Source organism: Leptotrichia hongkongensis (genome assembly GCF_007990635.1).
Lineage (GTDB): Bacteria > Fusobacteriota > Fusobacteriia > Fusobacteriales > Leptotrichiaceae > Leptotrichia > Leptotrichia hongkongensis.
In genome coordinates this window covers 2,189,349-2,247,019 of the sequence record NZ_AP019846.1, presented here as the reverse complement: position 1 = coordinate 2,247,019, position 57,671 = coordinate 2,189,349, and the positions used below count along the sequence as shown (strand labels likewise).

Sequence of the window (57,671 nt, the reverse complement as noted above, 5' to 3'; positions counted from 1 at the left end):
ATTTATAAAACTTTCATTGGTAAATTTTATAAATAAATTATTATGGTTAATAAATATTTTTCTATAATTTGTATGTTTTTTTATAAAGCAAAGGGGAACAGTCGCTATTCCCTTTTATTTCGCAATATTAGTTATTTCAATTTCTTCAAATTATAACATCTGAAGATTTTGGCGAAAGTGCTACGCACTAATCCCAGCTTGTCTAAGCATTTTTTTGAAATAAAATTGAAACTCGCTTTTTAATAAAAGTTATTATAAACTCTCTAAATTTTAGTAATTTAAAAATCTTGAAAAAGCTCAGACAATCAATTTTATTCCAAAAAAATCACGACATTTTAATTTAATTACAATGATTGTTTGATTAAAACAAAAATCAAGCAAAATTTCGTTAAAAGAAAAAGAACTGTTTGAGATTTTTGAATATAATTTAAATTGTAATTATTTAAAGAAATGAAATAATCTTTATTAAAAATCGAGTTTTCTTTTTCTTTTATAAGAAAGTTTTGCGTAAAGCGTGGGTGCAGGGAGATAGCGTTTGATCTCCCTGCTTAGAAAAACTTATGATAAATAAAAAAAAGAAAAAATAATTACTAATCAAAAAACTTGGATTATCATTTATTAATAAGATAGATTGTATAATATATTTGAAATAAAAAAAAGAAAAATAAGGAGAAAAAAATGCTGATTTCGTTGAACTGGTTAAAGCAGTATATAGATTTAGATGGAATAGAAATAAATGAAATGGAGAATGCCCTTACTATGATTGGGCAGGAAGTGGAAAAAATCGAAGTGCTGGGGGAAAACTTGGAAAATGTTGTAACGGCACATATTGTTGAAAAGGAGATGCATCCTGATTCGGATCATTTGACGATTTGTAAAATAGATAATGGGAAGGAAATTTTGCAGGTTGTATGTGGTGCATCTAATCATAAGACTGGGGATAAGGTTGTTTTAGCACAGGTTGGAGCAAAACTGGCTGAAGACTTTGTTATTAAAAAAGGGAAGATAAGAGGTGTAGAATCAAATGGAATGCTTTGTTCAGAAGAAGAGCTGAATATTGGCAAGGATTCTGACGGGATTATGATTTTACCTCAAGATACACCTGCTGGAATACCAATGAAGGAATATTTGGGAATTAATGATACTGTGTTCGAGCTGGAAATTACGCCAAACCGTCCTGATTGTTTATCGCATATTGGGATTGCAAGAGAACTGGGGGCTTATTACGGGAAGGAAGTAAAATATCCTAGTTTTGTGATAAATACTGAAAGTAGCGAAAAAACTGCCGACAATATTTCGGTTGAAATTGCAGACAGCAATTTGGCGAAAAGATATGTGGCTAGAATTATTAAAAATGTAACGGTTAAGGACAGTCCAAAATGGCTTAAGGAAAGAGTAGAATCTATTGGAATCAGAAGTATTAATAATATTGTAGATGCTTCAAATTTTGTGATGATGGAACTTAATCAGCCTAATCATGCTTTTGACCTTGATAAAATTGAAGGTGGAAAGATTGTTGTGAGAGCAGGGCTTGAAAATGAAAAACTGGTTACGCTTGATGAACAGGAAAGAGAGTTAAATAGTGATGATATTGTAATTTCAGATGGGGTGAAGGCTGTGGCACTTGGTGGTGTAATGGGCGGAGAAAATTCACAAATTACTGAAAATACAAAAAATATCCTTCTGGAAGTAGCAAACTTTAACTCGCAAAATGTGAGAAAAACTTCAAGAAGATTGACTTTATCAAGCGACTCTTCATACAGGTTTGAAAGAAGAGTGGACGAGGAAAATGCGATTAATGTGATAAATAGACTTGCAAACTTGATTCAGGAAGTAGCAGGTGGAGTAATATTGGCTGGAGCTGTTGATAATTATCCTGTCCCTTATGAGAAAAAATCTGCTGAACTTAATTTTGAAAGACTGAACCGTTTCGTTGGGAAAGTAATTCCTCGTGAAACTGTTATTGGAATTTTAACTAGACTTGAAATCGAAGTTGTGGATAATGGAGAAACTTTGACATTGACTGCACCAAGTTACCGAGATGATTTGGAAAATGAGCAGGACTACTTTGAAGAAATCATCAGAATGTATGGTTTTGACAATATCGAAAACATTTTACCGAAACTGGATATTAGTGAACAGCCAGTTATTGACACAACAAAACTTTCTACGCAGGTAAAGCTTATTGCAGCAAATGCAGGACTTAAGGAAGTTATCAACTACAGCTTTGTTCCAAAAGATGCGATGGAAAAAATAAAATATACAGTTGCACAGGAAAAACTGATTGATGTGTTAAAACCAATTACAGAGGATTTCGTAACATTGCGTCCGACATTGCTTTACAGCCTTATCAAAAACGCAAAGGATAACATTAACAGAAATGTTTCAAATATCAGATTCTTTGAAGTGAGCAGAACTTTTGAAAAAGCCGAAGAATTGGCAAAAGAAGAAGTGAAATTGGGAATAATTCTGGCTGGAGAAAACGACAAGACATTGTGGAATCCAAAACCTGTTCCTTACGATTTTTACGATTTGAAGGGAATTGTAGAAGAAATCTTTACACAGCTTAAATTTAATAACTATATGATAAAACGTTCTGAACAAAGCCAGTTCCACCCTGGACGTTCAGTTGATGTATTTGTGGGACGTGAATTAATTGGAAGTTTTGGAGAAATTCATCCAGATGTGCTGGAAAACTTTGACTTAGGGAAAACATCAGTTCTAGTTGGAGAATTTAACATTGACTTGATTCAGAAATATATCGGTAAAAAGGTAAATTATCAAGGAATTGTAAAATATCCGGCAGTTCCAAGAGATTTTGCATTCGTTATGAAGGAAGAAATTCTTGTTGGAGATGTATTAAAAACAATCCAGAAAGTTGACAAGAAAATAGAAAAAGTGGAACTATTTGATATTTATCAAGGTGTAGGAGTACTGCCAGGAATGAAGAGTGTGGCAATCAGCGTAGTTCTAAGAGATAAGAGCAAAACACTGGAAGAAAAAGAAATTGTAGACATTTCCAATAAAATTGTAGCTAAGGTTGAGAAGGATTATGGTGCGGTTTTAAGACAGTAAGAATATAAAAAAGGGGGAAATTGAGGTGTTAAAAATAGTAACATTGCCATTTGATGATAAAATGGAGGAATTTGAGCAGGAAAAACTGGAAAAAGTGTTAAAAGATGTTCAAATTGTGAAGTATCAGGCTGAATTGGTGAAAATTGAGGGGAAATATTACTGGACGGCTTTTGTTGAGTGTGAAAAAATAGATAAATTTAATAAAAACTCTGGAAAAGATAATTTTACACAAGATGTAAAAGAATTTAAAGATGCTAACCCAAATTATATGGAGTATTTGACAGAAGATGAAGTGGAACTGTACAAGATATTAAAGGAATGGCGAGCAGGAGAAGCACAGCTGTTGGGCTATCCGCCATATATTATTGCTTCAAACCAGCTTTTGGCAAATATTGCAAAAACCAATCCTAAAAATATGGAAGAACTTTCGCAGTTAAAGGGAATGGGGAAGCGTAAAATCAGGGATTATGGTGAGGAAATTTTACTGATTTTGGAAAATTTTTATGATATAAAAAGTTGAGCTTTTGAGATATTAGAATTTTTTTAATAAAATTGGCTGTTTCATAAAATAAATCTTATGAGACAGCCTTTTTATATAATCAGATTTTTTACTTATAATATGAAATTCAAATATTTGAAATAATATTATACGAAAATTCCTAATTCTTCTAGTGTTTTACTACATAGGCAATAGTATAAATTAAACCTATAGCCATCAACGCTGCAACAACAAGCATAAAAAATCCACTTATTATTATTGAGCAAATATTCATAAAATTACGATTTTTTTGATTTTTTATGCATAAAACAGATAATACAAAAGAACCTAAAATACACAAGGCATTTACTGCACCAAACATATGTGCTATTACATAATTTACCTTAAATATTGACATAATTTGACTTAAAATAGGTACTAAGCTCATAATTAATGCTATTCTGCTAGCCATTAAATGTTGTTTTTTATCTGCAAAAACATCATCGCTTAATTTTTTTATTAGTTCCATTTTCATAATAATCTTCCTCTCATCTGTTAATTTTTTTATATTTATTTTGTACTTTCCTCCTTTTCTACACTCATATATTATCACATCAACCTTACGATAATATTCTTTCTACTTTACATTTACCTTACTTTTTTGAAAAATAAAAAACTGAAATTAATTTATATGCTATAATTAATTTATAAAATTTTAAATAGCAAAAAAAGGAGATTTTGAAATGATTGAAAAATATTTGACAAATAAATGTATTTTAATTGTTGATGATGAGCAGGAAATTTTAGATATGACTATATCAATTTTAGCTGATTACGGGTATAAAAATGTACAGACTGCAAAAAGTGTGAAGGAAACTATGAAATGTGTTGAAGAAAAACAGCCTGATTTAGCGATACTGGATGTTATGCTTCCAGATGGAAATGGTTTTGAATTGCTGGAAAAGTTGAGAAAAGCCAGTAATTATCCAGTATTATTTCTTACAGCACGTGGAGAAGATGAGGATAAATTCAAGGGCTTTGGATTAGGGGCGGATGACTACATTGTAAAGCCTTTTTTGCCAAAAGAACTTTTGTTTAGAATTACAGCAATTTTGCGGCGAACTTACAAAAAAGAAAGTCCAATTGTAAATTTAAATGGCTGTCAAATTGATTTTTCTCGTGGAGAAATTATAAAAGATAATAAAAATATATCATTAACTGCAAAGGAATATGAATTATTACAGACTCTTTATCGAAACGCTGGACGTATTGTAACCATAGATACATTGTGTGAAGCTGTATGGGGTGAAAATGCCTATGTTTATACAAATTCACTGATGACACATATAAGACGTATTAGAGAAAAAATTGAAATTAACCCTTCCCATCCTGTGTCATTAATAACAATGAAAGGATTAGGCTACAAATTAATTGTGGAGGGAAAGTAATATGAAAAGCATACTAAAACTAATACGTCGTTTTATAATAACCTTAATATTAAGTTTTGTCCTTCTTCTATTATTAAATATTTTTCTATACGGATTATGGATTGTTAAATATGTTTCAAAGAATCCTCCCATGAACTTTACTTTTAAAGTAGCAAGTATGTTAAAATTTGAAAATGGTAAATACACTTTGTCTGACGAAATGACTGCTGACTTAAAAAAACAAAATATATGGGCAATCTTGATTGACAACGATTCAAAAAAAGTTATATGGCAAACAGACAATTTACCTAATGATATTCCAAAAGAATACTCAATATCTGATATTGCCATATTTTCACATGCCTATATAAAAAATTATCCTGTTTTCACTTCTAAAGTTGAAAGTAATTTACTTGTGCTAGGCTATCCTAAAAATAGTTATTGGAAATACCCAGTAGTCAACTGGAAATACGGACTTATCAAAAATATTCCAAAGTTTTTACTTATGCTTTTTTGTTTAAACATAATTTTCATATTTTTAATATACATTATTTCTAACTCTAAACTTTTAAGTTCTGTAAATCCAATAATAAAAGGCATACAAAATTTGCCTAAAGATACGCCTGTACATGTTAAAGAAAAAGGTGTTTTGTCAGAACTTGCAAAAAGTATAAATAAAACTTCTGAAATTTTGCAAAATCAAAGGGAACAATTGCGAAATAAAGACACGGCACGAGCCAACTGGATTGCAGGAGTTTCCCACGATATTCGTACTCCACTATCAATGATAATGGGCTATACAAGCCAATTGAAAACATCTTTAAATTTATCAGATGAAACGGATAAAAAGCTTTCTGTCATTTTGAAACAAAGTGAGCGTATAAAAAATTTAATAAATGATTTGAATCTTGCTTCAAAGTTAGAATATAATATGCAGCCTTTTGAGCAGAAAAAAGAAAATGTAGTAGCAGTCGTTAGGCAAGTTGTCGTTGATTTTTTGAATATGGATATTGATGAAAAATTTCCGATAGAGTGGAAAACGAAAAATGAACTTGTATCTTGCTTTGCCAATATCGACAGTAATTTGATAAAACGAGCTCTGGCGAACTTAATTCAAAATAGCATCAATCACAATGAAAATGGATGTAAAATTTATATCTCGGTAAAAGAAGATGAAAAAAATTGCATAATTTGCGTTGAAGATAATGGAACAGGAGTTTCTGACAAAGAGCTAGAAAAACTTAATAATGCCCCACATTATATGGTTTGTGATAAAAATACGACAGAGCAGCGGCACGGTTTAGGACTTCTTATCGTAAAGCAAATTATTGATGTCCATAATGGTAAAATTATGATGAAACATAGTGAATATGAAGGATTTAAGGTTATTTTGAAGATTCCTAAAATTTAAAGGGATTTTTTTGTAATCTTGTAAATAGCCATATAAAACAGTATAATAAATATATTAAATTTTTTTATCTGAAAGGAGAAAAATGGAGAAAAAATATGTGATTTTTTTGAATGGAGAGTATAAATATTCGCAGGAATTTATGGATAAACTTGTTTTGGAAAATACATTTTGTTTTTGTGCGGATGGTGGAGCAAATTTTGCGTTTAAATATGGGAAAATGCCAGAAATGATTGTTGGGGATTTGGATTCAATTGAAAAAGGAGTTTTAGAATATTATGAAAAAAAGAATGTTTTGATAAAAAAGTTCCCAAAAGATAAGGATTTTACGGATTTTGAATTGATTTTGGAAGAAATTAATAAAATTTCGGAAAATAAGAATTCTGTTGAGAAAATATTTGTTGTTGGTGGGCTTGGGAAAAGAATTGACATGACTTTGAGCAACCTATTCATAATGGAAAAATATAAAAATCTCGTTTTTTTGCAGGAAAATGAAGAAATTTTTTATGTAGAAAAGTCTTTTGTCCTAAAAAATAAAAAGGAATATGAATTTTCAATCATTCCAATTAGTGAAAAAGTTGAAAAATTAACCTTGAAGGGCTTTAAATTTGAAACAGATAAAATTGATGTGAAAAGGGAAAGCTCCAGACTTGTGAGCAATGTAATCTGCGGAGATGAGGCAAGTGTGGAATTTGAAAATGGGAAACTGATAATTATTTTGAAAAATAATAATAAAAATATTTAGTAATAGATTTATTTAGCAACTTATTTTTATTAATAAATATTTTTTCTATAATTAATGTGTTTTTCTTTTTTTTTACAGGATTGCTCATTGCCGCAAATCCTGTACCTATGGCTAGACTCCGACTTTTATTTGCTCAACTCCGAAACTCCTCCTTCCAGTCGTCAAACAGTCGTAGTCGAACAAATAAAAGCTCCGTCGGTTTACTAAAATGATAGCTTGTATAATAAAATACAACAAATTTAAAATATAAGTTTAAAAAATGGTTTATTGAGATGATTAGAGTAAGAATTAAATATTTTAAAGTTTATTAAAAAAATAAATTTGTAAAAAGGATGTGTATAGATAATGAAAAAATTTAGAATCGAAAAGGAACATCAGAGGATGAAAATCTCGCAGTATTTACGGGAAGTGCAGAATTATTCGGGGAGAAGTTTGAGAAATGTGGAAGTTTTTTTGAATGGAAAGCAGGTAAGATTAACTAAGAAATTGCCGTCACATGGGAATTTGAGAGTTGTAGAGAAGAAAAAGGGGACGGATATTAAGCCGATTAAACTGCCACTTGATATTATTTTTGAAGATGAGGATATTTTGGTTGTGAATAAAGAGCCATTTTTGCTGACACATCCGACACAGAAAAAAGCTGATTTTACACTTGCAAACGGAATTGTAAATCATTTTTTGGAAAAATATGGTGAAGTTCGAGTGCCACGATTTTACAACAGGCTTGATATGAATACATCTGGGCTGATTATTATTGCCAAAAACAGTTTTGCACAGGCATTTTTACAAAATTTTTCGATTTTTGAGAAAAAATATCTGGCGATTGTGAATGGAATTATTGATGATAAGGAAATTGCCAGAATCAATGAAGAACTTGCAAAAGATGGGGAAAAACATAAGATTCAGGATTTGGAAAAGGAAAATTTGAAACCTGAAATTGAAAAAGTTAATTTTGGAGAAATGAAAAAATACGATGAAATGAAAAAAATAGAAAACAATTTAACTTTTGAAAATAAAGATAATAAAATTGAAGAAAATACAGATTTTAACAGTAAAAAAGAAAATAATAATTTAAATCTGAAAAGTAAAAGTAATTTTGAAAATATAAATTTTACAATAAATGAAAATATAGATTTTAACAGCAAAAATGCAAAAGATAATTTAAATTTGAAAAATAAAAATGATTTTAATAATGAAATTTTGGAAAAAAATGGAATAAATAAAATAGTTATTGAAAGACGGATTTTTCGGGATGGAGATAATTTGGAAAGGATAATTGATGAGCGGGGGCAATACGCAAAAACAGCTGTAAAAGTCTTGAAAACTTATCCTGAAAAAAATGTGACATTAGTAGAATGTGAACTGTTTACTGGGCGGACTCATCAAATTCGAGTTCACCTAAAATCCATCGGACACACAATCATAGGAGACGAACTTTACGGAAATGGCTTAAATAAAGAACTTGGAATAAATAGACAATTTTTGCACGCTTATAAGGTAAAATTTACACATCCTGCAAGCAAAAAGGAAGTTGAACTGGAAATACCAATGTTTGCGGATATGAAGGAATTTTTGGAAAAATAGAAAAATTATATTTTTTACAAAAAACTATTTTTAAAATAAGAATAAAAAACTTACGATTTGAAAAACAAAAAGAAAGGACAAAAAATGAAAAAATTTAATTTTTCTGTTGATTTGATAAATGATAGTATTTTGAAGTCGCTTCTGATTTTTTCGATACCGATACTTGTGTCGAATATTTTTCAGCAGCTTTACAATATGGCGGATATTGCTATTGTGGGGCATACTTTGGGAGATAATTCGCTTGCGGCTATTGGAGCTTCGGCGGCTATTTTTGAGCTGATCTTTGGATTTGCATTAGGAATTGGAAATGGGCTTAGTATGGTTACAGCTAGAAATTATGGGGCGAATAATAAGAATCTTTTGAAAAAGTCTGTGGCTGGCTCGATTGTTATTGGAATTTGGATTACTGTGGGAATAATGATTTTATCACGGTTTATTCTTATGCCGCTGTTAAAAATCTTGCATACGCCTGAAAATATTATAAAAGAAGCATTTGAATATATAAACATAATAACAATGTTTATTGGTGTAACTTTTTCCTACAATTTATCGTCAGGACTTTTACGTGCAATTGGAAACAGCTTTATGTCGCTCGTATTTTTGGTAATTGCTTCAATTTTAAATATTTTCCTTGATATTTATTTCATAACTTCCCTTAAAATGGGAATTGGAGGAGCTGCGGTTGCAACAGTTATTGCACAGGCAATTTCAGTTATCTTAAGTATTATCTACATTTACGTAAAAGAACCAATTTTAATACCTAGAAAAAAACATTTCAGATTTGATAAAAAATTGTACAAGGAACTGCTTGGACAGGGACTTTCTATGGGATTTATGATTGCGATTGTACTTATGGGAACGCTTATTTTACAGTATGCGATAAATGGGTTTGGATATTTGATTATCGCTGGACATACTTCGGCAAGAAAACTTATGGGATTTTGCAACATTCCGCTAACTACAATAGCACTCGCACTTGCAACTTTCGTTTCCCAAAATAAAGGTGCAAATAAAGTAGATAGAATCCGAAAAGGCGTATTTTACGCTAATATGATGGACATAATTTTTGCAATCGGAATCACAATTTTTGTATATTTATTTTCCAAAAACATGATTCACCTGATGTCAGGCTCCGAATCTGAAATCGTCCTCCACAACGGCTCAACCTACCTAAAAATTGCCTCCCCGTTTTTCACAATACTAGGAATCCTCTTTAACTTGCGATACGCTTTACAGGCTCTTGGCGAAAAATTAATCCCCCTCGTTTCGAGCATAATCGAATTTTTTGGAAAAATAATCTTCGTAATTTTTATCGTGCCAAAATTGGGATATTTGGGAGTAATGATTTGCGAGCCACTGATTTGGATTGTGATGGTGGGGCAGTTGGGAATTGCGTTTTATGGGAATGGGTATATTAAAAATAGTAAAAAAGTGAAGGAGCGAAAAGAATGAAAGAGAACATAAAATTATTAACCGATATGGATGAGAAAGAAGCAAAAGAATTTTTTTTAGAAGGTAAAAATTATTGTAATTTAGATTTACCTAAATATTTTAATTTTGATAATATGTTAAAAGATGTTGACAAAAGATTAGAAGATTATTCTTATACAGGAACTAAAAACTTTTCAGATATTAAAAATTCAAGGATATTAAGAGATGTAGAACCAAATTATAAAATTTTTGCTAATAAAGATGGAGAACTTGATTGGAGACCATATCAGTTAATTCATCCATTGCTGTACTATTATTTAATTACAGTAATAACAGAAGAAAATAATTGGAACGAATTAAAAAATATTTTAAAAAGTCGACAATATGAGAAAATAAAGTGTATTAGTATACCTAAAAAATCTTTAACTCAAAAGAATGATAAAGAAGAAACTATATTAAATTGGTGGGAAGAAGTTGAGCAAGAAACAATAAAATTAGCTTTAGATTACGAATATTGCTTGCATTTAGATATTTTAAATTGTTATGGTTCTATATATACACATACTATTTCATGGGCAATTCATGAAAAAAGTGTAGCTAAATCAAACCGAGGAGATAAAAATTTATTAGGAAATATAATAGATGGATTAATTCAAGATATGTCTTCTGGTCAAACAAATGGAATACCACAAGGAAGTTTGTTAACTGACTTTTTAGCTGAAATAGTTTTATCTTATTCTGATAAATTATTAAAAGAAAAATTAGAAAATAAAAAAATAGAGAACTATAGAATATTACGTTATAGAGATGATTATAGAATTTTTTCAAATTCTTCAAATGAAATAAAGATAATATCAAAATGTTTATCAGAAGTTTTGTTAGAATTAAATTTTAAGTTAAATACAAATAAAACTTTACTTACAACTGACATAATTTTAGATGGGATAAAACCAGGAAAGTTAGAATATGAAAAATTAAAGGCAATTTTATTTTCATTTGATTTAGATACTGAATATAGTTTATATTTTAAATATAATTATTCTATACAAAAACATTTATTAGAAATTCTAATATTTAGTAAAAAATATAAAAATTCTAGCAGAATAAACGTAGCATTAAAAGATTTGTATGTTATGAGAATTGAAAAATTAAATAGAAAACCAACTGATTTAGAACAAATTGTAAGTATTTTGATTGAGATAATAGTTAAAAATCCAAATACTATTGGAGTGGGAGTTGTTATTTTAAGTAAATTATTATTCTTTTTAAAAGAAGAAAATAATAATGATAAAATTTTTAATTATATTGATAAATTAATAGATAAAATAAATAAGATACCCAATACAGATTATATAAATATATGGCTACAAAGATTAACAATAAAGTTAGATAGAAACAGAGTGTACAATACACATTTATGTCAAAAAATTTATAATAATAGTACAGAGTTATTTGATACAACATGGATAAGTTTAAGAAAAATAAAGGTTGATGAAAAATTGATAATAGATGAAGAAGAAATTGAAAAATTACCTGAAATCATATCAATAGAAGAAACTTCAATTTTTAATTATCATTAAAAACAAATAAAATAAAGGTTGATGAGATGAGAAATATTACAGAAATTACTAAACGAGATATTTTTGATATTTTAACGAACGGTATAGAATATGTAGATGCATTTTGCGAAACTATAACAGAATTTTATCCATATTATGGAAGATTAGAAGAAATTGAATTTTTAAATAGGTTATATAAATTAAAACAAATAAAAAGTTATGATTCAAGATTTATTAATGCAGAAGAAGATATTTGGCAACACACTATAAATAATCAAGATTATCCATATAACTGGATTTTTACTGATGATAGATTTGAACTACTAAGTGGAACAGATGAAATATTTTTGGCTTTTATTTGTGAAATATTTAATCCAGAAGTTAGAAACGAAAAAAGGAATTGGCGTATTTTTTTTGATGAAACCAATAAATTAATTAAAGAAGATGGGTATGAGTTATATGTCTATAAAAAAATATCAGGAAGAGATGTATATCGTTGGAAAAAATATGAAAAAGAAGGAGAATTATTTATACCTTTTTCTCAACGTAATATTGAAGCAATAAAAAATAAAGAAATAAAAGTAGTGTTTTCTAAAAAAATTAGATATCAAATATATCAACTTTTAGAATTTTACAATGAATATCAATATGTAATGGATGAAACTGGTTTTCAATCTCGAATAAAAATTAGCAGTCAATTTTGGGAAGATATAAAACTATTTTACATTCCAGGAAATTATGAAAATGGAAAATGGATAAATTCTAAAAATTTTGAAAAATTTATCAAAAATACATCTCCTTATTTTATACTAGATACAATTGAAATTTTTTTAAGGCATATTGAAGAAAATAAAGTTGAAGAATTTAAAACAAAAGTAGTATCAATTTTTGAATTGAATAATATTATGATAAAATTTAATAATAAAAAATTAGATTTAATCTTAAACATACATCTAGAAATAGATTCAAATATTCCAATAAAAGAAATAGGAATTGAAGAATTATTGATGTCAGCTTCTAAATATTATGAAAAAAAAGAATTTTCAATTGCTGTAGAAAAAATTTGGGATGCTTTTGAAAGAATTAAAAGTTACTATTATCCAAAAGATAAAAAAGACTCAGCTAATCAAATTATTAAACAAATAAGCTGTGGCAATTCCGAAATTGAAATTATGTTTAATGAAGAATTTAAAACTTTGACAAAAATTGGTAATGAATATAGAATAAGACATCATGAAAAAAATAAAATAAATATTTTAGACGATAGACACTATGAATATTTTTATAAAAGATGTCTATCTTTAATATTAACAATTTTAAAATATTTATAAATTATTATTTTATACATAAAAATCAAGCAACGAAAATCACTAAGAAATCATTGCTTAAAAATTATTAATTATCTTTTGTATTTGTGATAATTTAATTTGTTATAAGGTTACAAAGTTTTTTGTTATCTGAAATACGATATAAATCCATTTTAGGTCTATTCTTTTTATCAAATGAATAAGATAATTTATAATTAGAAAAACATTTGTTTTTTCATTCAAATTTATAAAATAAATGGAATTAACAATACTTCTTTTACTTCATAATCTAATTGTGAAAGTTCAAGGGTAACTTTTCCTGTTTTTAGTGCTGCACGATTGTCTAATATACTAATTGAAATAGAAGGTTTACCATCTTCATTTAAAAATTTTACATAAGTAAGTCCTTTAAAGGTTTTATCGATGGAATGAGTACATCTCCAAAGTTCTTTAGATATTATGTCAATATCAGAATTAGAAAAACTTAAACTAAAAGTCAGTAAAAACAATGCAAATATAATTTTTTTCATAAATCACTCCTAAATAATAATTTTTGTATATTTTATAATATTTTTTTAGGAAAATCAATAATAAAAACTAATATTTAAAATTTCACATTATTTTTAGAGCTAAACGCATTTTGAAAAAATCCATCGGATAAGTTAAATTCAAAAGTTTCACGGCTGATGTAACCGACAGTTTTGTCGCTTTCGTAAAGTTGAATGAGAAAATTTGCCATTTCTTCGGATGTATGATAGTTTGGATAAGATTTATCATAATCAAAATTAGTTTTACCAGTTGCGACATTTCCAAAGTTAGTTTTGGTTGCAGCGGGTACTAGGACTTTTGCTTTTAATTGTGCGTTATTTTGCTTTAATTCTAGTGCAAGTCCTTCTGTGAAGGCGTTTACGTAGAATTTTGTGGCACAGTAGACAATTGCGTTTGGGACGATTGTGTAGCCTCCTGCTGAGGAAATATTGATTAATTGGGAGCCTTTTTCGTTGTGGTAATCTTGGACGTATAAAGAAGATAGCAAAGTTAATGCCTCTACATTGAGATGAAGCATATCTGAAATTTTATTTAAAGACTGCTCTTTTACATCTCCATACATTCCAAAACCTGCATTGTTTATTAAAGTTTCAATGTGATAATTTTTTAATTTTGAATATAGTTCAGGGATTTTACCGACATCAGTTAAGTCAAAATCTATTACAAGAACGTCCAAATTAGGATTTTTCTTCAAAATTTCGCTTTTTAAGTCTTTTAGTAAATTCTTTCTTCGTGCAATCAGAATAAGATTTTTATTTCTTTTTGCAAATTTTAGAGCCACAGCTCTACCTATTCCCGAACTTGCTCCTGTTATAACAGTATATTTTATTTTCATAGTTATTACCTCCATAAATTTGATAAATAAAGGATAGCAGTTAGAGTATAGTATAAGTCAATAACTTTTTTGAAAGGAGAAAATAAAATGAAAAAGAATGAACAAAAAACAATGCAAATAAAGGAATTTTCAGAAAAAACAGGCTTAACTCCATATACAATAAGGTTTTATGAAAAAAAGGAGCTATTTCGTGTAAAAAGAGACGAAAAGAATAGAAGAATATATGATGAAACTGACATTGCATGGATAAAAATGTTAAAAAGATTAAAAGACATGGGAATGAAATTGAGTGAAATTAAGAAATATTCAGATTTACGATATGAAGGGAACGGAACGATAAAAGAAAGAATAAAAATTTTGACAAATCATAAAAAATATGTAAACATAGAAATTGAAAAGTGGCAAAAATATTTACAAAATCTTGATGATAAACTTGAGATTTATGAGAGTTTTTTAAAAAGTATTTCTGAAAAATAAAAGGGTCATAAATATATAGAAATTAAGGAGAAAATATGCTTGCAGATACAAATATAACTTGGGGATTTGTCTTGTTATCACCTTTTATAATTCCAATATTAATTTTATTAACTTTCTGGTTTTTTGTTTCAAAACGAAAGTTTAATTTTCTTATCGCATTTACAATTTTATCATTATTATTTGTTAGGTATCTTCGTTTTCCTTATGACACAGTTAACCGTAACAGTGAGATTAAAATATCACAAAATTTTTTAATAAAAAGAACTTTGAGTTCGGATTCAGAGCATGAAGTTTATAAACTTGTCGATAAGACAAAGCCTGAAGATTTGATTTTGTATTTAAATGGATTAGCTAAAATTAATAATACTTGGGTTGGTTATATAGAAGAAACAGATTCTTACGAAGGAAAATATGGTGTCAAACCAGAAACATATTTTTTGATTAACGGTAATAAGATTGAATATAACTTAGATGAGAAAACTTTAGAAAAAAGATTAGGTTTAAAAGAAATAAAATTACAGGATGCTGAGTACTTTGTTGATAAATTTGGGAGTAAAAAAGAAATCTTATATCAATATCAATTAGATAAAACAGGAGATTTAGATGAAAATATTTCTTTAAATTCAGAATTAAGCAAGAAATTGGAAACAAAGTATAAAAAAGACAGAGCATTCTATTTGATGTTTTGGAGTGTAATGTTGCTTATAGAAATTATTTATCTGTTTATAAAAAATAGAAAAATTACAAAAAGTAATAAAGATTAGTAAGGAGAAAAAAGGATGAAAATAAATGAAAATAAATTTATGTCAAAAGCAAAAAGTTTTTTAGCATTAGTTTTATTTACAGTGATTTACTTTTTCTTTCAGAAAACAATATATCCAGCATTGGCATTTTTGTTCTGGCTGGTTTTTGCGATGCCGTTAGCAGGAATTATTATTAATGCTCTGGAATTTTTACATCTTCCGCAAGTGGCAATGACCACTATTGCTGTTGTAATTTCGGGAATTGCTTTAATAACGGTTCTTATGCTTGTGTTTTACTTAGGATATTTGTGCAGTAAATTTTTGAAAAAAATGGATAAAACTGTATTAGGCTGTGTAATGACAGCGATTTTAATCTATTTTTTGTATAAAATTTTTACAGAAACAGATGAAAGTACAGCAATGTTTGCACCGAAAGCACAGGAAATACATATTTTCTGTACAGCATCACATATTTTTTATACAATCGGAGTATTTTTTAGTGATAAAGTCAAAAAAATATTAGATAGAATAAAATTTAAAAGAAAAAATAAATAAAAGAAGGAGAAAAAATAAATGGAAAAAAATACAAATAAATTTGTGAGAAAACCAAATAATTTTTTAGGATTAATTTTATTTACGATAATTTATTTTTTAGTTCAGAATGTGATATATCCGCTATTAGGAATTTTATTCTGGCTTTTTTTCGCGCTGATTTTTGGAGGAATAGCAGATGCTTTGGGAATTTTAAAAATAAAAGAAATTCAAGTTGTTTTAAATTATCTATTTTATTGTGTTTGTTTGGTAATATTATCTGGATTTATGTGTTATTTAGGATATTTATATAAAGATTTTCTAGGAAAAATGAATAAAATAGGATTAAATACCGTAATGATTGTAATATTGATTTATTTTTTGTACAAAGCTGTTGTTGGAGATCAAAATTCAATAATTGATGCATTAATAGATGAGAAAAAGTATATATTTTGTACTATATTTCATATTTCGTATATAATGGGAGCATTTCATAGCGATAAAGTCAAGAAAGTATTAGACAGAATAAAATTTAAAAGAAAAAAATAAAAGAAGGAGAAGAAAAATGAAAAAAAATACAGACAAACTTATGACGAAACAGAATAATCCTTTAGGATTAATTTTATTTACAATAATTTATTTTTTAGTTCAGTCAGCAATATATCCAGTGTTGGCATATTTGTTTTGGTTTATTTTTACATTATTTTCTACTGGGGTTTTGTTGGAAGCTCCAGAGCAGATTTTGAAGATTTTTATAATTGTGTTTTCGTTGTTTTGCTTGATAATAATATTGGGAATTATGTACTTCTTAGGATATTTGTGCAAAAGATTTCTAAAAAAAATGAATAAAAAAGCATTAATTTTGGTAATGATTGTAATATTTATTTATTTTGTGTTTAGGGCTATTTTTGAAGATGAACATAGTTCGATAATGTCTAGTTTGACAAATGGGAGAAAATATATATTTTGTATATTATCGCATGTTTCATTTATAATTGGAGCATTTCATAGTGATAAAGTCAAAAAAGTATTAGACAGAATAAAATTCAAAAGAAAATAAATTTTTTACAAATCCAATTTGCTTATGGCATTTTTATCTGTTATAATTATTTTAATGGGAATAAATAAATTTTTTAGATAAATTTAAAATAGGAGCAGTATTTATGGGAAGAAAACATAGAAATATAATGTTGCTGGGGACAGGTTCTAATGTGGGAAAAAGCATAATCAATGCAGGATTTTGCAGAATATTTTATCAGGACGGGTATAGCGTTGTGCCGTTTAAGTCACAGAATATGGCTTTAAATTCGTTTATTACGAAGGATGGAAAAGAAATGGGGAGAGCTCAGGTGGTGCAGGCTGAAGCGGCTAATATCGAGCCTCAGGCATTTATGAATCCGATATTATTAAAACCTACAACAGACAGAAAATCACAGGTTATTGTGAATGGAAAAGTTTACAAAAATATGGATGCAAGGGAATATTTTGCCTATAAACATAATTTAAAAAAGGATATAATGGCGGCGTACAATTACATAAGGGATAACTTCGATATTTGCGTGCTGGAAGGGGCAGGAAGCCCTGCGGAGATTAACTTGAAGGAAGATGACATTGTAAATACAGGGATGGCGGAAATGGCTGATTCACCTGTTATTTTGGTTGCTGATATTGACAGAGGCGGTGTTTTTGCGGCAATTTACGGGACAATTATGCTTCTTGAGGAAAGTGAAAGAAAACGTATAAAAGGTGTAATTATAAACAAATTTAGGGGGGATAAGAGCCTTTTGACTCCTGGAATTGAGATGATTGAAGAGTTGACAAATGTACCTGTTCTGGGAGTAGTACCGTTTGTACCGCTTGGAATCGAGGAAGAGGACAGTCTAGGGATTGATAAGTATAATGTGAAAAAAGAAGGGAAAATTCGGATTTCAGTTATTAAACTAAAACATATATCGAATTTTACAGACATTGACGCACTTAGCCATTATAACGATGTTTCCTTGAAATACGTTACAAAAAGCTCTGAACTTGGAGATGAGGACATTATTATTATTCCTGGCTCTAAAAATACTGTGGAAGACATGAAGGACTTGATTGATAAAAATATAAGCAGGGAAATTATCAGGCTTGCAAAAAGAGGAACGATAGTATTTGGAATTTGTGGCGGTTTTCAAATACTGGGACAAAAAATAATGGATCCTCAAAATATTGAGTCTAATCTAAAAGAAATCTCAGGTTTAGATTTATTAGACATAGAAACAGTTATGGAAACGGCAAAAACAACAACACAGTATGAAAATAAAATAAAAAATGCAGACGGAATACTCGCTGGAATGGACGGCATTGAAATAAAAGGCTATGAAATACATCAAGGTTACAGCTATCCTGTAAATGAGGAAAAAACCGAGATAAAATGTATCTTTGACGATGAAAAGCTAAAAGGTGCTGTAAAAGGCAATGTTGTCGGAACCTATATTCACGGAATATTTGACAATTCTGAATTTACAAATCATTTTCTGAACGAAGTAAGAAAACTTAAAGGGCTAGACAAAGTCGATGAAGATTTTAGTTTCAAAGAATATAAAAACAGGGAATACGATAAATTGGCACAAATTTTGCGAGAAAATGTCGATATTGATAAGGTTTATGAAATAATGGGGATAAAATAGGAAATTAAAATGATAAAAATAAAAACATAATTTTATAATTTATAGTAAAACTACTTTAAAACAATATTCAAAAATTATGATTATTTTACTTAAAACCTAAAATTTATATAATTTAGTAGTTTAATTTTAAATAGGTTTGAGTATATTGAAAAAGTTTGTAATGAATTCAGTATCAAAATAGGGTTTAGTATAAATTCTCTTAATAAAAAAACTGCACCTCCTATATATAATTTTTGGGGTGCAGTCTAGTCAATCTATGAATTAAATAATATCTTTTTTTATCTTAATTACGATAATATCCTTCTCCATCATATCCCATTACATCTGGCGATGAACAACTGATTAAAGTCAATCCTAGTAAGACTATAATTAATATTTTAAATATTTTGTTCATAAAAATCTCTCCTAACTATTATTTATTTGAGGTAATTGTTTAATAATCTTCATACGTACAGATTCTTCCAGTTCCAAGCATACCTGTATTTGATCCGCTACAACCTGTAAATCTTTTGTTTTCATAAGGTGTTTTACGGCACTCTTTCTTACGTCCATTTCTATCTAAAAGACAATGTGGTCTCTCAATTGTGGTTTCTCCTGTTCCAGTATCGTAATATCTACCTGTCAAAACGTCATCTTTTTTTACTTCTCCCCAAAATTTTGGACTAAACAATTCGCAGCTTGTAACTGTTAATGCTAGTAAAATTAAAGCTAAAATTTTAAATACTACTTTCATAGACATTCAACTCCTTTAATTTATTTTCTTTATTCTTATTATACTCTATGTTCTAAATATTGTGATTTAATTCTCATTTGTTTTATCTTTTTTTTTTTTTTTTTGAGTGTAGTTTAATTATAAATTGAGCGAATAGAGTTAGAGTCTATAATTGAACACTTTATATCTTGCTTATTTAAAAAGTAAAATGACAATAACTTTTTATATTATTCAAATTTACTTTATACATTATAATCTATAAAATAAAAAAATAATAATAGTAAAAAATATTTAAAAATAAACAAAAAAATTATAAATATTCAAATATATGTTTGATTTTAAAAGATTTTTAATGTAAAATAAGATGAGAGATTGTATAAAAACAATTTTCATAAAATGGAGGAAAAAATGGATTTTCATGGTGGTAATATTTATAAAATATTCAGGGAAAAAAATATAACAGAAATACTGGATTACAGTTCAAATATCAATCCTTACGGAGTGCCAGAGAGTTTAAAGCAGAAGATTATCGAAAATATTGGGATTCTTGAGAGGTATCCTGATCCTGACTATGTGGAATTGCGTGAAAAATTGGCTCATCTGAATAAAGTTGAACTGGAAAATATTGTGCTGGGGAATGGTGCAACAGAAGCTATATTTTTGTTCATAAAAGTAATAAAGCCCGAAAAAGTGCTGATTGTATCGCCTACTTTTGGGGAATATGAAAGGGCAGTAAGAGCGTGTAAAAATTCTGAAAGTCAGAAAATTGAAATTGAATATTTTGAATTAGAAGAAAAAGATGAGTTTAGGCTTAACATTGGGAAATTAAAAAAAGAACTTGAGAAAAAATATGATTTGGTAATAATTTGCAATCCGAATAATCCGACTGGAAAATTTTTGAAAATGGCTGAAACAGAGGAAATTTTGAGAGAATGCAATAGATATGAGACAAAGTTATTTATTGATGAGGCATTTATCGAATTTTTAGAGGATGGACTAAAGGAAAGCATTGTAAATAGTGGGGAAAATAAGAAAAATTTGTTTGTAACTCGTGCATTTACAAAATTTTTTGCTATTCCAGGATTACGATTGGGATATGGAATTTATTTTGACAAAAATTTGGAAAAGAAAATCGCTGAAAAAAAAGAGCCGTGGAGCGTGAACAATATCGCTGAAATGGCTGGAATAACAGTGCTTAATGATATAGAATATATAGAAAAAACATTAAACTGGATAACAGAAGAAAAAAGATACATGTATGAAAGACTGAATGAAATTTCAGGAATAAAGCCTTATAAGACTGAAGTAAACTTTATTTGCGTAAAAATAAAAGATGAGCTGATTTCTAAAGGACTGAATGTGAAAAAATTGCGGGAAAAGATGATGGAAGAAGGAATTTTGATAAGAGATGCGTCCAATTTTAAATTTTTGGATGAAAGATTTTTTAGGCTGGCAATTAAGGACAGAAAGAGTAATGATAGGGTTGCTAGGGCTTTGAGAGAAATTTTAGAATAAAAAATTTGAACTTATCAGATTTGATAGCAATTTACATATGAGAAATTCTGACAACGAGAAAGAACTTGGTATTGATTTTTCGACTAATAAAGTAAAAATCACTACTGGCGGAAATATCTCTGATGAAAAGGCAAATAAACCTAAGGAAGAATGAAAAACTATTAAAGCTAATAAAAAATATGTGTTAGATGAAATGACAAGCGATATAGTCGATGAGATTGCGAAATATGCTTATTAGTATTTTAAATGGGGATTCTTATGATTTATAAGATATTCCCTATTATTTTATAGTAAAACTGCTTTAAAAATAAACTCAAAAGTTATGAATATTTTACTCAAACCCTAAATTTATATAATTTTTAGTAGTTTAATTTTAAATAGGTTTTAATATATTTTGTTATAAATTTACGATTAGAATGTTTGAGAATCTTATTATTAAATTGAATTGACAAAAAACGGAAAAATTAATAGAATATAGGTAATCGTCTGTGAGGAGAAAAAATAAAAAAATTAGAATACTAAAATTTATACATCATTTCATATAATAAATAAATTTAGTAATATTCATTTTGCAGATAGAAATTAAGAAAAATTATTTTAAAAAATTACAAAATTCTATAAAATAAAAATTGGAGAGAGGAAAAATGAAGGAAAATTTAGTAAAAAATTTTTATATTCTGAGTTTTAGTTATAAAAATTTGAGTTTGGAAGAAAGGGAAAAGTTTGTAAAAGAGGGGTATAGACATGTTTTGAGGGGGTATTTGGAAAAAAGGATTATAAAGGGGTATGTGGCTGTCGAAACTTGCCTTAGGATAGAGCTTTATTTGGATGTTAGCAAGGAATTTGAAATTGAGAGTTTAAAGAGGGATTTTAGAATTGATAAGATGAAGGACTATAAAGGTGCTGAAGCCGTGAATTATTTGTTGCGGGTGATTTGTGGGCTGGATTCAATAATAAAGGGAGAGGATCAGATTCTTGTACAGCTTAAAAAAGCATATTTTGACGCTCTTGACAAAAATATTACATCTTCATTTTTGAATATAATGTTTAATCAGGCGATAGAAACTGGGAAAAGATTTAGGGCGGAAAGCAAGATAAATGAAAAAAATATTTCACTTGATTCGATAGCTGTAAAATTTATAAGAACAAAATTTGAGAGTCTTGAAAATAAAAAAATATTTGTAATTGGAGTGGGAGATTTGAGCCAGTCAATTCTTGCACTTCTTCACAAAATGAATAATTGCCATTTGACAATGACAAATAGAAGTTTACGACGGTCAATTGAATTGCAGAAAGTGTATCCAGAGGTTCAGACAGCAGAATTTAACGAGAAATATAATGTTATAAAAAATATGGATATTGTAATAAGTGCCACTTCTGCACCACATTTGATTCTTGAAACAGCGAAAATTCAAAATATTTTGAATGATGGGAAAAAACGGTTTTTCCTTGATTTAGCCGTTCCTAGAGATATTGAGGCAAGTATTGGGGAGTTTGAAAATGCTTCGCTTTATCATTTGGAGGATATTTGGGATGAATATAATAAAAATGTGGAAAAACGGGATGAAATTGTAGAAAAATATTCTTACATTATTGAGGAGCAGCTAAAAAAAATAGCAGAGAAACTTGAAAAAAGAAATAAATATACAAATCATAAAAATATTGAGATGGGTGAAAATGGATGAAATCAAATAAAATAATTATTGGAACTAGAGGAAGCATTTTGGCACTTGCACAAGCGGAAAAAGTGAAGGAAATGCTTATTAAAAAATATGATAAATTAAGAAGTATGGAGAATTTTTGCGAAATTGAAGGATTTGAGAAAAAAAATCCGTTAGAAATAGAACTGAAAGTTATAGTTACAAAGGGAGATAAGGATTTAAGAGACTTTACAAAAATAAAAGGAACTACGCAAAAGGACTTGTTTGTGAAGGAAATTGAAAAGGAAATGCTGGAAAATAAAATAGATTTGGCGGTACATTCGTTAAAGGATATGCCACAGAACACTCCAGAAGGGCTTTTGAATGCGTGTTTTCCAATGAGAGAAGATAATCGGGATGTGTTTGTTTCAAAAAATGGAAAAAAATTAAAAGAACTTGATAAAAATTCTGTAATTGGGACAGGGAGCATAAGACGGGAAAAGGAGCTTTTGAATTTGCGAAATGATGTAAAAATAAAAGCAATTCGAGGTAATATTCACACAAGGCTGAAAAAACTTGATGATGGGGAATATGATGCGATTGTGCTGGCTGCGGCTGGATTAAAAAGAGTTGGGCTGGAAAACAGAATTACTGAATATTTTGATACAGATTCATTTATGCCAGCACCAGGACAAGGGATTTTGTGTATTCAATGCAGGGAAAATGATAATAAAATACGACACCTTCTGAAAAGTATAAATGATGATGAAGTTACGATAATGTGTAAAGCTGAAAGAGAATTTTCAAAAATTTTTGATGGAGGATGCCATACTCCGATAGGCTGTTCATCGGTTATTGAAGGAAATACATTAAAATTAAAGGGAATGTTTAATGATAACGGAATCAGAATATTTAAAGAAGTTGAAGGAAATAGGGAAAATCCAAAGGAAACTGCACAAAAATTGGCTGAAGAAATAAAAAAAGAGGAGATGAAAAATGAGAAAAGGTAAAGTTTATATTGCAGGAGCAGGCTGTGGAGATGAGGGGCTTATAACTTTAAAATTGAAAAACGTGATAGAAAAAGCTGATTGCATTGTTTATGACAGGCTTGTAAATGAAAATATCTTACAATATGCAAAGTCTGATGTAGAAATGATTTATATGGGGAAAGAAAATACTGCTGGAGGAAAATTGCAGGCAGAAATAAATAATAAATTAGTTGAAAAAGGTAAAGAAGGACTTGCGGTTCTAAGATTAAAAGGAGGAGATCCTTTTGTATTTGGACGAGGGGGAGAAGAAATAGAGGCTTTGGTTGCTGAAAATATAGATTTTGAGGTAATTCCGGGGATAACTTCTTCAATCGCTGTGCCAGCTTATGCTGGAATCCCTGTTACTCACAGAGGAATTAATACTTCTTTTCATGTATTTACTGGACATACGCAATTTAATGGAATAGAGCTTGATTTTCCAGTTATTGCAAAATTGGAAGGAACTTTGGTTTTTTTAATGGGATTAAGCAATCTTGAAAAAATAGCAGAAAATTTAATAAATAACGGAAAAAATCCAAAAACCCCTGTTGCAATAATAAAAGATGGAACAACGACAAGACAGAAAACTTACACAGGAACATTGGAAACAATAGTAAATACAGTAAAAGAACATAATATAAAATCGCCTGCCATTATTTTAATTGGAGAAGTGGTGAATTTACGGGAAAAAATGAAATGGTTTGAGAATAAGCCGTTATTTGGGAAAAATATTCTTGTTACAAGAAATAGGGAAAAACAACAAAATATATCAAATAAAATAAATGAACTTGGCGGACAGGCTTTGAGCCTTCCATTTATTAATATAGAATATGTCGACTTTGAAATGCCTGATTTGAAAGAATACAGTACCCTTCTATTTAACAGCATAAATTCTGTTATTGGATTTATGAAAAAAGTAAAGGATATTCGCTCTTTGGGAAATGTTAAAATAGGTGTAGTGGGAGAAAAAACTGCTGAAGAAATTGAAAAATATAAAATAATTCCAGATTTTTATCCAGAAGAATACACTGTGGAAAGACTGGCAAGCGAAAGTGTGAATTTTACTAAGGAAGGAGAAAAAATACTGTTTATAGTATCTGACATTTCTCCAGTAAATGAAAAAAAATATTCAGATTTATACAATCGAAATTATGAAAAACTTGTAGTGTATAAAACTCAGACAGTTAAAGTGGAAAAGGAAAAAGCAGAAAAATACATAAAAGAAAGCGATATTTTAATGTTCTTAAGCTCATCAACATTTAAAGCCTTTGCTGATAGCATAAACTTAAGTGAAAATGAGGAAATAAAAGAGATTCTGAAAAATAAAGTTATAGTCTCTATTGGCCCTGTTACTACAAAAACTATTGAAAAATATGGATTGAAAGTAGGAATAGAGCCTAAGAAATATACAGAAGAAGGATTGTTTGAAAAAATATTAACAACACTAAAATAAAGATAGTAAAAAAAGTTCTAGTCAATAAAGATTAGAACTTTTTCATTTATAAGGAAGGTAAATTTACCTTTTTTATATTTTTACTCAATAATAATTTTTTTGTTTTTCAATTTTTCTGAAAAATCTAGAATATCATTTACAACTACAGGATTTAGCCCTGTTTCTTCAAGTTTTTCCAAACTTTTCAATCCATAGCCTGTTTTTATTAAAACAGGAGTAATCCCCAATTTTTCTGCCGGAATCAAATCAGTTGGCCTATCGCCAATCATAAAAGAATTTTTAGTATCAATATTAAATTCATTTATCGCTAGTTCAAAATTACCAGTATTCGGCTTTCGGCAATTACATTCAATACCATATTTTCGAGTTCCATTTGGATGGTGTGGGCAAAAATATGATTTTTCAATCTTTATCCCATGTTTTAACAAATCTTTTTCAATAAAATCCTGCAATTTTAAATAATCCTCTTCTGTGTAATATCCTCTCGCAATTCCAGACTGATTTGTTATAATCGCAAATTTATACCCTAAATCACGTAATTCCTTAAGTCCTTTAATTACATTTTTTTCATATTCAAAATCTTCGATTTTATATAAATATGATTTTTCTACATTTATTACACCATCTCTGTCCAGTAGGATAAATTTATTTTTCATAAAATTATATTCCTTTTTTTATTAAAATATTCACTAATTTACTTTATATTAACCTTCATTTAAATAACAAATTTATTACAAACTTTTCTAATAAAGGATATAAACCTAATATTTTTAAATAATTAAATTTTTCAATCAAATTCTAGTACAAATAACCTGTCAGAGCATTTTTCTGTGTGGCAATGAGCAATCCTACGAAAATAAAAAAGTTGAATGATTATGAATTAACTGTTGAACACCCCTATTATAAAAATTTATTTTAATTTTTAAACGAGGTTTAGTATTAATTTAATTAAAATAATTACTCAATCAAAATTGTAAGGGCATGTCGTGTGATGCCCTTACGTTAAGTTAATTCATTACAACATCTCTTATAAAGAACTCTCCACCAATTGATACAAATCCTAGATTTTTAACTTTTGGATTTACTAAGTAAAGTTTTTGTTTTTGGAATAAGATTGTAACTGGTTGCTCTTCAGAGATAAGTTTTTCCATTTCTAACATTGCTGGAACTCTTACTTTTGGATCAGCAGAGCTTTTTACAATTTTAGTTAATTCGTCATATCTTGCGTTTTTGAAATCTCCACGGTTGTTTGCATTTGTGCTTTCAAATAAATCTAAATATGTGATTGGATCTAGGAAATCTCCAGTCCAGTTCATAAGAGCAACTTGATAATCACGTTTTTTAGTTCTTTCAACACGTTCCTTACCTGTTACAACATCCAGTTCGACATTTGCTCCTAAGTTATTTCTCAAGTTTTCTTGAATGTATTCGACAATAGCTTTTCTGCTTCCTGTGTCATTAAATAAAATTTCAAATCTTGGAAGTTCTGTTAATCCTTCTTCCCTAAGTCCTTCTGCTAGTAATTTCTTAGCTTCTTCAACATTGAATTTAGGCTGGTCAGTTGTAACTTCCTGTGCAAAATCTTTTGCAATGCCGTTTAGTCCAATTCCAGTTGGAGTGAACGCTTTAGTTGCTTTTTCAGAGCCTTCAAGAACTTTGTTTATAAGTTCATCTCTATTTATTGCCATAGTTATTGCACGTCTTACTTTTGCATTTTTAAATACATTTTCTTTTGTGTTGAATAGCAAGTAGTAAATTCCGCCATCATCAGCTTTTACAAGTTCTGGTTTTCCAGCAAATTCTTTTGCTTGTTCAAAAGTTATAGCAGTTACATCAACTTCTTTGTTTTTAAAAGCATTAACAGCTGAATCTGTAGCGATTATTTTTAATACGACATTGTCAGTTTTTACATTAGATGCGTCCCAGTAGTTAGGATTTTTTTTGAATTTTAATTCTGAGTCGTGAGTCCAGCTTTCCATAGTGTAAGGACCGTTTGAAATTGTGTATTCAGCATCTGTAAAGTATTTATCCTTTACTTCGTTGTAGAATTTTTGGTTTAACGGCATAAATGATTTGAACGTAACTAAATCATCAAAATATGGAGTAGGTGCTTCCAAAGTTACTTGTAATGTTTTATCATCAACAACTTTTATTCCAACTTCATTTTCTGAAGCTTTTTTAGAATTGTATTTTTCTCCATTTTTTATTACAAATAACATACTTGCATTACTTCCTGCTGTGTCAGGATTTAATCCACGAAGCCATCCAGCTTTAAAGTCCTTTGCAGTAACAGGATCTCCGTTGCTCCATTTCACACCGTCTCTTAAATGGAACGTCCAAATAAGTCCGTCTTCTGATTTTTCCCATTTTTCAGCAATACCAGCAACAGATTTTCCAGTCTTGTCTTTTCTTAAAAGGCCTTCTAAAATTAGTTCATCAACAGTTCCACCAGGAACATCTGTTGTTATTTGCGGATCAATTGATGATGGTTCAGTTACTATATTTAATGTAAATGTATTTCCATTACTTCCATTTTTACTTCCGCACGAAAGTACAAACATTAGCAATGTCAATATCAAAAACAGTTTTTTCATTGATTTATTTCCTCCTATTTTTAGATATTTCTGTAAAATTTTAAACTACTAAATAAGGGGTATAACACGATACCCCCTATAATTTAACTTATTTTAATGATAGATTTCCGAAATAGTATTCTCCACTAACTGCAACAAATCCAAGTCCTTGAACTCTTTCATCAACTAAATATTGTTTTTCTCTGTGGAAAAGCACACCAACTGGTAAATCTTCCGCAACTAATCCTTCAAGTTTAACAAGTGCAGGAATTCTGACGTTTTGATCGGCTGTACCTCTGACAGTTTTAACTAAAGCATCATATTGAGGGTTTTTATATGAACCATAGTTAGTTCCACCTGTTGATTCAAATAAATCTAAGTATGTAATTGGGTCAGGATAATCTCCAGACCATCCTGCAAGAACTAAGTCAAAGTTTTTTTGTTTCATTCTTGAGAATCTTTCCTGAGCAGTCATTATTTCCAGATTTAATTCAATACCTAAATTTTTTCTTAATTGCTCTTGAATATATTCTGCAATAACTTTATTATTTCCACTTTCATTAATTAACATTGACATATTAGGGAATTTTGCTGCTCCTGTTTCTTTCAGCCCTTCTGCTAATAATTTTTTAGCTTCTGCAGGATTGTATGCTAATGTTGAAGTAGGAACTTGTTCTGTAAAGTCTTTGTCATTCAATCCTTTTATTCCTATTCCTTTTGGAACAAGAGTTTTTGCCGCTGTTCCATATCCATTTAATACATTTTTTACTAAACCTTCTCTGTCGATTGACATAAGAAGAGCTTTTCTAATTTTTACATTTGCTAGTGTTTTGTTGTTAAAGTTAAATAATAGATACCATACTGATCCATCATTATTTGAAACCATTTTTGGATTATCCTTAAATCCTTTTGCTTGTTCAGCTGTAATTGAAGTTACATCTACTTCCTTGTTATTAAATGCATTTAATGCTGAATTATTATCAGGTATTATTTTGTACACAATATTTTCAACTTTTACATTAGGCGCATCCCAGTAATTAGGATTTTTTTTGAATACTATTTCTGAGCCATGTGTCCAGCTTTCCATTGTGTAGGCACCTGAAGATATTGTTTTTTCAGATTCTGTAAAATATGAATCTTTTGTTTCATCAAAGAATTTTTGATTTAATGGCATGTAAGTTTTGAATGCTACAAGGCTGTCAAAATATGGAACTGGAGTTCCAAGTTCTACTTCCAAAGTTTTATCGTCGATAACTTTTATTCCAACTTCTTCTGCAGTTCCTTCTTTTTTATTGTATTTTTCTGCATTTTTTATTGGATAAAGCATATATGCATATTCAGAAGCTGTTTCAGGTTTTAATGCACGAAGCCATCCGTTTTTAAAGTCTTGGGCAGTAATTGGATCACCATTGCTCCATTTTAGATTATCTCTTAAATGAAATGTCCATTTTAATCCATCAGCCGATTTATCCCAGCTTTTAGCAAGTCCTGGCTCAAATGTTCCATTTTTTCCTTTTCTAGTCAATCCTTCCATTAAAAGATCATTGACAGTTCCTCCACCAATATCTGTTGATATTTGCGGATCAATAGATTTTGGCTCATCCGTCAAATTTAAAGTAAACGTTTTGCTATTTCCGCCACTTTTCCCGCAAGAAATAACGAAAATCAGCATCATTAACATAGCTAATATTTTTTTCATAACAGTTTTCTCCTTCAAAATTTTATATTAAATTTATTGAATAATTTCAAAATTAAACAATTTTATTTATTATTTTATATAAGTATTATCCAAAACGAAATCTTTTCCTATTGGACTAAATACAATGTTATGAACTCTTGGATTTAATAATTTTGTATTTTGTCTATAGTAAAGTAGTCCCACAGGCATATCTTCTGCAATTATTCTTTCCATTTCAATCATATTCTTAACTCTTTCTTCCTGATTTCCAGAACTTTTAACTTTTTTCACAAGTTCATCGTAACGAGGATTAGAGTAATCTGAAAAATTATTTCCGTCTTTTGTCAGGAATCTATCTAGGTAAGTGATTGCATCGTTATAATCTCCGTTGTAACCTGCAAGAGCAATTTCATAATCTCTGTGTTGCATTTTATCTAGTCTTGATTGGAATGTCATTCCTTCAATTTTAAGGTTTACTCCTAAATTTGTTCTTAAACTTTCCTGAATATATTCAGAAATAACCTTATTATTTCCAGAATCATTGAAAATCATTGTTAAATCAGGCAATTTTTGTAATCCTAGCTCTTTTAATCCTTCTGCTAGCAATTGTTTTGCTTTTTGAGGATTGTAAGCTGGGAAAATTTTTCCTGCTTCTTCAGAGAAATCTTTTGAAATACCGTTGATTCCAACACCTTTTGTTGTATAAGTGTAAGCAGCTTCTCCTGTATTATCAAGTACATCTGTAATCAATTTTTCTCTATCTACAGCAAGTGATAAAGCTTGTCTAATTTTTTTGTTCGCAAGAACTTTATTTTTCATGTTGTATGTCATATACCAGACAGAACCATCTTTTGTAAGCAGTTTACGTTTGTCATTCTTAAATTCCTTAGCCTGCTCAATAGAGATGTTTGTTGAGTCAATTTCTCCATTTTTAAAAGCATTTACGCTGGCATTAGGATCATTTATAAATAACATCTTTATAGATTTTAATTTGATGTTATCTTTATTCCAGTAGTTTTCATTTTTTTCGAATACAATTTCTGAATCTCTTGTCCAAGATTTTATTACATATACACCTGATGAAATTGATGTTTCAGGAGATGTCATATATTTTTCTCCTACTTTATCATAGAATTTTTTGTTTAGAGGAGCATAAGTCTGAATTCTTACAATCGAATCAAAGTAGGTAAGAGGATTGTTCAATGTTACTTCTAGTGTGTAATCATCGATAACCTTTATACCAAGCTGATTTTCATCTTTAATTTTTCCTGCGTTAAATTGTTCAGCATTTTTTATGTAAAATAATTTGTCTGCATATTCTCCTGCTGTTTCAGGTTTTAATGCTCTAACCCAACCATCTCTAAAGTCTTTTGCCGTAATAGGATCACCATTGCTCCATTTTGCATTTTTTCTCAAGTGGAATGTCCACACTGTTGAATTTTCGTTGTGTTCCCATTTTTCTGCCACACCAGGAATAGATTTTCCATCTTCTGCCTGTCTTGTTAATGTTTCAGCAATAAGTGAATCCACAAATTCTCCCGTTGAATCATTTGCAAGCTGTGGATCATAAGATTTCCCTTCTTCTTTTAAGTTGAGCTTTAATGTTTCAGAATCTCCACCTTTTCCACAGGAAATAACGAAAGCCAGTAATATTGTAAAGATTAGTAATATTTTCTTCATACCTGCACTCACCCTTTCTTTTGGCGTATTAAATTAGTAAATTAAAATTATTTTGTGATATAAGCGCTATAAAAGTCTACAGAATCTCCAACTGAACGTAAAACAACACCTTTTAAGTTAGGATTTATTAAATATACCCCTACTTGATAGTAAAGTGCTGAATATGTAAAGTCATCTGATAATAATTTTTCTGCTTTTTTCATCGCATCCATTCTAGTTTTATTATCTTGGTTAACTTTAGCCAAGTCAATTAATTTGTCATACTCAGGATTTGAATATTTAGCAAAGTTAATATCTTTTGCCTTTGAGTGGAAAATTTCCAAATAAGTCATAGGATCTGCATAATCAGGTCCCCAACCGTATCTTACTATGTCAAATTCTCCAGCTTTTGCACGTGCAATTCTTTCTTTAGTAGTCAGAACTTCTACTTCTACATCAATTCCTAATTTTTCTTTCCATTGAGCTTGATAAAATTCTGCTTCTTTTTTACCAGTTCCCTTTTCGTCAACAGTTAATTTTAACTTAACTTGTGCAGGAGTAATATTTAATTCTTTTAATCCTTCATCAAACAACTGTTTTGGAGTAGTGTTTGAGAATTGTGCAAATAAATCTCCAGCTTCTTTTCTAAAATCACCTTTTTCCCCAGCATTTCCAAGTGCAACAACTCCTGAGGCAGGAAGTCCTACTCCGTTTAGAACACTGTCAACAAGCTGTTTTCTGTCTATTGCAAGAGATAGAGCTTGTCTAATTTTTATATTTTTTAACACAGGATGTGAACGGTTAAATCCAAAATAGTACACTCTTCCATCAGGAACTGTATGTAATTCTGGTTTTCCTTTGTAACTTTCCATTTTTTCTACAGAAATTCTTGTTAAATCTAGTTCTTTGTTTTCGAAGAAGTTTGTAGCTGCGTCAAAATCTGCTACAATTGCTGCTGTAAGCGTATCTAATTTTATATTTTGAGCATTCCAGTAATTAGGATTTTTCTTCATAACAACTTTACTATTATGTTCCCATTCTTCCATTATAAATGGCCCATTATAAATTGATTTATCAGCTGCAGTTGCGTACGCTTCGCCATTAGTGGCCAATGCTTTTTCATTAACTGGGAAGTAAACTGGCATAATTAATGTTTTTATAAAGAATGGTGCAGGTTTTGATAAAGTAAATTCAAGTGTATAGTCGTCTTTTAATTTTACTCCAACTTGTCCAAAGTCTTTTATAGTTCCATTATTAAAGTTCTCTGCATTTTCAATGTAGAAAGTAAGTATTGAATATTCAGATCGAGTTTTAGGATCGATTCCTCTTTTGATTCCGTTAAAGTAGTCTTTTCCTGTAACAGGATCTCCGTTGCTCCATTTCATTCCTTGTCTGATTTTAAATGTCCATACTTTTCCATCTTCTGATTTAGTCCAGCTTTCAGCTCCAGCAGGAACAACTTCATTTTTTTCGTTTAGTCTCACAAGAGGCTCATAAGTCATATTTGTAACCATAAATCCGCTTATATCAGTTAAAACTTGGGGATCTAAAGATGTTGGTTCAGCTTCGATGTTAAATGCTGCTGATTTACCATCATTGCCAGATTTTCCACAAGAGATGATAAACATTGATATAAGTAAGCAAAGTACTAAAAAACTTTTTTTCATAATTCTGATATTTCCTTTCTAAAATTTTGATTTTTTATAAATAAATTATTTTGAAACATTAAAATATTTTTTAAATAAGTCCTTTTTCCTTTAAGAAAGAAGTTTCCACAAAGTGTCCTGGCTTATATTCAGTTAATTCAGGAGTTTCAGGGATAATACCTATTTCAGAAGCATCTCCCATTGGACTTCTTAAATATGATTCATCCATATCAATTTTTGATGTTTTCTTGAAATCAGGATCTGCTATTGGTACAGCGGAAATAAGAGACTTTGTGTAGCTATGAACAGGGTCGCTGTAAACAACTTCTGGAGTTCCCAGTTCTACTACTTTTCCACGATACATAACTGCTACTCTGTCTGAAATATATTTTACCATTGACAAATCATGTGCAATAAATAGTAAAGTCAAATTTCTTTCTTTTTGCAAATCCTTTAATAAATTTACAACTTGTGCCTGAATTGACACATCTAGAGCCGAAATTGGCTCATCACACACTAATACTTCTGGATCAACGGCTAATGCTCTTGCAATCCCAATTCTCTGTCTTTGCCCTCCAGAAAATTCATGCGGGAAACGGCTTGCATGCTCCCTATTTAGTCCAACAATTTCCAAAAGGCTGTAAACTCTTTCCATTCTTTCCTGTTTTGAACTTGCTAGCTTGTGAATATCAATTCCTTCAGCAATAATATCTCCGACAGTCATTCTTGGATTAAGGGAAGCCTGCGGATCTTGAAATATCATCTGGACTTTTTTTGTAAATTCTTTTCTTCCATAAGATTCTACTGGTTTTCCGTTAAATAAAATATCTCCATTTGTCTTTGTATAAAGTCTGCTGACAGTTCTTCCAAGTGTAGTTTTTCCAGAACCTGATTCTCCTACAAGACTTAAAATTTCACCTTTGTAAATGTCCATTGTAACATTTTCCACAGCCTTTAGGACTTGTCTTTTTTTCATTGGGAAATATTTTTTTAAGTTTTTCATTTCTATTAGTTTTTCTTTTTTATTTTCGTTAACTGACATTATTTCCCCTCCATTCCTTCATTTTGTAATTCATCAGATTCCTCTGATTCAAAAGGAGATTTTATTTTTGGAGCACCGTCAACATAAAGCCACGATTTTACAAAATGTCCATTTCCTAAATCAATCATTGGAGGTTTTCTTTCATAGTCAATTTTCATTGCATATTCAGAACGTGGTGCAAATGGATCTCCTACAGGCGGTTTTAATAAATCTGGAGGAGTTCCTGGAATAGAAGCCAATTTTTCACCCATTTTCATATCCAGTCTTGGCAGAGATTTCAAAAGTCCCCAAGTGTAAGGATGCTTTGGATTCTTAAATAATTCCCTTACAGGAGCTTCTTCCAGCTTTTCCCCGGCATACATGACAACCACTCTGTCAGCAGTTTCAGCAACTACTCCCAAATCGTGCGTTATAAGTATTACGGCAATATTTAATTCTTTTTTCAGTTCATTTATCAAATCCAGTATTTGTGCTTGAATTGTAACATCCAAAGCCGTTGTTGGCTCATCACAAATCAATAAGTCCGGTTCACACGAAAGAGCAATGGCTATAACAGCCCTTTGCCGCATTCCTCCAGAAAATTCATGTGGATATTGATGAAATCTTTCTTCAGGTTTAGGAATACCAACTTTTCTAAGCATTTCAATGGCTTGCTGCTTTGCCTCTTCCTTTGTTACATTTTTATGAATCAAAATTCCTTCCATAATCTGCTTTCCAACTTTAATTGTTGGATTAAGCGATGTCATAGGATCTTGAAATATCATTCCTATTTTTCCGCCACGAAGCTCTCTCATTCTTTCAATGGAAGCCTTTACTAAATCTTCGCCTTCAAAAAGGATTTCCCCATTTTTTATTTCTCCTGGAGGCACCGGTATTAATCTCATAATTGTCTGTACGGTAACCGATTTACCCGAACCAGACTCTCCAACAATTGCAAGTGTTTCCCCTCGGTCCACAGAAAAGCTAATACCTCTAAGAGCCTGAACTTCTCCAGCATACGTATTAAAAGAAACACTCAAGTCTTTTACTTCTAATAATTTTTTTCCCATTCTCTAATCCTCTCTGTATTAATATGGATTGTTTTTACATAACTTTTATAACTAAATACTTTTTCTTTATTAACTCTATTTATTTTTAATTCATTTAACTTTTTTATTTAATTATTAAAGCAAAATTTCGTTAAAGAAAAAATAACTGTTTGAGATTTTGAAACATATTTTGAATTATATACGGTTATTCGTATTAAAATAACTTATATTCAAAATCGAGTTTTATTTTTTCTTTATAAGAAAGTTTTGCGTAAAGCGGGGATGCAAGGGTATGGCGTTTGATACCCTTGCTTAAATAAACTAAAATAAATGAAATTAAGAAAAATAATATTAAATTATAGAATAGTAAATTTTATAAAATTTTTAAAATTTTAAATTTTTAATCTCTTAGTTTTGGATTTAATGCATCATTTAAAGCATCTCCAACTATATTAAATGCCAATGTAATTAATGAAATTACAACTGATGGAATAATGAATAAATATGGATACGAAGTCATATTTACGAAACCATCAAATACCAAGTTTCCAAGTGAAGCCTGTGGAATTGGTACTCCAAGCCCAATGAAACTTAAAAATGCTTCAGTAAAGATAATGTTTGGTATATCTGTTGTAAGTCTTATTATTATTACACTTAATGTATTTGGAATTAAGTGTTTTAGAGTTATCCATAAAAAGTTTCCACCAAGTGATTTTGAAGCTAATACAAACTCATTTTCCTTTATTTTTAGGACTTCTCCACGTACTAACAGTGAATAATTTAACCATCTTGTAAGAGACATTGCGATAATTATTGTTTTTACACTGTTTCCCATTACAACCATTAACAAGATTATATAAATCATTGATGGAATAATTAATAATATTTCTACAATTCTAGTCATTATCGTGTCAATAATCCCACCAAAATATGCTGATACAGCTCCATAAATTGTTCCGAAAACAACACAGATTGCAGCTGTTATCAAAGATAATTCCATTGAAATTCTTATCCCTTGTGAAAGTCTTGCAAATAAATCACGTCCTAAATTATCAGTTCCTAAATAATGTCCTTTTGCAAGCCCTTTCGCTGGGCTTAAAAATTTAGCTGATAAATCTTGAGCTCTATAAGAATATTTTGTCAAACTTTGTCCAAATATTGCTAAAAATAAGAAAACAAGAGTTATTCCCAAAAATGACAAAGCTAATTTATTTTTCTTGAATCTTCTCCATCCATCCTGCCAGAATGTTAAACTTGGTTTGTAGATTACTTCGCTTTGATTGGTGTCAGGACCTACAATTTGAAAGTCTTCAGGCGTTGGGATATAATCATTTTCAGTTATAATTTTTTTTATATTTTCTGCCACTATACCTCATCTCCTTTTCCAAGTTTAATTTTAGGATCAACTAAAACATATACAATATCTACAAGTATCATCATAACGATTAGGAATATTGCATAAAATACCGTAACTCCAAGTACCATTGTATAATCCCTATCATTGATACTGTCAACAAAATATTTTCCTAATCCAGGAATTGAAAACATCTTTTCAATTACAAACGATCCTGTAAGAACTGCTGCAATTGTTGGACCCATTATTGTAATAATTGGTAAAATTGCATTTCTTAAAGCGTGTCTAAATACGATATTTTTTGGTTTTACTCCTTTTGCAATAGCCAGCCTTATATAATCCTGACCCATTACCTCTATCATTTTGTCTCTCAATAAACGTGCAATTAATGCTACTGTGTAAAGTCCAAGTGCAATAACTGGCAATATTTTTTTCTCAGGTCTGTCCCATCCCGATAATAAAATTCTTACAAGAGGCAGATTAAATTTATCAATTAAAATACCGTTATGCACATCAACAAAATACTTCTGCATAAGTCCTGCCAATACAAAACTTGGAACAGATATTCCAATTATTGCAACAATCATTGAAAGCCTATCTTGAAATTTTCCTCTTTTAAGAGCTGCAATAATTCCAAGCGGAATTCCAAGAGCTAGTGCAAATATAATAGATCTTGCTCCTAAATCTGCAGATGTCAGAAAACTTTTGTTAATAACATCATTAACAGTTCTTCCACGAACTTTCATGGATGCTCCCAAATCTCCTTTTGCTATGTTTTTTAGATATTCAACATATTGTTCCCCAAGTGGACGATCCAAATGGTATTTTGCCATTAGATTTTCCTTTACTTTAGGTGGTATCGCTTTTTCACTTTGAAACGGATCACCAGGTAACATATGTATCAGAAAAAATGTAATAGTAATAACTAGCCACAACGTTACAAGCCCCATTGCGATTCTTTTAATTAAAAACTTTAAAATATTTTTCATACTCGCTTCCTTTCGCTAAAATTTTATATATGTATATTATATCTTATATATAGTAATATTTGCAAGCAAATTTATTTATAAAAATATTTTTTTACTATTAATTTTTTTTATGGATAAATAATGATTCTCTAAATACAATATATTTTACTGAATTTTAAGTAATAAAATACAAATAAAAATAGTCTAAACTTATATTAAAATTAAATATAAAAATTTAGACTATTTATTTATCTATAAAATATTGTTTTAAAAATTTTTAACTGATTAAACTAATTTTTATATGTATCACAACGATTTAACCATCCTGCTAGCCATTTTTTTTCATTTTTTTCAGGATCAGAATTTTTTACACGTCTTTCAAGGACAAATTTTGCAGAATTGCTAAATTCTATAAGAGCCGCTTTTCCAGTTTCAGTCCCTTTCATATTTTCCAGAACTTGAAGAAGTCCCCAGCCATCACCCTTATAAGTTTCTGTTCTTGTAGTTCCTTCTCCCTTGAAATTAACATAGTCAATTAAAGGATAAAGACCATTTGGAGATTTTGCAACACGGTAAAATTGTTTTTTTACATTTTCTGGATTATCAGCAATTTCAAGCATTTTTTCCAAAGAATTTTCAAGACGCTCAAAAATAAATGAAACTTGAACATCCTTCGTATTATAAAGAAAATTTGTCAATTCAATAATGTCTTTGTTCAAAATTCTTTTTTGTCTAAAAAGTTCATCTCTGTTTGCCCAAGGCGAATATTCATTTTCTTCCATAATCTTAGGTAATTTTATATTGTGAGCCCTATAATAAGCTACCAGCTGTGGAAAGCTTTCTGCAAATTTTCCTCTTTGCCCTTCCCTGTACCATATAAAATGTCCAATTCCAAGAGAGGGAAAATCTTCTCCGATATTCCAATATACAATATCTTCTTTTTTTCCACCGGCTTCATTTTTAAAAATCTTATCAGCTACAACATCCAGTTCTGCCTTCGAAATTGTAAGACCAGCTTTTTTAGATGCCTCTTCAGTATCAGGTTTTGAAGGTGTTTTGGTCATGTTTTTGTTAGATAATCCAAATGAAATAATAGAAAAAGCCGTAATACTGGCTAAAATTAATAATTTATATTTGTTTCTTTTCAGAAAGTCTCTCCTTGTTTTATTAAAATTATCATTTTTATTTAGATTTTTTAGTAAAAATACAAAAGTAACTTGTTACATTATAACAATTTTTTAGTAAATTTTCACTTTTTTTTATCTTAGTTGGTAAAAGAAAAAATCTAATTTTGCACTTATTTAAATACATGGTATAATAACAATATATGTCTCAAAAGTTGGGAGGGAAAATGAATAAAATACTGGAAGAAGAAAATGAAAATTATGAAATAAAGGCTATTCATAAGGATATTGTGGAAAAGGTCGAAAAAATGATGCCAGAAGAGGAAGTTGTGTATGATTTGGCAGACTTTTTTAAGATACTAGGAGATACAACTAGAATGAGAATATTAAGTGCCTTATTTCAAGAAGAAATGTGCGTATACGATATTGCAAATCTTTTGAAAATGACTCAATCTGCTATTTCACATCAGCTAAGAGTCCTAAAGCAAGGAAGATTTGTTAAGTATAGAAAAGAAGGGAAAATTGTGTATTACTCGCTGGAAGACGATCATATAAAGCATATCGTGGAACAAGGGATGACACATATTTTAGAAAAGAAATAAATTATTTGTAAATCAAATAATTTTACTATACAAACAATTTTAAATATGTTATAATTACAAAAAGTAGATAGTTGTAAATATAAAAGCTGTAATCAAATTATTTTAAAAACAAATTCTTCAATTATAGTTGTTCTATTCAAGTTTTGTTTTTATATGAAGCTATGGTATTTTACTTTTAAAAGTAATAAAAATTATTTACAAATATTTAAAATTAAAAAATTATAATTATTAAAGTAAAGGAGAAGGAATAATGGCAGAAATAAAAAATAAAGTAACATTCAAGGGAAATCCTGTAACTCTTGTGGGAACAGAAGTGAAAGCTGGAGAAGTAGCGCCAGACTTTACAGTTTTATCACCAGAACTAAAGGAAGTAAAATTAAGTGACTATAAAGGAAAGGTTGTTGTAATAGCAGTATTTCCATCAGTTGATACTGGAGTATGTGCTTTACAGCTGGCTAGATTTAATCAGGAAGCTGCAAGTTTTGGAGATGATGTTCAATTGCTTACAATTTCAGCTGATTTACCATTTGCATTAGGAAGATATTGTGCAGATAAAGGAATAAAAAACGCTTTAACGGCTTCAGACCATAAAGAGTTAGATTTTGGAACAAAATATGGATTTGTAATAAAAGAATTAAGATTATTGTCAAGAGGAACTATTATTGTAGATAAAGACGGAATTATTAAATATGTAGAATATGTAAAAGAAGTTGGAGAACATCCAGATTACGAAAAAGCGTTGGAAGTAATAAAAGAATTAACTAAATAAAAAAATAAATGGAGTTAAACTTACAATAAAGAGTTTTCTCCATTTTTTATTGCTTTAATTTTGTAAAAAAATACCCCAATCAATGATTGAGATACTTTTTTCGTCTTTTTTATTATCTTCCAAGTTGCTGTTGCTGTCTTTGTTGTATAATACGTTGCTGCTCAATAGCGTTTGGAGTTTTTATAAGATTTACTGGTATTTCTATTGACTGTCCATTTCTAAGGACAGTTAATTTTATAGTTTGTCCTACTTTTTTAGCGGCTATTTCTCCAACAAATGCACCTGCAGAGTTTACGCTTTTTCCATCAACAGCTGTAATAACATCATTTCTAGTTATTCCTGCAGCTGCGGCTGGACCATTTGGAACAACATTTCCTATGAATACACCATTTGATGATTTTAAGTTAAGAGCTTTTACTTTGTTTTCATCTAAATTATCTAAATATACTCCAATATATGGTTTTTCAAATTTACCGTTTGCAATAATTGAGTCTTTTACCGTCATTACCAAGTTTGCTGGAATAGCAAATCCGATTCCTACACTTCCTCCGCTTTGTGAATAAATCGCAGTGTTTACTCCAATAACTTTTCCTGTTATGTCAATTAATGGACCTCCACTATTTCCCTGATTGATAGCGGCATCTGTTTGAATAAAGTTTTCTATTTCTTCAATTCCAAGTGAGCTACGTCCTGCAGCACTTACAATTCCAACTGTCATCGAGTCGTTCAATCCCAATGGATTTCCAAAGGCTATTGACCACTGTCCGATTTGGACTTGATCCGAATTTGCAAATTCTAATGGTTTAAAAGTCTCGTTTGAATTAATTTTTAGTACGGCAATGTCAACTTCAGGTGAAGTTCCTACAAGTTTTGTACGGTATTCACGTCCATTTGAGAATTTTACATAAATTTCGTCTGCACCGTCAATAACGTGGTTATTTGTAACAATATATCCGTCCTTTGAAACAACGAATCCTGAACCAAGTGATCCTGATTCACGTTTTTCCTGTCCTCCAGAACGTCCATATAACAACTCTTCCAATGGGTTATAAGTATTTACTGTCACTGTCTTTTTAGTTCTGATATTTACAATTGAATCTTTTACGCTGTTATGAACACTTACAAAGGCATCTTGAGTTTGAACGGCATTTTTAGTATATTTTTGCAGTTCTTCCTGGGAAATTGTCTTCTGCTGTTCAACATTTGCTGTATTGCTTTTATTTTCAGAATTATTTTCAGTTTTGTTGGAACAGCTTAAAATTAAGAACAACATTGACAATAATGCAAATTTTTTATTTTCTTTTTTTATAAAATTTATTTTTTTCATATTTATTTACCTCATTTCTAGTTTTATGATAAACTTATTTTTAAAATTATTTTAGAATATAAGCTCAAAATCCTGATTTATTAGTCTTTAATTAGTCTGATTTTAAAGGATTGGATATATTTTAGTGAATAAAAGTTTATTATTCTTATGATTTTTATTTGAATTCCATTTATTAAATCATATTTTTTGCAAATTCATAAATAACCTGCTATGCTTATTGTCTTTTTCACCATAATATGTTATCCTATACACAGTAAAATTAAAAAAATATACAAAATCAAGGAGAAAAGTTAATAATGTTTAATAATTTAGGAGACAGATTTAAGGATATATTTAAAAAAGTCAGCGGACAGGGAAAGTTGACAGAGAGCAATATGAAGGATGCTTTGAGGGAAGTACGGTTAGCATTGCTTGAAGCGGATGTAAACTATGGAGTGGCTAAGAACTTTGTAGCAAAAATTCGGGAAAAGGCACTAGGGGAACATGTTATTAGTGGAGTTAATCCTACACAGCAATTTATCAAGATTGTAAATGATGAACTTGTGGAAGTGCTAGGAGGATCAAATGTTTCAATCGCAAAAGCTGATAAAAACCCTACTATTGTAATGCTTTCCGGACTTCAAGGGGCTGGGAAAACTACATTTTCTGGGAAATTAGCAAAACATCTAAAATCAAAAGGAGAAAAGCCATTTCTGATTGGAGCAGATGTTTATAGACCTGCTGCGAAAAAGCAATTGAAGGTATTAGGAGAGCAAGTGAAAGTTCCTGTATTTACGATTGATGAAAGTACAGATGCGGTGGAAATTGTAAAACAGGGAATTGAGGCTTCAAAAAATGAACATGCGACTTATGTTATTATTGATACGGCGGGAAGACTTCACATTGATGAACAGCTTATGAATGAACTGCAAGATATAAAGGACAGTTTTAATCCAAATGAAATTTTGCTTGTAGTTGATGGAATGACGGGACAGGATGCAGTTAATGTGGCAAAAGAGTTTAATGAACAGCTTGATATTACTGGAGTTGTGCTTACAAAGCTGGATGGAGATACTCGTGGAGGGGCTGCCCTTTCAGTAAAGGAAGTTGCAGGAAAGCCAATTAAATTTATAAGTGAAGGGGAAAAACTGGATGATATTGCACCATTTCACCCAGATAGGCTTGCTTCACGTATTCTTGGAATGGGAGATGTCGTTTCACTTGTAGAAAAGGCACAGGAAGCTATTGATGAAAAAGAAGCCAAGAAAATGGAAGAAAAATTTAGAAAGAACCAGTTTGACTTTGAAGATTTTTTAAAGCAGTTTAAAATGATAAGAAAAATGGGATCAATTGCTGGAATTATGAAAATGATACCAGGAGTTGACACTAGCATGATTGACATGGGAATGGCTGAAAAAGAAATGAAAAAGGTCGAAGCAATCATTTTTTCAATGACAGTTCAAGAAAGACGTGATCCAAAACTTCTAAAAAACGGAAGCCGTAAAATGAGAATTGCCAAAGGAAGCGGAGTTCAGGTAAATGACGTAAATAAATTGATAAAGCAGTTTGAGCAAATGAAACAGATGATGAAAATGTTTAACAGTGGCGGTATTCCAGGACTTGGTGGAGGATTTATGAAGGGCAGAAGAAGATAGAAATATAATATCAACTAAAATTTTTTATAAAACTGGAGAAAATAAAAAAGGAGAGACACAAATGAAAAAGTTAATTTTAGCATTATTTATTATTTTTGGAACACTATCGTTTTCAGCTTTTGACAAAGTTGTAATTGGAGTTATTAATGACAATTATGAAAGTCCAATAATATCAGGAACAATAAATAGAGGAGGACTTGCAAATCTTCTCTTTGGAATGAAAAAGGACGGAGATTTTGCAAAACAGATGTATCAAAACCTTTCAGGAGCAGATAAAGTTGAGTTTATTATAGAAAAACACGATGAATCTGCACTTGTAAGTATTTTGAAGCTATTTGAAAAAAACAAATACAAAGGACAGGTAGAAGTTACAGAAGTAGCGGCATCAGAAAATAAAAATATTCGTCAAATTACTACAAAGAATGGATGGACTTACAATGTGTACCCTTTTGCACGGGAAATAGTAGGAACTGTAAAAATTTCTGGAAGTGATACAACTAAAGCAGAATTTGTAGAAGGATTGTTTCAAAATGTAAAATCAAAAGTAAAATAAATTTTAAAGATTTAAAATGTGGGTATATATATTTATATACCTTTTTTATTTAATCTAAATTTTACTATAAAAATATAATTTTCAAAGAAAATTGAAAAAGATGACTATAAATAATAGGTTTGAGGGAAAGCAAAAAAATTATATCCAGTAGAAAAAATGTTAAATAAATTTAAAAAAATAGTTGCAAAAGAAGAAAAAAACGATTATAATATAAATATATAGAATAGTTTGATAATCAAATTTAAAAGATTCAGTAAGGTAAATAATTTTAGATGGAAAGGAAGTGTTTATGAGAAAGGCGATTTTAGTAACAAGTTTTGGTACATCGCATAAGGATACAAGAGAAAAATGCCTTGACTCGATTCAAAAAGAAGTGGAAGCAAAATATGGAACTGAAAATGTGGAAAGAGCCTACACTTCAGGAGTTATAAGACGAATAGTGGAAAGAAAAGAAGGAATCCACATATTTGATCAGGAGGAAGGGCTAGAAGCCTTAAAAAATAAAGGATATGATGAGATTATCACAATGTCTTTACATATTCTAGATGGAATTGAGTATTCAAAACTTAATAACAAATATGGAAAAATTTCAAAACCACTTTTAACAACTGATGAAGACTTTAAAAAAGTTGTGAGCAATGAAGAATTTAACAATCTTGAAGGAAATGATGCCATTGTATTTATGGGTCACGGATCTGAAAGTGTCGCAGACATTACATATCAACGGCTTCAAGAGGAATATGAGAAAGCTGGAAAAGATAATATTTTTGTAGCAACAGTTGAAGGAAAAGTTACAATTGAAGATGTTATCCAGAAGTTAAAAGGAAGAGGATTTAAGAAAATACTGTTAAAGCCGTTTATGATTGTGGCAGGAGATCATGCCAAAAATGATATGGCTTCTGATGAGGATGATTCATGGAAAACTGTTCTTGAGAATGAAGGATACGAAGTAACACCTTTATTAAAGGGAATGGGAGAATATCAGTTTATACGTGAAATGTTTATGGATAAATTAGAAGAAGTTTATTAATATAGCAAAAGAATAATTTTAAATTTATAATTTTATAGGTGTTGTAAAACTTAATAAGGAAACTAGTTAGAATCTGGTACAGCCACCTCTACTGTGATACTGACGAAAGTACTGAAAAACCACTGGAATATAATTATATTTTGGGAAGGGTATGAGTAGGATGAAGTTAGTCAGGAGACTTGCCTATATTAAAAAATTTTATTTTTCGGGAAGGGAAAAATTTAATATATAAAAACTGCTGTAAATCTGCATAAATACTATCCATCTGTTTTAATATATAAATTTTAGTTCAATTTTCTGAGTTGGATTTTTTTGTTTATATAAAATTTTAAAAATATAAAAAAATCTCTTATTAGTATAGGAATAATAAAATATAACTAATACTATGAGATAAATAAAATAGTCATATTTTTTGAAGGAGGAAGTGATAAGTATCACGAGTTTAGACCAATGACGAAGAATAAAAAAATAGCAAAATATGCTACACAAATATTAATTGTACTTTTTGGAATAAGTTTTTTTACTTTCTGTCTTATGTATATTTCGCCGGGAGACCCTGCACAAGTAATGCTGACAGAGTGTGGACTTATTCCAACGCCTGAACTTCTGGCTCAAACTAGGGCGGAACTTGGGCTTAACCAGCCTTTCTACATCCAATACTGGAAATGGCTGTTTGGAGTGCTGCAAGGAAACTTTGGTAAATCGTATTCACTAAGAATACCTGTAATTCAGAAAATTGCTCAGGCATTCATGCCTACATTATCATTATCTTTTCTGTCACTTTTTATGATGTGTGCAATGTCGATACCGCTTGGAATACTTGCGGCAGTAAAAGAAAATAAATGGCAAGATTATTTGATAAGAATGATAACATTTATGGGAATGTCTGTACCTAGTTTCTGGCTAGGGCTAGTATTTTTGAGTATTTTTGGAGTGCAACTAGGATTGGTATCAGTTTCAGGCGGAAATGCTGATTTTGGTTCAATGATTTTACCTGCATTTACAATAGCGATAGCAATGTCAGCTAAGTATATACGTCAAATAAGACATATATTCCTTGAAGAACTTGGAAAAAGTTATGTGACAGGGGCTAGAATGAGAGGAATAAAAGAAAGAGATATTTTATGGAAACATGTACTGCCTAATGCAATGCTTCCAATAATAACACTTCTAGGACTTTCATTAGGAAGCCTTCTGGGAGGAACTGCAGTTGTAGAAATAGTTTATAACTGGCCAGGAATGGGAAGAATGGCAGTAAAGGCGATTTCATCTCAGGATTATCCTTTGATACAGGCTTATGTGCTTATAATTGCTTTCTTATATCTAATTGTAAATATTGCGGTAGATATTTCTTATAAATATCTGGATGCAAGGGTTGAGGAGGTAATTTAGGTTTGAATAAATTAAAATTTGTTGGAAAAAATACACAACTGAAAATATTTCTGGCGCTTGCAGTCATTGTGGTATTAATTGCAATTTTTGCACCATTTATAGTGCCTAATAATCCTTTTAAACAATTAGCGCCAAGTTTGCAACGTCCATCAAAACAGTATATTTTTGGAACGGATCAGCTTGGAAGAGATTTGTTTTCAAGAGTTATATATGGTTCAAGATACTCGATATTCATGACTTTGACTTTGATGTTTATAATTTTTTCTGTAGGAACTATACTGGGAGTAGTTGCAGGATATTTTGGAGGAATTGTTGATACAGTAATAATGAGACTTGGAGATATGATGATTGCATTTCCGGGATTAATTCTTGCTATAGCGATAGCTGGACTTTTGAATCCAAGTGTGAAAAATTCAATTATAGCAATAGCGGCAGTTACTTGGACAAAATACGCAAGGCTTGCAAGGAGCATGGTTCTTAAGATAAAGCAGGAACTGTATGTAGAAGCGGCAAAAATAACAGGAAGCAGGGATTATTCAGTAATATTTAAATATATAATTCCAAATATGATTACAACGATGATAGTAACAGCAGTTTCAGATATGGGGACATTAATGCTGGAAATAGCGGCACTTTCATTCCTAGGATTTGGAGCACAGCCTCCAACACCAGAATGGGGAGCAATGCTTAACGAAGGTAGAACAACACTTAGCAGAGCTCCTTGGATGATGATGTATCCAGGGCTAGCAATAGTAATTGTTGTAATTATATTCAACATGCTGGGAGATTCGGTAAGAGATTTAGTTGATATAAAAAGTGAATAATTAAAAAAAGTAACAAAAAATAAAATATATAGGGAGAAAAGAATGTTAAAAAATCGTAAAAGTAAATTTTTAATTTTAATTTTAGCAGTATTGATGCTGCTTGTAGCATGTGGTGGAAAAGGTGGTTCTGCAAAAAGTAAAACTAATCCAGATGAACTTGTAGTTGGAGTAACTTCGTTTGCAGATACGCTTGAGCCTACAGATCAATATTTTAGCTGGGTTGTAACTCGTTATGGTGTTGGAGAGAACTTGACAATTTTTGATGAAAAAGGTAACTTGCAGCCATTGCTTGCTGAAAGCTGGAAATTAAGTAATGATAAATTAGAGTGGACTTTTAAAATAAGAGATGGAGTAACTTTCTCAAATGGACATCCATTGACAGCAGAAGCAGTAAAAAAATCAATAGAAAGAGTATTTGCTAAAAATAAAAGAGCAGAATCATTCTTTAAATATGCTTCAATAGAAGCCAATGGACAAGAATTGAAAATAAAAACAAAAGAGCCTGTAGCAATATTGCCTGAATCATTGGCAGATCCATTATTCTTAATAGTTGATACATCAGTTAATACAGATGAATTTGCTCAAAAAGGACCAATATCAACAGGACCGTTTATTGTTCAAGAATTTAAGCCTGGTGAACAGACAGTTGTTGTAAGAAATGAAAAGTATTGGAATGGAAAAGCAAAATTGGCAAAAGTAACATTTAAAGATATAAATGATCAAAATACAAGAGCATTATCGTTAAAATCAGGAGAAATTGATGTAGCGTACAACTTGAAAGTTACTAATAAGGCTGATTTTGAAGGGGATAAAAATATTGTAATAAATGAATTGAAATCACTTAGATCAACTTATGCCTTTATGAATCAAACTAAAGGACTTAAAGATAAAGTATTAAGAGAAGCAATAATAAGAGGTGCAAATAGAGAAAACTATACACAAAACTTATTACAAGGTGGAGCAACTCCAGGAAAAGCACCAGTACCTCCGACATTGGACTTCGGATTTAATGAATTAAAGGATGAAAATGCTTATAATCGTGAAAGTGCTAAAAAATTATTAGCAGATGCAGGTTATAAAGATGTGGATGGAGATGGATTTGTAGAACGTCCTGATGGATCAAAACTTGACTTGAACTTTGTAATTTATACAAGTAGAGAAGAATTAGGAATCTATGCTCAGGCATTTCAGACAGATATGAAGGAAATTGGAATCAAAGTAACATTAAAGCCTGTGAGTTATGAAACAGTTTTGAGTATGAGAGACGATTCAAACTTTGATATGTTAATTTGGAACGTACTTGCTGCAAATACTGGAGATCCTGAAAAATACTTGCATGAAAACTGGTACAGCAAAGCAGAAACAAACAAAACAGGTTATTCAAACCCTGAAGTTGACAAAATGCTTGATGAGTTATCAAAAGAATTTGACAAAGCTAAGAGAAAAGACCTGATTGTAAAAATACAGCAGTTAATAATGAACGATGCTGCTACAATGTTCTTTGGATATGAAACTACATTCCTTTACAGCAACAAAGCAGTAACAGGACTTAAAATGTATCCAATGGATTACTACTGGATAACAAAAGATGTAGCAAAAGCTAATTAAGGAGAATTTATGTTGGAGATAAAAGATTTGACAATTCAGTATGGAGATAAGGATCCAGTAGTTGAAAATTTTTCTCTTTCATTGAAAAAAGGTGAAATAATAACAATAGTTGGGGAAAGCGGTAGTGGAAAATCTACCGTTCTTTCTTCTATTTTGGGACTATTGCCAAATGGAGGGAAAATAATTTCAGGCGATATAATTTATAATGGAGAATCAATGCTCAGTAAAAGCCTTAATCAATGGAGGGAACTGCGAGGGACTGAAATAACTATGATTTCACAGGATTCAGGAGGAACTCTTAATCCAATAAGAAAAATAGGAAAACAGTTTGTCGAATACATTCAGACACATTCCAAAATGTCAGCAAAAGAAGCTGAAGAAAAAGCAGAAGATATGTTTTCCAAAGTAAACTTGCCAGATCCTGAAATCATTATGAAAAGCTATCCGCACCAACTGTCAGGTGGAATGAAACAGCGTGTAGGAATAGCAATGGCACTAACTTTCCATCCAAAAATTATTCTGGCAGATGAGCCTACAAGTGCATTAGATGTTATAACACAGGCTCAAATAGTAAAGGAAATAATGGATCTCAGAAAAAAATTTGACACTTCTATCATAATGGTAACTCACAATCTGGGAGTTGCTGCATATATTTCAGATAAAATAATTGTTATGCAGAATGGAAAAATAGTTGATGCAGGTAATAAAAATGAAGTTATAGAAAATCCAAAAAGTGAATATACTAAAAAATTGCTAGAAGCTGTGCCTGAAATTGGAGGTGAAAGGCTTGTCTAATATTAATGACGTAATTCTTGAAACAAAAAATCTTACAAAAATTTATGAAAAATTAAATGATAAAAAAGTAGTGGCTTGTAATAAAGTGAATTTAAAAATTCATAAAGGAAAAACTTTGGGAATTGTTGGAGAATCAGGATCAGGAAAAACAACACTTGTAAATATGCTTATGGACTTGGAAAAGCCAACCTCTGGAGAGATTTTATATCACGGAAGGGATATAAGTAAGTTTACAAAACAGGAAGTGTGGGAAAATAGACAAAATATCCAAATAGTCTTTCAAGATCCATGGTCAGCTTTTAATCCCAAAATGAACGTTATGAAAATCCTCACAGAGCCATTATTGAATTATAGTAGACTAAAAAGATCGGAAAGAAAGCAAAAAGCTATAGAACTTCTTAAAATGGTTGACTTGCCTGAAGAATTTGTAACAAAGTATCCTCAAAATATGAGTGGTGGGCAAAGACAAAGGCTTGGAATCGCAAGAGCAATTTCGCTTGAGCCAGAGATACTTATATGCGATGAGGCAACTTCCGCACTTGATGTTTCCATTCAAAAAAACATAGTGGAACTTCTTGTAAAATTACAAAAAGAAAAAAACATAACAATGATTTTTATATGTCACGACATTGCACTAATAGAGTCTTTTGCACACGAAATCGTAGTAATGTATCACGGAGATGTGGTGGAAGTAATAGAAGGCGGACAAATTTCTGAAAAAGCAAAACATCCATATACGAAGTCGTTATTGAGTGCAATATTTCCTGTACGTGGGGAAATGGTGGAAGTTAAGTAGGTTTTTGTGAAAAATTCTTTGTAAATTTTAATGATATAATTATAAAAAGAATCTACTTGTAATGAGGCAAACAAGACGATATAAAAAATGTATGTAAAATAAAAATTTTGAAGAGCAGAAAAATACTGCTCTTTTTTGTTTTTATTTATTATAATATGCTATAATATTTGTGTATTTAATTTATACATTTATATATAGGAGGATTGAATTTAATGAGAAATATGAAGTTTTTGTTATTATTTATTACTCAAATTTATTTATTTGGAACTTCTTTAGATTTTCCTTGCACGATGAATCTTACTCCTGAATGGATTTATAAGCCTAAATCTTATTCTGAGAAAAAAATAGAAATAACTAAAATTAATTCAAAAATTTGTAAAAATTCAAAAGATATTAGCTTTTTTGGAGATTTTGAATTAGACTATATTGAACTAAAAAAGGAAACAAAAGTAGAAAGATTTATAGTTTTACCTTCAAAAATAGAAAAAGAATACGCGTATGTTCCATTATTAGATAGTCAGAAATTGGAAAAAGAACCATTATATGTAACTATATTTACTGGGAATCAAAAAAATAGGCTGTATAATCAAATGGAAAAAGAATACTCACTATTAGATATTCAACAAATGAAAAAAGAACCTTTATATACAACTAAATTTATTGAAAATAAAGAAATAAAATATGAAATATATAATCAAATAGAAAAAAGGATAAAAGAAATAAATGATAAATTTAAAGCATTAGAAAGTTTTAATAAACTAGAAAATCAAGATGGTTCTTTTGTTTTATCTTATGTATTAAAACCAAGTTATTCTAATTTTGAATATATTGATTCAGAGTATTTAGTAGTTACTATGGAAAAATATTTTTATGTAATTGATTTAAAAAAGATTGAAATTGAACACGATAAAATAGATGAAGATATTTTAGAACTTTTAGAAATGATGAAGAGATTAAAATTTTTTTAAATAAGAAATTGGATTTTGAGCAATTTGGATTATAAAATAAAAGTATAGCATTTATGAAATAGTATAATTTATGAGCGAATTAACTATATAAGAATTTAATGTAATTTACAAAAAAATTTTGAGGAATATTTTGATAAATTATAAAAAAGGATTATAACATTTTGGTGTCAATAATCCTTTTGAATAAAATTCTGTTTTATTTTTTGAATTTTAAATATAATAATAAAAATAATAATTTTGACATAATCATTAATTATAGATAATATTTCTTATTCTTCATTTAATCTAGCAAGAAAATGTTTAAATTGTTTTTCATCCCTATCCAATTTTCCGAAAAAAACTTCATCAATTTGCTCAACTAACGGAACAGCTTTTTGTAATACTTCTTCTCCTTTTTTGTTCAAAATAACTGCTTTTGCCCTTGTATCTTTTGAATGTTCTTTTCTTTTTACAAAATTCTGTTTTTCTAATAAACTTAATATTTGAGATATTGTCATAACATCTATTCCTGCGAGTTTTGAAATCATAATTTGTGTGATTTCATTACCGTTTTGTGATAAATAAGCAAGTGAAGCTAAAACAACAAATTGAGGGTGTGTTAAGTTCATTTTCTTTAGTTCTTTTTTTATAATAGAATGCCATTTATTGTATACTCTCATAAATAACAATCCTGTTGATTTTTCTGAATTATCTTTATATTTTGATGTAAACAAGTATCAATCACCTTATCTTTCCAAGTAATTTTTTAGAATAAATATAGATTGAGGGACATCTGAAAAAACTTGGCTTAAAAATTCTAAATGCTGTTCATCTTCACTGTCCAAAATTACAGTATGTTTTATATTTATGCTTCCATCGTTGTTATCAATTATTTGATGACCAAAAAGAATATCTCCAAGCGGAGTTTCTGTTTTATCCCAAAATTCTTCAAAAGGTTTTACAAGAGTAAGTTTATATTCCATAGGGGGCATTCCTTCAAGTTCCATAGTTCCACATGAACCTGTCTTAAATTCACCTTTTAATGTGATATTTTTTAAGTCTTTTTCCCAATCATACCATTTTTCAATATTTGCATAGTATTCCCATGCATCTTCTTTTTTTGCTTTGATTTTTAAAGTAAAACTAAATTCCATTATATTTCCTCCTTATATTATATGTATACTTATTATAAATTATTTTATAATATTTGTCAACAATATTTTGTATACTCCAATATCATATTAATAAATTATTTAAATTTGAAAAAAATATCCTTTTTTAGGGTTGACAAATATAAGAAAGAGAGTATAATAATAGTAAAGAATTATAGGTGTTTTACAAACTTAATAAGGAAATCGGTTAGAATCCGATACAGCCCCCACTACTGTGAAGCTGACGAAAGTACACAAAACCACTGAGATATCTTGGATATTTTGGGAAGGGTACGAGTAGGATGAAGTTAGTCAGGAGACTTGCCTAATAATTTTTTATATAAAATTTTCTGGGAAGGGAAGATTTAATATACATCAATGTAAAAATAAATCAACGGTGATTTGTTCCATAAGCGTACTATACGATGGTGATATAGTTATTGTTGTGGAAGTTTTGACGTGTATTGGCTTCAGCTTTGGCTGATTTTTTTTTGGAACTTGCCGAAGGTTAAATTAAATTTGGAGAAGGAGAGAAAATGAAAAAGAGAACATTATTGTTTTTGGTTTTAACCAGCATGCTGTTAATAGGTGTAAATGGTTATTCAATGCACATTATGGAAGGTTTTTTACCTTTAAATTGGGTTATAGTATGGTTTGCAGTGTGTATTCCGTTTTGGATAATAGGAATAAAGAAGCTTCAATCTGTTTCTAAAGGGAGCGTGCGGGAAAAAATGACGCTTGCATTAGCGGGTGCATTTATATTTGTATTGTCGGCACTAAAAATTCCATCAGTTACAGGAAGTTCATCACATCCTACAGGAGTAGGGCTATCTACTATATTATACGGACCTTTTGTAACTTCCATTCTTGGAACAATCGTATTAATATTTCAAGCAGGATTGCTTGCACACGGAGGATTTACAACTTTGGGAGCAAACGCTGTTTCAATGGCAATTGCAGGACCAATTGTATCATATTTAGTGTATAAAGGATTTGAGAAAAAGAATAAGGCGTTAGCGGTATTTTTGGCAGCAGCGTTAGGAGATCTTGCGACTTATGTGGTAACATCAATTCAGCTTGCACTTGCATATCCATCTCCACAAGGTGGAGTAGTTGCTTCATTTATCAAATTTGGAGCGGTATTTGCAGTAACTCAGGTTCCTCTTGCAGTTATCGAAGGGCTACTTACAAACGTGGTGATGAATATACTTGAAAAATATAGCGTAAAAGAGGTGGAAGCTTAATGTCGGAAAATAAAAACAAAAGTGTATTTAAAAAGAATATTATTTTAATAATTGCAATAATTTTAATAGGTGTTATTCCTTTGCTTCTTGTAAAATCTGAATTTGGAGGATCTGATGACAAGGGAGAAGAAGTAATAAAAACTATAAAACCTGATTATGAGCCATGGGCTAAAAATTTAATAGAATTACCAGGAGATGAAACTGAAAGTCTGCTGTTTGCATTACAGGCGGCATTAGGTGCAGGAATTGTAGGGTATGTATTAGGCTATTTCAAAGGTGAAAGAAAAAATGCTGATAGATAAGGTATCTTACACAAATCCCATAAAAAATATAAACCCCGGAGTAAAGTTTATATTGTCAATGACGACATTAGTATTTTTACTTTATACTGGAAGTAAAATAGTATTTGTTTTTAATTTTATACTGTTTAATTTACTTCTTTTGTTTGTCGTAAAAGTGAAAATAGGTGACTTGTTAAAGCTGAACTTTATTCCGGCTTTATTTATTTTGACAACTGTAATTTCCTTGCTGTTTATAAAAGCGGATATATGGACATTTTTGCTACGTTCATTTTCCTCGATAGCTGTAGTTTATTTCCTTATTTGTTCTACTCCAATTATAGATTTGGACTATATATTTGCAAAGCTGAAATTTCCTAAAATATTTAGGGAAATGTTTTTACTAATTTACAGATATATATTTTTATTATTTGAAAATAAGGAAAAATTACATAATGCACAGGAAGTAAGACTAGGATACAGCAGTTTTAAAAATGGGATGAAATCATTTCCAATGCTAGTAGTTGCTATACTAAAAAAAACATACTACTATAATCTGAATTCTATAAAGGCTGTGGAATCAAGAATGGGAAAGGAGTTTATTTTTCTCATAGAAAATATAAAAAAATTGGGTTTGAAATAATATTCGTAATAATAATAGTTATAATAAATTTATATTTGGTGGTAAAATACAATGCTTAGACTTGAAAATATAACTTTTTCATATGATGAAGAAACAGAGGCTCTAAAAGATGTAACTTTAAATATTGAAAAAGGGAAAAAAACATTATTTCTTGGGGAAAATGGCTCAGGAAAATCAACATTATTTTTAATAATGAATGGACTTTTGAAAGCACAAAAGGGAAATATTTATTTTGAAGAGAAAAAAATAGAGCATAAAAAGAAAAATCTCGAAGAATTGAGAAAAAAAGTCGGGATAATTTTTCAGGATCCTGAAATACAGATTTTTGCACCTTTAGTATTTCAGGAAGTAGCTTACGGACCTGAAAATCTTGGATATTCTAAAGAGGAAGTAGAAAAAAATGTAAACAGGGCAATGAAAGAAATCAATATAACAGATTTAAAAGATAGACCTTGTCATCATCTGAGCTATGGACAGAAAAAAAGAGTCTCAATAGCTGCAATTACGGCAATGGAGCCAGAACTTCTTATTCTAGATGAACCAACTGCATGGCTTGATTCTAAAAATACAAAAAGAGTATCAGAAATTCTAGATAATTTTTCCAAAGCAGGAAAAACAATGGTGGTATCAACTCACGATACAGATTTTGCCTATGAATTTGCTGACTATATCTATGTCCTTGAAAAAGGGAGAATTGTACGGCAAGGGAGCAGGGACGAGGTTTTTGAGGATTTTGAATTTTTGAAGAAATTAAATTTGAATATTCCAAATGTACTGAAAATAAAAAGTTATCTCAAGTATAAAAATCTTGATGAAAATGATTATTATAAATTTTTGGAGGAAAAAAACTTGCTATGAAAAAAATACTTATATCGGGAGCAATGAGTGGTGGTGGAAAGACTACAGTAAGCAGCATATTGATGTCAGCTTTTGAAAATGTGGCACCTTTTAAAGTTGGTCCAGACTACATCGACCCTGGTTATCATGAGTTGTTCACGGGAAATAAATCTCGTAATTTAGATGCTTTTATGTTTGATGAAAGTACGTTAAGGCATATATTTGAAACAGGAGCGAAAGGAAGCAATATCGCTATAGTTGAGGGAGTTATGGGGCTTTATGATGGAATTGGGCATGAAAAGGATAATTTTAGTACAGCTCATGTATCAAGAATACTTGATATACCAGTAATTCTTGTAGTTAACGCAAAAGGAATCTCCACAAGCATAGCTGCCGAAGTTTTGGGTTTCAAGCTGTTTGATAAAAATGTTAAAATAAAGGGCATTATTTTAAATAATGTTTCTTCTGAAAAACTATACTTGAACTTGAAGGAAGCGGTAGAAAGATTTACGGGGATAGAATGCGTAGGATATTTGCCGAAAAATGAGAAATTATCGGTGGAAAGCAGACATCTGGGATTAAAACAGGCTTTTGAATTGAAAGGTTCAAAAGAGCTTGAGGAAAAGAAACAGCTGTTTAAGGAAATTGCACAAAATTGCTTAGATTTAGAAAAAATTTACGAAATAGCAGAAGAATTTGAAACAAAAAGCAGTATGGACAGTTTTGAGCCAATAAAGGACTTAAAGAATAAATATAAAGGAAAACGTGTTGGAGTTGCTAAAGATGGTGCATTTTCATTTTACTATGAGTCAAATCTGGAACTGATGAGATTTTCAGGATTAGAAATAGTAGAATTTAGCCCTGTAAAAGACGAAAAAATACCAGAAAATCTTGATATGATTTATCTTGGTGGAGGTTATCCTGAACTTTACTGGAAAGAATTGTCTGAAAATGTATCTATGAAGGAAAGTATAAAGCAGGCTTATGAAAATGGAGTAAAAATCTACGGAGAATGTGGCGGATTTATCTACTTAACAAATAAACTGAATTTGCTAGATGGAAATAGTGGAGATTTCTGTGGACTGATAGATGTGGAAATTTCTATGAAAAATAGGCTGAATATCGGAAGATTTGGATATATAAATATAAAAGCCGAAAATGGAATTTGTACAAAAGGACACGAATTTCATTATTCAGAAATTTCTGTAGATAATGAAAAAGAAAAATTTTATAAAATAGAAAAAAATGATGGAAGAAATTGGGTTTGCGGATATAGAAAAAATAGTCTTCTAGCAGGATACCCGCATATTTCGTTTTATTCAAATATAGAGTTTTTTAAATACTTGATAGAAAAGCTGTAGCTTTTTCAAGTAAGAGTACGTTGTTCATTGCTTTTGCGTGAAAACAAATTAGAAATATAGATGAAAAAATATTATTAAATAAACAAAAGTAAAAAATAAAGTTATTAACATATTCAAATAAATAAAAGGAGAATAAATTATGTCATATATTAAAGATCCAAAATCGATTGAGGTAAGGAGTTTTGAGATGATTACAGAAGGGTTGGCTGGGAAAGCAGACCATTTTAGTGAAGAAGAGCAATTAATCGTAAAAAGATTGATTCATACAACTGGAGATTTTGATTATGTGAACATTGTTGAATTTCATAATAATCCAATTGAATCAGCAAAAGAAGCATTAGAAGCTGGAAATTGCAAAATTTATTGTGATACAAACATGATTGTTAATGGATTGAATAAAAATGGTCTGAAAAAATTTGGAGCAGAGGCATATTGTCTAGTGGCAGATCCGGATGTGGCTAGAGAAGCGAAGGAAAGAGGAATTACACGTTCGATGGTTGGATTGGAAAGAGCGTTAAAAGATCCGCAAACAAAAATTTTTGTAATCGGAAATGCTCCAACAGCATTGTTTACATTACTTGAAAAAATGAAAAAAGAAGGGGAAAATGTACCGAAATTGATAGTTGGAGTTCCAGTTGGATTTGTGGGATGTCCTGAATCTAAAGCAGAACTTTCAAAATACAATGTTCCGTTTATACGAACAAATGGAACAAAAGGTGGAAGTACAGTTGCAGTTGGTGTAATGCACGGAATCCTTTATCAAATGTATGAAAGAGATAAATATTTTAATAATTAATAAATGAATTTGTAAATATCTGAAAATCCAAAATTTATTTTTAGTATTTTGATTTTATTTAATCAAAAACACTGAAAATTTATTAGTTTTGAGCATTTTCAGATATATTTTAGTATAATTGTGGAGAAATAAAAATGGAAAATTATGTATATTTTAACGGTAGAAAACTGCGATATGGCTATACCACAGGAAGTTCGGCAACAGCAGCGACTAAGGCGGCACTGTTACTTTTACTAGGAAAAGCTGAAAAAGTCGAAGAAGTTGAAATAGATGTTCCAGCAGGTAAAAAGATAAAAATTAAGATTAAGTCTTTTGAAAAGACAGAGGATTATGCAACAGCAACTGTCATAAAAGATGGGGGAGATGACCCTGATGCGACACACGGTCTAGAAATCATATCAAAAGTAAGTTTTAGAGAAGATGATAAAATCAATATTTTTGGAGGAAAAGGAGTCGGAAAAGTCACAAAAATTGGACTTCCTGTTGAAGTTGGAAAATCAGCAATAAATCCAACGCCAATGAAAATGCTGACTGGTATTGTGAAAGAACTTCTTCCATCTGGAAAAGGAGTAGATGTTGAAATTAGCGTGCCTCTGGGTGAAGAAGCTGCCAAAAAAACAATGAATGGGAAATTAGGAATTATTGGCGGAATTTCTATTCTTGGAACAATGGGAATTGTACGTCCGATGTCTGAAGAGTCATGGAAGGCTTCCCTTGCAATAGAGCTGAAGCAAAATTTAACATATTTTAATACAAAAACAGCGATATTTCTTTTTGGAAATAGAGGAAAAATGTTTTTGAAAAAGGAATTTCCAGAAAAGTCTGAAGAGGGTGTTGTAATCAGTA

At 30.0% G+C, this 57,671-nt stretch carries 54 protein-coding genes and 2 riboswitches (1 of these 56 only partly in view); of the genes, 37 read left to right on the top strand and 17 right to left on the bottom strand.

Annotation, left to right across the window (positions count from 1 at the left end; all coding sequences use genetic code 11):
- Positions 1 to 678: 678 nt before the first annotated feature.
- Together pheT and FVE75_RS10705 are read left to right on the top strand one after the other, a co-directional pair.
- Complete coding sequence (gene pheT, locus FVE75_RS10710; protein WP_147006410.1) at positions 679 to 3,075, top strand: phenylalanine--tRNA ligase subunit beta; 2,397 nt, start codon at positions 679 to 681, stop codon at positions 3,073 to 3,075.
- A 25-nt stretch (positions 3,076 to 3,100) separates the two neighbouring features.
- Positions 3,101 to 3,595 carry an HRDC domain-containing protein gene (locus FVE75_RS10705; protein ID WP_147006409.1) on the top strand — a complete coding sequence of 165 codons (495 nt, stop codon included), beginning with the start codon at positions 3,101 to 3,103 and terminating at the stop codon, positions 3,593 to 3,595.
- Between the two features lie 148 nt (positions 3,596 to 3,743).
- Here the strand turns inward: FVE75_RS10705 and FVE75_RS10700 are convergent, their stop codons facing one another.
- On the bottom strand, positions 3,744 to 4,088 hold the full coding sequence (locus tag FVE75_RS10700; RefSeq protein WP_147006478.1) for a hypothetical protein: 345 nt from the start codon (positions 4,086 to 4,088) through the stop codon (positions 3,744 to 3,746).
- Between the two features lie 208 nt (positions 4,089 to 4,296).
- Here FVE75_RS10700 and FVE75_RS10695 point away from each other — a divergent pair, with 208 nt between their 5' ends.
- The 7 genes from FVE75_RS10695 (at position 4,297) to FVE75_RS10665 (ending at position 13,038) form a co-directional block, all read left to right on the top strand.
- Complete coding sequence (locus tag FVE75_RS10695) at positions 4,297 to 5,001, top strand: response regulator transcription factor (RefSeq protein WP_147006408.1); 705 nt, start codon at positions 4,297 to 4,299, stop codon at positions 4,999 to 5,001.
- A gap of 157 nt (positions 5,002 to 5,158) precedes the next feature.
- On the top strand, positions 5,159 to 6,391 hold the full coding sequence (locus FVE75_RS10690; RefSeq protein ID WP_232052553.1) for a sensor histidine kinase: 1,233 nt from the start codon (positions 5,159 to 5,161) through the stop codon (positions 6,389 to 6,391).
- Positions 6,392 to 6,473: 82 nt separating this feature from the next.
- Positions 6,474 to 7,133, top strand: coding sequence for a thiamine diphosphokinase (locus tag FVE75_RS10685; protein WP_147006406.1), 660 nt, complete (start codon positions 6,474 to 6,476; stop codon positions 7,131 to 7,133).
- Positions 7,134 to 7,478: 345 nt separating this feature from the next.
- Positions 7,479 to 8,717, top strand: coding sequence for an RluA family pseudouridine synthase (locus tag FVE75_RS10680; RefSeq protein WP_147006405.1), 1,239 nt, complete (start codon positions 7,479 to 7,481; stop codon positions 8,715 to 8,717).
- A gap of 84 nt (positions 8,718 to 8,801) precedes the next feature.
- Positions 8,802 to 10,169, top strand: coding sequence for an MATE family efflux transporter (locus FVE75_RS10675; RefSeq protein ID WP_147006404.1), 1,368 nt, complete (start codon positions 8,802 to 8,804; stop codon positions 10,167 to 10,169).
- Positions 10,166 to 11,728, top strand: coding sequence for an RNA-directed DNA polymerase (locus FVE75_RS10670; RefSeq protein WP_147006403.1), 1,563 nt, complete (start codon positions 10,166 to 10,168; stop codon positions 11,726 to 11,728). Before FVE75_RS10675 ends, FVE75_RS10670 begins: the two co-directional genes overlap by 4 nt.
- Positions 11,729 to 11,754: 26 nt before the next feature.
- Positions 11,755 to 13,038 (top strand): AbiJ-related protein, encoded by a 1,284-nt coding sequence (locus tag FVE75_RS10665; protein WP_147006402.1) that lies wholly within the window; start codon positions 11,755 to 11,757, stop codon positions 13,036 to 13,038.
- 221 nt (positions 13,039 to 13,259) lie between these two features.
- Here the strand turns inward: FVE75_RS10665 and FVE75_RS10660 are convergent, their stop codons facing one another.
- Positions 13,260 to 13,544, bottom strand: a complete 285-nt coding sequence (locus tag FVE75_RS10660) for a hypothetical protein (RefSeq protein ID WP_232052552.1) — start codon at positions 13,542 to 13,544, stop codon at positions 13,260 to 13,262.
- Between the two features lie 74 nt (positions 13,545 to 13,618).
- Positions 13,619 to 14,398 (bottom strand): SDR family NAD(P)-dependent oxidoreductase, encoded by a 780-nt coding sequence (locus FVE75_RS10655; RefSeq protein WP_147006401.1) that lies wholly within the window; start codon positions 14,396 to 14,398, stop codon positions 13,619 to 13,621.
- Between the two features lie 87 nt (positions 14,399 to 14,485).
- On the opposite strand from FVE75_RS10655, the gene FVE75_RS10650 reads away from it, so the two are divergent.
- The 6 genes from FVE75_RS10650 to FVE75_RS10625 all read left to right on the top strand — a co-directional run bounded on the left by FVE75_RS10650 (position 14,486) and on the right by FVE75_RS10625 (position 18,818).
- Positions 14,486 to 14,875 carry a MerR family transcriptional regulator gene (locus FVE75_RS10650; RefSeq protein ID WP_147006400.1) on the top strand — a complete coding sequence of 130 codons (390 nt, stop codon included), beginning with the start codon at positions 14,486 to 14,488 and terminating at the stop codon, positions 14,873 to 14,875.
- Positions 14,876 to 14,910: 35 nt separating this feature from the next.
- The gene (locus FVE75_RS10645; RefSeq protein ID WP_147006399.1) at positions 14,911 to 15,639 is read left to right on the top strand and encodes an endonuclease; all 729 of its coding nucleotides are present in this window, start codon (positions 14,911 to 14,913) and stop codon (positions 15,637 to 15,639) included.
- 15 nt (positions 15,640 to 15,654) lie between these two features.
- Positions 15,655 to 16,173 carry a MerT protein gene (locus tag FVE75_RS10640; protein ID WP_147006398.1) on the top strand — a complete coding sequence of 173 codons (519 nt, stop codon included), beginning with the start codon at positions 15,655 to 15,657 and terminating at the stop codon, positions 16,171 to 16,173.
- Positions 16,174 to 16,191: 18 nt separating this feature from the next.
- Positions 16,192 to 16,698: a sodium:proton symporter gene (locus FVE75_RS10635; RefSeq protein ID WP_147006397.1), complete on the top strand. Its 507-nt coding sequence runs from the start codon at positions 16,192 to 16,194 to the stop codon at positions 16,696 to 16,698.
- 16 nt (positions 16,699 to 16,714) lie between these two features.
- Positions 16,715 to 17,209: a DUF3810 domain-containing protein gene (locus tag FVE75_RS10630; protein WP_147006396.1), complete on the top strand. Its 495-nt coding sequence runs from the start codon at positions 16,715 to 16,717 to the stop codon at positions 17,207 to 17,209.
- 103 nt (positions 17,210 to 17,312) lie between these two features.
- Positions 17,313 to 18,818, top strand: coding sequence for a cobyric acid synthase (locus FVE75_RS10625; RefSeq protein ID WP_147006395.1), 1,506 nt, complete (start codon positions 17,313 to 17,315; stop codon positions 18,816 to 18,818).
- Between the two features lie 433 nt (positions 18,819 to 19,251).
- Here FVE75_RS10625 and FVE75_RS10620 read toward each other — a convergent pair whose 3' ends face one another.
- Complete coding sequence (locus FVE75_RS10620) at positions 19,252 to 19,551, bottom strand: hypothetical protein (protein ID WP_147006394.1); 300 nt, start codon at positions 19,549 to 19,551, stop codon at positions 19,252 to 19,254.
- Between the two features lie 387 nt (positions 19,552 to 19,938).
- Between FVE75_RS10620 and FVE75_RS10615 the strand changes: the two genes are divergently transcribed.
- From FVE75_RS10615 to cobA, 4 genes are all read left to right on the top strand, one after another.
- Positions 19,939 to 21,045 carry a pyridoxal phosphate-dependent aminotransferase gene (locus tag FVE75_RS10615; RefSeq protein ID WP_147006393.1) on the top strand — a complete coding sequence of 369 codons (1,107 nt, stop codon included), beginning with the start codon at positions 19,939 to 19,941 and terminating at the stop codon, positions 21,043 to 21,045.
- A 644-nt stretch (positions 21,046 to 21,689) separates the two neighbouring features.
- Positions 21,690 to 22,730 carry a glutamyl-tRNA reductase gene (hemA, locus tag FVE75_RS10610; RefSeq protein ID WP_147006392.1) on the top strand — a complete coding sequence of 347 codons (1,041 nt, stop codon included), beginning with the start codon at positions 21,690 to 21,692 and terminating at the stop codon, positions 22,728 to 22,730.
- Positions 22,727 to 23,695 carry a hydroxymethylbilane synthase gene (gene hemC / locus FVE75_RS10605; protein ID WP_147006391.1) on the top strand — a complete coding sequence of 323 codons (969 nt, stop codon included), beginning with the start codon at positions 22,727 to 22,729 and terminating at the stop codon, positions 23,693 to 23,695. The genes hemA and hemC overlap by 4 nt, the downstream gene beginning before the upstream one ends.
- Complete coding sequence (gene cobA, locus FVE75_RS10600; RefSeq protein ID WP_147006390.1) at positions 23,682 to 25,166, top strand: uroporphyrinogen-III C-methyltransferase; 1,485 nt, start codon at positions 23,682 to 23,684, stop codon at positions 25,164 to 25,166. The genes hemC and cobA overlap by 14 nt, the downstream gene beginning before the upstream one ends.
- Positions 25,167 to 25,246: 80 nt before the next feature.
- Here cobA and FVE75_RS10595 read toward each other — a convergent pair whose 3' ends face one another.
- The 10 genes from FVE75_RS10595 to FVE75_RS10550 all read right to left on the bottom strand — a co-directional run bounded on the left by FVE75_RS10595 (position 25,247) and on the right by FVE75_RS10550 (position 38,262).
- Positions 25,247 to 25,822 carry a D-glycero-alpha-D-manno-heptose-1,7-bisphosphate 7-phosphatase gene (locus FVE75_RS10595; protein WP_147006389.1) on the bottom strand — a complete coding sequence of 192 codons (576 nt, stop codon included), beginning with the start codon at positions 25,820 to 25,822 and terminating at the stop codon, positions 25,247 to 25,249.
- A 351-nt stretch (positions 25,823 to 26,173) separates the two neighbouring features.
- On the bottom strand, positions 26,174 to 27,760 hold the full coding sequence (locus tag FVE75_RS10590) for a peptide ABC transporter substrate-binding protein (RefSeq protein WP_147006388.1): 1,587 nt from the start codon (positions 27,758 to 27,760) through the stop codon (positions 26,174 to 26,176).
- An 88-nt stretch (positions 27,761 to 27,848) separates the two neighbouring features.
- Entirely contained in the window at positions 27,849 to 29,438 is a 1,590-nt protein-coding gene (locus FVE75_RS10585; RefSeq protein ID WP_147006387.1) for a peptide ABC transporter substrate-binding protein, read from the bottom strand.
- Positions 29,439 to 29,507: 69 nt separating this feature from the next.
- A complete protein-coding gene (locus tag FVE75_RS10580) occupies positions 29,508 to 31,097 on the bottom strand; it encodes a peptide ABC transporter substrate-binding protein (RefSeq protein ID WP_147006386.1) in 1,590 nt (529 codons plus the stop codon).
- 47 nt (positions 31,098 to 31,144) lie between these two features.
- Complete coding sequence (locus tag FVE75_RS10575) at positions 31,145 to 32,743, bottom strand: peptide ABC transporter substrate-binding protein (RefSeq protein WP_147006385.1); 1,599 nt, start codon at positions 32,741 to 32,743, stop codon at positions 31,145 to 31,147.
- A gap of 70 nt (positions 32,744 to 32,813) precedes the next feature.
- Complete coding sequence (locus tag FVE75_RS10570) at positions 32,814 to 33,764, bottom strand: ABC transporter ATP-binding protein (RefSeq protein ID WP_147006384.1); 951 nt, start codon at positions 33,762 to 33,764, stop codon at positions 32,814 to 32,816.
- Positions 33,764 to 34,813, bottom strand: a complete 1,050-nt coding sequence (locus FVE75_RS10565) for an ABC transporter ATP-binding protein (RefSeq protein ID WP_147006383.1) — start codon at positions 34,811 to 34,813, stop codon at positions 33,764 to 33,766. The genes FVE75_RS10570 and FVE75_RS10565 overlap by 1 nt, the downstream gene beginning before the upstream one ends.
- Positions 34,814 to 35,192: 379 nt before the next feature.
- Positions 35,193 to 36,158 (bottom strand): ABC transporter permease, encoded by a 966-nt coding sequence (locus tag FVE75_RS10560; RefSeq protein ID WP_147006382.1) that lies wholly within the window; start codon positions 36,156 to 36,158, stop codon positions 35,193 to 35,195.
- Entirely contained in the window at positions 36,158 to 37,135 is a 978-nt protein-coding gene (locus FVE75_RS10555) for an ABC transporter permease (RefSeq protein ID WP_021744418.1), read from the bottom strand. The genes FVE75_RS10560 and FVE75_RS10555 overlap by 1 nt, the downstream gene beginning before the upstream one ends.
- A gap of 269 nt (positions 37,136 to 37,404) precedes the next feature.
- Complete coding sequence (locus FVE75_RS10550; RefSeq protein WP_147006381.1) at positions 37,405 to 38,262, bottom strand: hypothetical protein; 858 nt, start codon at positions 38,260 to 38,262, stop codon at positions 37,405 to 37,407.
- Positions 38,263 to 38,465: 203 nt separating this feature from the next.
- On the opposite strand from FVE75_RS10550, the gene FVE75_RS10545 reads away from it, so the two are divergent.
- Both FVE75_RS10545 and tpx read left to right on the top strand, forming a co-directional pair.
- Positions 38,466 to 38,840 carry an ArsR/SmtB family transcription factor gene (locus FVE75_RS10545; protein ID WP_021744402.1) on the top strand — a complete coding sequence of 125 codons (375 nt, stop codon included), beginning with the start codon at positions 38,466 to 38,468 and terminating at the stop codon, positions 38,838 to 38,840.
- A 250-nt stretch (positions 38,841 to 39,090) separates the two neighbouring features.
- Positions 39,091 to 39,609 (top strand): thiol peroxidase, encoded by a 519-nt coding sequence (tpx, locus tag FVE75_RS10540; RefSeq protein ID WP_147006380.1) that lies wholly within the window; start codon positions 39,091 to 39,093, stop codon positions 39,607 to 39,609.
- A 112-nt stretch (positions 39,610 to 39,721) separates the two neighbouring features.
- On the opposite strand, the gene FVE75_RS10535 is transcribed toward tpx, so the two are convergent.
- Positions 39,722 to 40,936, bottom strand: a complete 1,215-nt coding sequence (locus FVE75_RS10535; RefSeq protein WP_147006379.1) for a S1C family serine protease — start codon at positions 40,934 to 40,936, stop codon at positions 39,722 to 39,724.
- A 296-nt stretch (positions 40,937 to 41,232) separates the two neighbouring features.
- Here FVE75_RS10535 and ffh point away from each other — a divergent pair, with 296 nt between their 5' ends.
- The 9 genes from ffh (at position 41,233) to FVE75_RS10490 (ending at position 50,536) form a co-directional block, all read left to right on the top strand.
- Positions 41,233 to 42,570, top strand: coding sequence for a signal recognition particle protein (gene ffh / locus FVE75_RS10530; protein WP_147006378.1), 1,338 nt, complete (start codon positions 41,233 to 41,235; stop codon positions 42,568 to 42,570).
- Between the two features lie 61 nt (positions 42,571 to 42,631).
- Complete coding sequence (locus tag FVE75_RS10525) at positions 42,632 to 43,123, top strand: hypothetical protein (protein WP_147006377.1); 492 nt, start codon at positions 42,632 to 42,634, stop codon at positions 43,121 to 43,123.
- Positions 43,124 to 43,412: 289 nt separating this feature from the next.
- Positions 43,413 to 44,153, top strand: a complete 741-nt coding sequence (locus tag FVE75_RS10520; protein WP_147006376.1) for a sirohydrochlorin cobaltochelatase — start codon at positions 43,413 to 43,415, stop codon at positions 44,151 to 44,153.
- A 19-nt stretch (positions 44,154 to 44,172) separates the two neighbouring features.
- Positions 44,173 to 44,354: riboswitch (cobalamin riboswitch) on the top strand.
- Between the two features lie 249 nt (positions 44,355 to 44,603).
- Complete coding sequence (nikB, locus tag FVE75_RS10515; RefSeq protein ID WP_147006375.1) at positions 44,604 to 45,545, top strand: nickel ABC transporter permease; 942 nt, start codon at positions 44,604 to 44,606, stop codon at positions 45,543 to 45,545.
- Between the two features lie 2 nt (positions 45,546 to 45,547).
- On the top strand, positions 45,548 to 46,369 hold the full coding sequence (nikC, locus tag FVE75_RS10510; protein WP_147006374.1) for a nickel transporter permease: 822 nt from the start codon (positions 45,548 to 45,550) through the stop codon (positions 46,367 to 46,369).
- Positions 46,370 to 46,411: 42 nt separating this feature from the next.
- A complete protein-coding gene (locus FVE75_RS10505) occupies positions 46,412 to 47,977 on the top strand; it encodes an ABC transporter substrate-binding protein (RefSeq protein WP_147006373.1) in 1,566 nt (521 codons plus the stop codon).
- A 9-nt stretch (positions 47,978 to 47,986) separates the two neighbouring features.
- The gene (locus tag FVE75_RS10500; protein WP_147006372.1) at positions 47,987 to 48,772 is read left to right on the top strand and encodes an ABC transporter ATP-binding protein; all 786 of its coding nucleotides are present in this window, start codon (positions 47,987 to 47,989) and stop codon (positions 48,770 to 48,772) included.
- Positions 48,765 to 49,568 carry an ABC transporter ATP-binding protein gene (locus FVE75_RS10495; protein WP_147006371.1) on the top strand — a complete coding sequence of 268 codons (804 nt, stop codon included), beginning with the start codon at positions 48,765 to 48,767 and terminating at the stop codon, positions 49,566 to 49,568. The genes FVE75_RS10500 and FVE75_RS10495 overlap by 8 nt, the downstream gene beginning before the upstream one ends.
- Positions 49,569 to 49,780: 212 nt before the next feature.
- Complete coding sequence (locus FVE75_RS10490) at positions 49,781 to 50,536, top strand: hypothetical protein (protein WP_147006370.1); 756 nt, start codon at positions 49,781 to 49,783, stop codon at positions 50,534 to 50,536.
- A gap of 269 nt (positions 50,537 to 50,805) precedes the next feature.
- On the opposite strand, the gene FVE75_RS10485 is transcribed toward FVE75_RS10490, so the two are convergent.
- On the bottom strand, positions 50,806 to 51,249 hold the full coding sequence (locus FVE75_RS10485; protein ID WP_147006369.1) for a MarR family winged helix-turn-helix transcriptional regulator: 444 nt from the start codon (positions 51,247 to 51,249) through the stop codon (positions 50,806 to 50,808).
- A gap of 12 nt (positions 51,250 to 51,261) precedes the next feature.
- Positions 51,262 to 51,669: an SRPBCC family protein gene (locus FVE75_RS10480; RefSeq protein WP_147006368.1), complete on the bottom strand. Its 408-nt coding sequence runs from the start codon at positions 51,667 to 51,669 to the stop codon at positions 51,262 to 51,264.
- Between the two features lie 157 nt (positions 51,670 to 51,826).
- A riboswitch (cobalamin riboswitch) is annotated at positions 51,827 to 52,009 on the top strand.
- Positions 52,010 to 52,202: 193 nt separating this feature from the next.
- Between FVE75_RS10480 and FVE75_RS10475 the strand changes: the two genes are divergently transcribed.
- The 7 genes from FVE75_RS10475 to cbiD form a co-directional block, all read left to right on the top strand.
- Positions 52,203 to 52,910, top strand: coding sequence for an energy-coupling factor ABC transporter permease (locus tag FVE75_RS10475; RefSeq protein WP_036070035.1), 708 nt, complete (start codon positions 52,203 to 52,205; stop codon positions 52,908 to 52,910).
- Complete coding sequence (locus tag FVE75_RS10470) at positions 52,910 to 53,212, top strand: energy-coupling factor ABC transporter substrate-binding protein (protein ID WP_147006367.1); 303 nt, start codon at positions 52,910 to 52,912, stop codon at positions 53,210 to 53,212. The genes FVE75_RS10475 and FVE75_RS10470 overlap by 1 nt, the downstream gene beginning before the upstream one ends.
- A complete protein-coding gene (locus FVE75_RS10465; protein WP_232052551.1) occupies positions 53,199 to 53,831 on the top strand; it encodes a CbiQ family ECF transporter T component in 633 nt (210 codons plus the stop codon). The genes FVE75_RS10470 and FVE75_RS10465 overlap by 14 nt, the downstream gene beginning before the upstream one ends.
- A gap of 51 nt (positions 53,832 to 53,882) precedes the next feature.
- A complete protein-coding gene (locus FVE75_RS10460) occupies positions 53,883 to 54,689 on the top strand; it encodes an energy-coupling factor ABC transporter ATP-binding protein (protein ID WP_012806219.1) in 807 nt (268 codons plus the stop codon).
- Positions 54,686 to 56,029: a cobyrinate a,c-diamide synthase gene (locus FVE75_RS10455; protein ID WP_147006366.1), complete on the top strand. Its 1,344-nt coding sequence runs from the start codon at positions 54,686 to 54,688 to the stop codon at positions 56,027 to 56,029. The genes FVE75_RS10460 and FVE75_RS10455 overlap by 4 nt, the downstream gene beginning before the upstream one ends.
- Positions 56,030 to 56,168: 139 nt before the next feature.
- Complete coding sequence (locus FVE75_RS10450) at positions 56,169 to 56,825, top strand: precorrin-8X methylmutase (RefSeq protein ID WP_147006365.1); 657 nt, start codon at positions 56,169 to 56,171, stop codon at positions 56,823 to 56,825.
- Positions 56,826 to 56,959: 134 nt separating this feature from the next.
- A protein-coding gene (gene cbiD / locus FVE75_RS10445) for a cobalt-precorrin-5B (C(1))-methyltransferase CbiD (protein ID WP_147006364.1) crosses the window boundary here: on the top strand, positions 56,960 to 57,671 show its 5' portion. The gene runs 395 nt beyond the window's last position; the window shows 712 of its 1,107 coding nt (coding positions 1–712); the start codon lies at positions 56,960 to 56,962; its stop codon lies beyond the right edge, outside the window.

Bases quoted from the DNA above. Each gene is read 5' to 3' on its own strand.
- pheT (WP_147006410.1), top strand. From the start codon at position 679: ATGCTGATTTCGTTGAACTGGTTAAAGCAGTATATAGATTTAGATGGA.
- FVE75_RS10700 (WP_147006478.1), bottom strand. From the start codon at position 4,088: ATGAAAATGGAACTAATAAAAAAATTAAGCGATGATGTTTTTGCAGAT.
- FVE75_RS10695 (WP_147006408.1), top strand. From the start codon at position 4,297: ATGATTGAAAAATATTTGACAAATAAATGTATTTTAATTGTTGATGAT.
- FVE75_RS10690 (WP_232052553.1), top strand. From the start codon at position 5,159: ATGTTAAAATTTGAAAATGGTAAATACACTTTGTCTGACGAAATGACT.
- FVE75_RS10685 (WP_147006406.1), top strand. From the start codon at position 6,474: ATGGAGAAAAAATATGTGATTTTTTTGAATGGAGAGTATAAATATTCG.
- FVE75_RS10680 (WP_147006405.1), top strand. From the start codon at position 7,479: ATGAAAAAATTTAGAATCGAAAAGGAACATCAGAGGATGAAAATCTCG.
- FVE75_RS10675 (WP_147006404.1), top strand. From the start codon at position 8,802: ATGAAAAAATTTAATTTTTCTGTTGATTTGATAAATGATAGTATTTTG.
- FVE75_RS10670 (WP_147006403.1), top strand. From the start codon at position 10,166: ATGAAAGAGAACATAAAATTATTAACCGATATGGATGAGAAAGAAGCA.
- FVE75_RS10665 (WP_147006402.1), top strand. From the start codon at position 11,755: ATGAGAAATATTACAGAAATTACTAAACGAGATATTTTTGATATTTTA.
- FVE75_RS10660 (WP_232052552.1), bottom strand. From the start codon at position 13,544: ATGAAAAAAATTATATTTGCATTGTTTTTACTGACTTTTAGTTTAAGT.
- FVE75_RS10655 (WP_147006401.1), bottom strand. From the start codon at position 14,398: ATGAAAATAAAATATACTGTTATAACAGGAGCAAGTTCGGGAATAGGT.
- FVE75_RS10650 (WP_147006400.1), top strand. From the start codon at position 14,486: ATGAAAAAGAATGAACAAAAAACAATGCAAATAAAGGAATTTTCAGAA.
- FVE75_RS10645 (WP_147006399.1), top strand. From the start codon at position 14,911: ATGCTTGCAGATACAAATATAACTTGGGGATTTGTCTTGTTATCACCT.
- FVE75_RS10640 (WP_147006398.1), top strand. From the start codon at position 15,655: ATGAAAATAAATGAAAATAAATTTATGTCAAAAGCAAAAAGTTTTTTA.
- FVE75_RS10635 (WP_147006397.1), top strand. From the start codon at position 16,192: ATGGAAAAAAATACAAATAAATTTGTGAGAAAACCAAATAATTTTTTA.
- FVE75_RS10630 (WP_147006396.1), top strand. From the start codon at position 16,715: ATGAAAAAAAATACAGACAAACTTATGACGAAACAGAATAATCCTTTA.
- FVE75_RS10625 (WP_147006395.1), top strand. From the start codon at position 17,313: ATGGGAAGAAAACATAGAAATATAATGTTGCTGGGGACAGGTTCTAAT.
- FVE75_RS10620 (WP_147006394.1), bottom strand. From the start codon at position 19,551: ATGAAAGTAGTATTTAAAATTTTAGCTTTAATTTTACTAGCATTAACA.
- FVE75_RS10615 (WP_147006393.1), top strand. From the start codon at position 19,939: ATGGATTTTCATGGTGGTAATATTTATAAAATATTCAGGGAAAAAAAT.
- hemA (WP_147006392.1), top strand. From the start codon at position 21,690: ATGAAGGAAAATTTAGTAAAAAATTTTTATATTCTGAGTTTTAGTTAT.
- hemC (WP_147006391.1), top strand. From the start codon at position 22,727: ATGAAATCAAATAAAATAATTATTGGAACTAGAGGAAGCATTTTGGCA.
- cobA (WP_147006390.1), top strand. From the start codon at position 23,682: ATGAGAAAAGGTAAAGTTTATATTGCAGGAGCAGGCTGTGGAGATGAG.
- FVE75_RS10595 (WP_147006389.1), bottom strand. From the start codon at position 25,822: ATGAAAAATAAATTTATCCTACTGGACAGAGATGGTGTAATAAATGTA.
- FVE75_RS10590 (WP_147006388.1), bottom strand. From the start codon at position 27,760: ATGAAAAAACTGTTTTTGATATTGACATTGCTAATGTTTGTACTTTCG.
- FVE75_RS10585 (WP_147006387.1), bottom strand. From the start codon at position 29,438: ATGAAAAAAATATTAGCTATGTTAATGATGCTGATTTTCGTTATTTCT.
- FVE75_RS10580 (WP_147006386.1), bottom strand. From the start codon at position 31,097: ATGAAGAAAATATTACTAATCTTTACAATATTACTGGCTTTCGTTATT.
- FVE75_RS10575 (WP_147006385.1), bottom strand. From the start codon at position 32,743: ATGAAAAAAAGTTTTTTAGTACTTTGCTTACTTATATCAATGTTTATC.
- FVE75_RS10570 (WP_147006384.1), bottom strand. From the start codon at position 33,764: ATGTCAGTTAACGAAAATAAAAAAGAAAAACTAATAGAAATGAAAAAC.
- FVE75_RS10565 (WP_147006383.1), bottom strand. From the start codon at position 34,813: ATGGGAAAAAAATTATTAGAAGTAAAAGACTTGAGTGTTTCTTTTAAT.
- FVE75_RS10555 (WP_021744418.1), bottom strand. From the start codon at position 37,135: ATGAAAAATATTTTAAAGTTTTTAATTAAAAGAATCGCAATGGGGCTT.
- FVE75_RS10545 (WP_021744402.1), top strand. From the start codon at position 38,466: ATGAATAAAATACTGGAAGAAGAAAATGAAAATTATGAAATAAAGGCT.
- tpx (WP_147006380.1), top strand. From the start codon at position 39,091: ATGGCAGAAATAAAAAATAAAGTAACATTCAAGGGAAATCCTGTAACT.
- FVE75_RS10535 (WP_147006379.1), bottom strand. From the start codon at position 40,936: ATGAAAAAAATAAATTTTATAAAAAAAGAAAATAAAAAATTTGCATTA.
- ffh (WP_147006378.1), top strand. From the start codon at position 41,233: ATGTTTAATAATTTAGGAGACAGATTTAAGGATATATTTAAAAAAGTC.
- FVE75_RS10525 (WP_147006377.1), top strand. From the start codon at position 42,632: ATGAAAAAGTTAATTTTAGCATTATTTATTATTTTTGGAACACTATCG.
- FVE75_RS10520 (WP_147006376.1), top strand. From the start codon at position 43,413: ATGAGAAAGGCGATTTTAGTAACAAGTTTTGGTACATCGCATAAGGAT.
- nikB (WP_147006375.1), top strand. From the start codon at position 44,604: ATGACGAAGAATAAAAAAATAGCAAAATATGCTACACAAATATTAATT.
- FVE75_RS10505 (WP_147006373.1), top strand. From the start codon at position 46,412: ATGTTAAAAAATCGTAAAAGTAAATTTTTAATTTTAATTTTAGCAGTA.
- FVE75_RS10500 (WP_147006372.1), top strand. From the start codon at position 47,987: ATGTTGGAGATAAAAGATTTGACAATTCAGTATGGAGATAAGGATCCA.
- FVE75_RS10490 (WP_147006370.1), top strand. From the start codon at position 49,781: ATGAGAAATATGAAGTTTTTGTTATTATTTATTACTCAAATTTATTTA.
- FVE75_RS10480 (WP_147006368.1), bottom strand. From the start codon at position 51,669: ATGGAATTTAGTTTTACTTTAAAAATCAAAGCAAAAAAAGAAGATGCA.
- FVE75_RS10475 (WP_036070035.1), top strand. From the start codon at position 52,203: ATGAAAAAGAGAACATTATTGTTTTTGGTTTTAACCAGCATGCTGTTA.
- FVE75_RS10470 (WP_147006367.1), top strand. From the start codon at position 52,910: ATGTCGGAAAATAAAAACAAAAGTGTATTTAAAAAGAATATTATTTTA.
- FVE75_RS10465 (WP_232052551.1), top strand. From the start codon at position 53,199: ATGCTGATAGATAAGGTATCTTACACAAATCCCATAAAAAATATAAAC.
- FVE75_RS10460 (WP_012806219.1), top strand. From the start codon at position 53,883: ATGCTTAGACTTGAAAATATAACTTTTTCATATGATGAAGAAACAGAG.
- FVE75_RS10455 (WP_147006366.1), top strand. From the start codon at position 54,686: ATGAAAAAAATACTTATATCGGGAGCAATGAGTGGTGGTGGAAAGACT.
- FVE75_RS10450 (WP_147006365.1), top strand. From the start codon at position 56,169: ATGTCATATATTAAAGATCCAAAATCGATTGAGGTAAGGAGTTTTGAG.